The following is a 57,671-nucleotide window of genomic DNA, read 5'->3' as shown; positions in this document are numbered from 1 at the left end:
TGATCGAGATTCACCTGACGCGGGCGATGGGGCGAGGTTGACGGAAGTGAAAATCCACACCGGCGATCGACCGGATCCAGCCACCGCCTGATCACGCCCATACCCGGAAATAACCCGGAAAACTGCAGCGGCGTCACCGTGTTCAGGTCACGGTGACGCCGCTGCGGGGGGAAGCACCTGAGCGATCTGTTACGACGGGGGAATCGCGTCAGGCACTGCGGGGGGTGGCAGAGATGGTCCTCGGGGCGGGAGTGTCGGCCTCCACCTGCCGGTGGTCCCGTTGGTCCAGGTTCACAAAGATCATTCCGTACCGTACGGCACATCGGACTGGCTGCGGCGCCCCCCGAGGCCGCCGCAGACACCGGTAGGCCCGGACGTCCTCGTCGTCGTCCCGCGTGACGACCACCGGCTCGCCGAAAACGGTCACCATCAACGAGTCACCGCTGTGGGGGATGGCGGTGACCAGGTCGATGAAGTGCCAGCCGGAACGGTAGGCGGTGGCCATTTCACGGCGGAAGGAGCGGTCGTCGGGTGGAGTGGTCACGTCAGCTCCCGGCTCCGTCTGCAGTGGCCACCACGGACTGGGCAGCCGCCGGCCACACACTGTCGGCCAGGACACGACTCTTGGCAGCCGCCGGCCAGACACTGTCCGCCCGGTCATCGCCGCTCGCGCCCGACAGGCCACTCACGGTTCCGAAAGCCACGACGGCAGAGAAGGCGGCGACAAGCCCCAAGCGAAGCATTCTGTTACGCATAGTCGGCTTCGTCCTCACTTGAAGGTCCCCTCTTCCCCCGTCGAATACGACGATGGCTCATTCAGGCACGTGATGGCCACAGAATCGATGCATCATGTTCCTGCATGTTCAGGACCCTGGGGGGTGGAGATTTGACAACGAATCGGACCAAGGTGACACATCCCCATGTGGTGACCGAGATGTGCGAGGAAGGTGGCCGACTTTACGCGAACGCCCTGCGTGCGGGACGCGTTCTGCGAGCGGACGTGGAAGCGGCCCCCTGCCTGATGGAGTTCGCCCTTCTCCACCCGGACCCTGACGACCCGGACTGGCTGCGCCCCGTCCCCCCGGCGGTGGCCCTTGCCCAACGGCTCAATCCCATCGAGAACGAGATCACCGAGCGCAGGCGCGTGTCGATCGAACTCTCGGACGCCTTCGCCCCTTTCATGGCGCTCAGCGCGCAGACCACCACGTCCAGCGACTCCATCACCGTGCTGGAGGGCAGCGAGCGCATCAACGCGGCGCTCAACCTGGCCACGGCCCAGTGTCAGACCGAGATGCTCACCATCCAGCCGAGCGGCCACCGGCCCGAACGCAGCCTGATCCAGGGGCTCGAGCGCGACCGGCCGCTTATCGAACGTGGTGTGCGCATACGGACGCTGTATCCCCACACGGCACGGCACAACCCCGAAAGGCTCGCGTACGCGGGCCAGTTCTCCGATGGCAAAGTGGAACACCGGACCATCGACGGGCTGATGGAGCGGCTCATCATCTGCGACGAGACGGTCGCGTTCATCCCCACCCGCGACGACCAGAAGGTCGCACTGGAACTCCGTCACCCCGGCCTCGTCAGCTACCTGATCAAGGTGTTCGAGTTCATGTGGGACCGGGCCGTCCCGCTGAGCGCCGGCGCCCCCTACGAAACCGCCCCGGACGGCATCACGGAGCTCCAGCACTCCATCGCCAAGCTCCTGGTCGAGGGTCATGTCGACGAGGCCATCGCCCGCCGACTGGGCATGAACGTCCGCACCTGCCGGGCCCACATCGCCAAGCTCGCGCACGCTCTGGGCAGCGGAAGCCGCGCCCAGCTCGGGTACCTCATCGCACAGTCCGGCATCCTGGAACGCGCAGGTGCGGCCCAGTGAGCGCACCCCATCCGGAGCACAGCGCGGAGGACCTGTGCTCCGCGGGCGCGAGGTTGTACGAACGGGCACTGCGCGAAGGAAAGTTAGCGGCCGCGGAAGCCGACTTAGCCCCCTGTCTCGTAGACCTGGGCCTGCTGCATCCCGCCCTCGACGACCCCGTCCGGCTGGAGCCCGTCACCCCGGTCGTCGCCCTGCACCGGCTCCTGCGCACCTCAGGGGAGCGCATTGCGAACGAACGGCGGCGCGAGGAACGACTGGCCGAGACCTTCGGCTCCCTCATGCGGCTCGCCCGTCAGGGGCCCGCGGCCCCCGAGGCCCCCATGATCCGGCTGCTCGCCGGCACGGAGCAGATCAACCGGGCAATCACCGATGCCATGGCCGATGCCTCCGAAGAGCTGGTCACCGTCCAGCCCCGCGCCGGACTCACCGGAGCACGCGGTGAGGCCGCCGACGCCGCCTCGCTCGGCCGCGACCAGGCCGCGCTGGACCGAGGCTGCCGCATACGCACGCTCTACCCGCACACACTGCGTCACTTCCCCACCATCGCCGCCCGTTGCGAGCGGCTGAAGGGCGACATCGAGGTGCGCTCGCTGGACGAAGTGCCCGACCGCCTCATCGCCATCGACCGCGCCGTGGCCTTCGTCCCGGCCGACAAGGACGGCAAACTCGCCCTGGAGATCCGGCACCCGGCCCTGGTGGACCACCTGGTCACCACGTTCGACCGCCTGTGGCGCCTCGCCACACCCATGCACCCGACGACCGCCCCCCAGCCCTCCCACAACGGCATCACCCCCCGCCAGCACGCCATAGCCGCGCTCCTCGTCGAAGGCCACACCGACGCCGTCATCGCCGACCGGCTCGGGATGAACATCCGTACCGCGCGGGTGCACATCGCCAAGCTCGCCGCGACGCTGGGCAGTCAGAGCAGGGCGCAGCTCGGGTATCTCATCGGGCAGTCCGGGATCCTTGATCGGGAACGCTGAGGGACGGGGACGCGGCCGAGGGGGGAGGGCCGTCCAGGCCCGCCTGGGCGATGCGCACGCCCAGCTGCGTACGACTGGCCGCCCCCAGCGTCTCCGAGAGCCGCGCGATGTGCGCCCGGCAGGTCCGGACGCTTATGCCCAGCCGTTCCGCGATGACGGCGTCCTGATGCCCCTCCGCGAGCAGCGCGGCGATCGACTGCTCCCGGTGGGAGATGCCCTCGATGCCGGTGTCGGGGAGCGGGGCCTTGAGGGGGATGGCGAGGCGCCACAGCCGTTCGAAGACCGTGACGAGGTATTCGACGATCGCCGGATGCCGCAGCTCGAGGGCCATCGTGCGCTCGGAGTTGGCGGGGATGAACGCCACCGTCCGGTCGAACAGGATCAGCCGGTCGATCACCTCGTCCAGCGTGCGCGCCTCCACCGCGTCGCCCATCAGCTCCAGGTAGTTCAGCAACCCCTGCCCGTGCCGGGCGACATGGGTGTACAGGTCCCGCATCCGCACGCCCCGGCCGCGCAGCGCCAGCGCCCGGTGCAGCCCCTCGGAGAGCTCCGCCTCGCGGCGGATGCCACCGGGCTGCACCGTGAGGACCTCGGCCGTGCACGCCTGGGTCGCCTCGTCCATCGCGGCCTGGATCCGGGCGAGTCCGTCCAGGACCCGGATCGCCGGGCCCTCCGAAGCCGGGGCGGCCGGCAGCACCCGGTCGCCCAGCCCGGCGTACCACTCGACGGCCGCGACGGCCGAGCCCACCCGCCGCCGGCTCGCGCTGACCTCGTCGTACATCCCGCGCAGCAGCCGGGTCATGACCTCCTGCGGGGAGGTCGGCACCAGCCAGTCCATGTCGTCGGGGTCCGGGTGCAGCAGGGCGAGTTCCAGCAGGCAGGGCACCGGCTCCGCGTCCCGGCGCGGCACCCGGCCGCGCCGTACGGCCCGGGAATACACGCGATCCCCGGTCTCGCACAGTCGGTCGGCACCATGGGGATGCTCATCCGCCCCGTGCCCGGCCATCGCCCATTCCACCCCCGGTTCCGCCGTCCTCCGCAGCGCAACTATGCGCGGACCGGACGTGCTCCGCAACACGGCTCCCCGCGCGACGACCGCCGGAAACCACCGGTACCCACCGGTATCCCCGGGCTCGGTTCGGCCGGTCGCCGGGCTGGTCCCGGGTCCGGTGGCAGCGGAGGACCGGGGGTGTGAACCCGGTTCCCGGCCCGGCTACTTCAGGCCGATGGCCCGGCACGCCGCCTTGTACTCGGCCGTGCAGATGTCCGACTGCTTGTAGATGTCGTCCGCGACCACCGTGTCCTTGATGTTCTCCTTGGTGAGCGCGACCACCGGCACGAGCTGCGCCGGAATGCCCTTGTCCGTGGGGCTGTCGACCTTGTCGCGGGTGAGGGCGGCGAACTGGATGTCCCGGCCCTGGACCTTGGCGACGGCCATCTCCGCGGCGTTCTCCGCCTCCTGCGGGTAGGACTTGTACACGCTCATGTACTGGTCACCGGCGATGATCCGCTGGACCGCGGGCAGCTCCGCGTCCTGCCCGGTGATCGGGGGCAGGTCGCTCACGCCGGCGGCCTCCAGCGCCTTGACGATGCCGCCCGCCATGCCGTCGTTGGCGGAGTACACCGCCGCGATGTTGTCCTTGCCGATCTTCGCGATGGCCTTCGCCATGTTGGCTTCGGCGTTCTCCGGCTTCCAGTCCTCGGTGTCGAAGGACTCGGCGATCGTCACCTTGCCGTTCAGCTCGGACATCGCCCCCGCCTTGAACTGCTTGGCGTTGGGGTCCGTCGGCGAGCCGTTCATCATGACGATCTTGTCGGACAGGCTCGCCTTCTCGCCGATGGCCTCCAGCAGGGAGCGGCCCTGGACCTCGCCGACCAGCTCGTTGTCGAAGGAGATGTACGCGTCGATCGGGCCCTCGGCCAGCCGGTCGTAGGCGATGACCGGGATGCCGGCCTCCTTCGCCTTCTTCACGCCCCCGGCGATGGCGTGCGAGTCGACGGCGTCCAGCAGGATCACGTCGACCCGGTCGTCGATCATCTGCTGCAGCTGGCTCGCCTGCTTGTCCGCGCTGGCCTCGGCGTTGGCGTACTCGACGCGTCCCTTGTCGTTGGTGAGCGACTCGACCTTCCGCTTGATGATCGGGTAGTCGAAGTTCTCGTAGCGCGTGTTCGCCTTTTCCGGCAGCAGCAGACCGACCGTGATGTCGTTGCCCTTGGCCGGGCTGGCGTCGTCACTGCTCCCCGTCGCGTTGAGCACGCCGCAGCCGGCGAGCGTGACGGACATCGCGGCGGCTGCCACGGATATGGAGATGGGACGACGCATGCGGGAGCTCACTTCGCGTGTGATTCGGACGTGGGCACAGCTTTGCGGCCCATGTGACTGAAAAGCCAACGCGGAGGCGCCCCCCAGCGTCAAGCGGAACCACTTAACGAGATGACAACACCACGCTCCGCAAGCGTTGTGAAGACTCTGCGGAATCACCTTCAAGTGGCGTGCACCACGCGGTCATCCACGGGAGGCACAGCGAAACCAGGGCAAGACCTGCAAAGTGCGCGAAAAGGGCCGGGAGTCACCTCCCGGCCCTTCCCCTGCGTACGCGCGTCAGTCGGACGGCTGCTGCCGCTTGGGCCGCCACACCACCAGCGCGCTGGTCTGCTGCACCTCCTGGTACGGCACCAGGTCGCGCCGGTACGACGCGTGCACCGCGGCCTCGCGCTGGCGCATCGCCGCCGCGGCGCCGTCGAGCGCGTCCTGCATCTCGGCCACCCTCGCCTGGAGCGCGGCCACCTGGTTCTCCAGTTCGATGATGCGCTTGATACCGGCCAGGTTGATGCCCTCGTCCTGCGACAACTGCTGGACGGTGCGCAGCAGTTCGATGTCACGGGCCGAGTAGCGGCGGCCCCGGCCGGCGGTGCGGTCCGGGGAGACCAGACCCAGCCGGTCGTACTGGCGCAGGGTCTGCGGGTGCAGGCCGGACAGCTGGGCCGCCACCGAGATGACGTAGACCGGGGTCTCCTCGGTCAGTTCATACGGATTGCGCCGACGACCGTCCATCTGACTCATGCTCCCTTCGCGGCCTGGAACAGATCCGCCCGCGGATCCTCACCCGCGGTCGCCTCTCGGTACGCCTCGAGTGCGTCACGAGCCTTCCCCGACAGGTCCTTCGGGACACTCACCTCCACGGTGACCAGAAGGTCGCCGCGGGTGCCGTCCTTGCGGACCGCGCCCTTGCCCCGGGCGCGCATGGTACGCCCGTTGGGCGTGCCCGGCGGCAGCTTCAGCGTGACGGGTGGGCCGCCCAGGGTGGGCACCCGCACCTCGCCGCCGAGGGCCGCCTCGGCGAAGGTCACCGGGACGGTGACCGTGAGGTTGTCGTCCTTGCGGCCGAACACCGCGTGGGCGCCGACGTGCACGACCACGTAGAGGTCGCCCGCCGGCCCGCCGCGCTCGCCCGGCGCTCCCTTGCCGCGCAGCCGGATCCGCTGGCCGTCGTTGACGCCCGCGGGGATGCGCACCTGCATGGTCCGCGAGGACTTGGCCCGTCCGCTGCCCTTGCAGACCTCGCAGGCGTTCTCCGCGATCAGGCCGCGGCCCTTGCAGTCCGGGCAGGGGTCGGTGAGGGAGAAGCCGCCGCCGCTGCCCCGGGCGACCTGCCCGGTGCCGACGCAGGTCGGGCACACGCGCGGTGTGCCGTTCTTGTCGCCGGTGCCCGAACAGGCCTTGCAGGGCGACTGCGACGACATGCGCAGCGGGACGGTGGCGCCCTCGATCGCCTCCGTGAAGCTCAGCGTGACCTCGGACTCGATGTCCTGGCCGCGCCGCGGCTGCGTGCGCGTCCCCGCGCCCGCGCCGCCGCGGTTGAACAGGCCCCCGAAAACGTCACCGAGCCCGCCGCCGAAGCCGCCGGCTCCCTGGCCGCCCTGGGCGCCGCCTCCGAAGAGGTCGCCCAGGTCGAAGTTGAAGGAGCCGCCCGCGCCGCCCGGCCCCGGGCGGAAGCCGCCGTTGCCGAAGAGGGCGCGCGCCTCGTCGTACTCCTTGCGCTTCTTGGGGTCGCCGAGGATGTCGTTGGCCTCGGAGATCTCCTTGAAGCGCTCCTCCGCCTTGACGTTTCCCTTGTTGGCGTCCGGGTGGTTCTCGCGGGCGAGCTTCCGGTACGCCTTCTTGATCTCGGCCTCGGTGGCGTCCTTGGGGACGCCGAGGACCTTGTAGTAGTCCTTCTCGATGAAGTCCTTGGTGCTCATCCTCGACGCCCCTCCTTCCCTTCGTCTATGACGTCAGCCCTCGTCCGGGCCACCGCTCTCCTTGTCGTCGGCGTCGGCGGACTCGTCCGCCTTGACCGTCTGCGCCCCCGGCTGGGGTTCGGCCACGGCCACCCGCGCGGGGCGGATGGTGCGCTCGCCGATCCGGTACCCGGGCTGCAGGATCGCGACGCACGTCGTCTCGGTGACGTCCGGTGCGTAGCTGTGCATCAGGGCTTCGTGGATCGTCGGGTCGAAGGGCTCGCCCTCCTTGCCGAACTGCTGCAGGCCCATCTTCGCCGCGGTGCTCTCCAGCGACTCGGCGACGGACTTGAAGCCGCCGACCAGTTCGCCGTGCTCCCGCGCGCGGCCGATGTCGTCCAGCACGGGCAGGAGCTCGGTCAGGAGGTTCGCGATGGCGATCTCCTTGACCGCGATCCGGTCGCGCTCGACCCGGCGGCGGTAGTTCTGGAACTCGGCCTGGAGGCGCTGGAGGTCCGCGGTGCGCTCGTTGAGCGCCGTGCGGGCCTGGTCCAGCTGGGCCACCAGAGCCACGTCCTGGCCCGTGTCCCCGGCCGGGGCCGCCCCCTCCTCCGCGGAGGGGGAGGCGGCCTTCGGCTCGGCGTCTTCGGAGGTGGCGCCGGAAGGGACGTCGGGCTGCTGCTCGTCGAAGCCCGGGGTCTCCTCCGTCACGCGGCACCGTCCTTCCGGTCCTCGTCGACGATCTCGGCGTCGACGACGTCGTCGTCAGCGGCCTTGGCACCACCGGCGGCGCCCGCGTCACCGGCGGGGCCACCGGCGGCCTGGGCCGCATTGGCGTCCGCGTACATGGCCTGGCCGAGCTTCTGGGAGACGGCCGCGACCTTCTCGGTGGCGGTGCGGATCTCGGCGGAGTCCTCGCCCTTGAGCTTCTCCTTCAGCTCGGCGACGGCTTCCTCGACTTCGGTCTTGATGTCGCCCGGGACCTTGTCCTCGTTGTCCTTGAGGAACTTCTCGGTCTGGTAGACGAGCTGCTCGCCCTGGTTGCGGGACTCGGCGGCCTCGCGGCGCTTGTGGTCCTCCTCCGCGTACTGCTCGGCCTCCTGGCGCATGCGGTCGACCTCGTCCTTCGGCAGCGAGGAGCCGCCGGTGACGGTCATCTTCTGCTCCTTGCCCGTGCCCAGGTCCTTGGCGGTCACGTGCATGATGCCGTTGGCGTCGATGTCGAAGGACACCTCGATCTGCGGGACGCCGCGGGGCGCCGGCGGCAGACCGGTCAGCTCGAACATCCCGAGCTTCTTGTTGTACGCCGCGATCTCGCGCTCGCCCTGGTAGACCTGGATCTGCACGGACGGCTGGTTGTCCTCGGCGGTGGTGAAGATCTCGGACCGCTTGGTCGGGATCGTCGTGTTCCGCTCGATGAGCTTGGTCATGATGCCGCCCTTGGTCTCGATGCCGAGGGACAGCGGGGTGACGTCGAGGAGCAGGACGTCCTTGACCTCGCCCTTGAGGACACCGGCCTGAAGGGCGGCGCCGATGGCGACGACCTCGTCCGGGTTGACGCCCTTGTTGGCGTCCTTGCCGCCGGTCAGCTCCTTGACGAGCTCGGCGACGGCGGGCATACGGGTGGAACCGCCGACCAGGACGACGTGGTCGATCTCGCTGATGGAGATGCCGGCGTCCTTGATGACGTTGTGGAACGGCGTCTTGCAGCGCTCCAGGAGGTCCGCGGTCAGCTGCTGGAACTGGGCGCGGGTGAGCTTCTCGTCGAGGTGCAGGGGGCCCTCGGCGGAGGCGGTGATGTAGGGCAGGTTGATCGAGGTCTCGGTGGACGAGGACAGCTCGATCTTCGCCTTCTCGGCGGCCTCGCGCAGACGCTGCAGGGCCATCTTGTCCTTGCCCAGGTCCACGCCGTGGCCGGACTGGAACTGCTGGACGAGGTAGTCGACGACGCGCTGGTCCCAGTCGTCACCACCGAGGTGGTTGTCACCGTTGGTGGCCTTCACCTCGACGACGCCGTCGCCGATCTCCAGCAGCGAGACGTCGAACGTACCGCCACCGAGGTCGAAGACCAGGATGGTCTGGTCGTCCTTGTCGAGGCCGTACGCCAGGGCGGCGGCGGTGGGCTCGTTGACGATGCGCAGCACGTTCAGACCGGCGATCTCGCCGGCCTCCTTCGTGGCCTGACGCTCGGAGTCGTTGAAGTACGCCGGGACGGTGATGACCGCGTCGGTCACCTTCTCGCCCAGGTAGGCCTCGGCGTCACGCTTCAGCTTCTGCAGCACGAAGGCGCTGATCTGCTGCGGGTTGAAGGGCTTCCCGTCGAGCTCGATCTTCCAGTCGGTGCCCATGTGGCGCTTCACGGAGCGGATGGTCCGGTCCACGTTCGTGACCGCCTGGCGCTTGGCCACCTCTCCGACGAGCACCTCACCGTTCTTGGCGAAGGCGACGACGGACGGCGTGGTCCTGGCGCCCTCGGCGTTGGTGATGACGGTGGGCTCGCCGCCCTCCAGAACGCTGACGACGGAGTTAGTCGTGCCCAGGTCGATGCCGACCGCACGTGCCATGGTTGATTCCTCCAGCTGACTTGAGTGGAACGGACTCAAGTGTGCACGACGGCTCCCCAGCGGTCAACAGAGCTGAGTCGGGCAGACTCAACTCTTATCCGCTCCTTACACGCAACGGCGCTCTGACCTGCGTCGATACGCTGCGGCGGGGGCCGTGCACCGGTACACGCGAGAGAGTGAACACCACTACGAGCGCCCCTCCGGCCACCCACCACAGGGCGCCCGCTCCGATCCAGTCGGCGTGCGCGAGTACCCCGACGAGCATCCCTGACAACGCCCCGGCCCCCAGGAGCAGACTCGCCCCCGGCGCGGTCAGACCGAGCCGCCGCAGCCGGTGTGCCAGATGGTCGGGCCCGCTGCGCGTGACACTCCGCCCGCCCAGCCGCCGCGACGCCAGCACGAGGACGACATCGGCGGCCACCACGGCGGTCAGCGCGAACAGGACACCCGCGCTCTCCCCCAGCCCGAATCCGGCCCGGGCGTACACGGCCCCCACGGCGATCACGAAGCCCGCGGCCATGGACCCGCAGCCGCCCAGCGCCGCCCGCGCGGGGTGCCAGTTGTGGAGGAGGAAGCCGGTCAGCGCGGCGGCCAGCACGCTCGCCAGCCCCGCGATCCCGTCCATCACCTCGACGGCCGCACAGGCCGCGGCCCCGAAGGCGGCGACCACCCCGACCGTACCCGCCAGCCCGTCGGCGTGATCGAGCCCCCGGAATCCGGACACCACCGCCACGACCCACACGACGGCCAGCAGCCCGGTCCCGATCCCCGTCTCCCCGTACGGCACGACACACGCCGCCGCCACGGCCGTACCGGCGGCCAGCACCCGCCGCCGCAGCCGCAGTACGTCACCGGCGAGCCCGAGCAGGGCGACGGCGCCCGCGGCGACGAGCACCCCCCGCGCCTCGCCGGCGGACGGCGCGACCCCCAGCCACTCCCCACCCCCGACGACCAGCCCGGTGACGAGCACGACGGCCAGTCCCCCGGACAGCGGCACGTCCCGCTGCCGGCGCCGCTCGACCAGGCGCAGCCGCAGGGCGGGGGCCCGCAGGGCGGCGGCGAGCACGGCGGTGAGGACGAGGGCGGTGGCGGCGGCGGTGATCCCGTAGAGCACGGATATAAGTTAGGCGGGACTATGACATTTCGGTATGAATAACACGACGGGACGCACAACGAGATTCACGGGGACCGGCGACGGCACGCAGGGCGGCTCGCGACGACACGCGCGACGGATCGCGACGACACGCACGGCGGATCGCGGCCGGATCCGGTCTGTTCCTGAGGCAACCCTCAGCGATTCAGATCACTGCCCACCCGGCTACAGTGCGGCGGAGGATGAGGGTAGTCTCAGACGGACTGCATAAGTTACCGCTTAGTAATTTCGGGGCACCTGGAAAACGACAGGCCACCCCGACGAAACCCCTCGCAGGCCCGAGGAGCCCCCATGCAACTCGCCGCGATCATCGTGTCGCTGGTACTGACCGTGGTCGGCGTCGCGCTGCTCGCACGCGCGATCGGCCAGTTCGTCCGGTACTTCAAGCTGGGCCAGCCGGTCCCGGCCGGCACCCGGACCGACAACCCCTACCAGCGCAGCGTGACCCTGGTGAAGGAGTTCCTCGGCCACACGCGCATGAACCGGTGGGGCATCGTCGGTGTCGCCCACTGGTTCGTCGCCGTCGGCTTCCTGACACTCCCGCCGACCATCATCACCGCGTACGGCCAGCTCTTCCAGGCCGACTGGACGCTCCCGGTCATCGGCGGCTTCCTGCCGTACGAGCTCTACATCGAGTTCATCGCGGCGATGACCACCCTCGGCATCGCCACGCTGATGGTCATCCGCCTGCTGAACCTGCCCTCGCGGCCCGGCCGCAAGTCGCGGTTCACCGGTTCGAAGATGGGCCAGGCCTACTTCGTCGAGTACGTCATCCTCACCATCGGCCTCGCCATCTACGTGCTGCGCGGCCTGGAGGGTGCGCTGCACCACGTGGACCACTACGAGGCGGCGTACTTCGCGTCGTACCCGCTGATCCTGGCCTTCAAGGGCCTCAGCGTGGCCGCCCTGCAGAACCTGGTCTACTTCTTCGCGATGATCAAGCTGGGCACGACCATGATCTGGATGATCACGGTCTCGCTCAACACCAACATGGGTGTGGCCTGGCACCGCTTCCTCGCCTTCCCGAACATCTGGTTCAAGCGCGAGGCGAACGGCGGCACGGCCCTCGGCGCCCTGCAGCCGATGACCTCGGGCGGCAAGCCGATCGACTTCACCGACCCCGGTGACGACGACGTCTTCGGCGTCTCCCAGGTCGAGCAGTACTCCTGGAAGGGCCTGCTGGACTTCTCCACCTGCACCGAGTGCGGCCGCTGCCAGTCGCAGTGCCCCGCCTGGAACACGGGCAAGCCCCTCTCCCCCAAGCTGCTGATCATGTCGCTGCGGGACCACGCGCACGCCAAGGCGCCGTACCTGCTGGCCGGCGGCGGCAAGACGATGGAGGGCGAGGAGAAGGCGTCCGAGGGGGCCCTGAAGGACGTCCCCGCCGCGGCCCTCGCGGAGGCCGAGCGCCCGCTGGTCGGCACCGCCGAGGAGAACGGCGTCATCGACCCGGACGTCCTGTGGTCCTGCACCACCTGCGGCGCCTGTGTCGAGCAGTGCCCGGTGGACATCGAGCACGTCGACCACATCGTCGACATGCGCCGCTACCAGGTGATGATCGAGTCGTCCTTCCCGTCCGAGGCGGGCACGATGCTCAAGAACCTGGAGAAGAAGGGCAACCCCTGGGGCCTGGCGAAGAAGCAGCGCCTGGAATGGCTCAAGGAGGTCGACTTCGAGGTCCCGGTCGTCGGCAAGGACATCGAGGACCTGTCCGAGGTCGAGTACCTCTACTGGGTCGGCTGCGCGGGTGCCCTCGAGGACCGCGCCAAGAAGACCACCAAGGCCTTCGCGGAACTCCTCCACATCGCGGGCGTCAAGTTCGCGATCATGGGCGGCGACGAGAAGTGCACCGGTGACTCCGCCCGGCGTCTCGGCAACGAGCCCCTGTTCCAGGAGCTCGGCATGGAGAACGTCATGGCGCTGAACATGGCGTTCGGCGAGGAGATGGACGAGGACGGCAAGGTCACGGCGGAGTCGGCGAAGCCGAAGTCCGCCAAGAAGATCGTCGCCACCTGCCCGCACTGCCTCAACACGCTCGGCAACGAGTACCCGCAGCTCGGCGGTGACTACGAGGTCATCCACCACACGCAGTTGCTGCAGCACCTCGTCGACGAGGGCAAGCTGATCCCGGTCACGCCGGTCGAGGGCATCATCACGTACCACGACCCGTGCTACCTGGGCCGCCACAACAAGATCTACACGCCGCCGCGCGAGATCATCGCCGCCGTCCCCGGCGTCCGCAACGAGGAGATGCACCGCCACAAGGAGCGCGGCTTCTGCTGCGGCGCGGGCGGCGCCCGGATGTGGATGGAAGAGCGCATCGGCAAGCGCATCAACAACGAGCGCGTCGACGAGGCCCTGTCGGTGAACCCCGACATCGTCTCGACGGCCTGCCCCTTCTGCCTGGTCATGCTCACGGACTCCGTCAACGGCAAGAAGAACGACGGCAAGGCCAAGGAGTCCATCCAGGTGGTGGACGTGGCCCAGCTGCTGCTGGACTCGGTGAAGACGCCGGTCCCGGCGGAGGACGAGGGCGACGGCTCGAACGACGACGGCGGCGAGCCGCCGGCCGGCACGTCGGACTCTACGAGCGCGCCGGAGCCGGAGCCGGTGAAGTAGCCGGTCCCAGCCGGTCGTTCCGACCTCTGCGAAGCCCCCTGCCCGATCTCCGGGCAGGGGGCTTCGGCGTTCCCTGCGGGTCATCGGGCACGCCGGCAGGGCGACGGGCCCGGAAGACGGCCGTGCCTCGCCGCCTCAGCGCGACATCCAGCGGTCCACCTCTCGCGCCCGGGTGTCCAGGGCGGTGAGGACAGCGGCCGGCGCGGTCCGCGGATCGCCGGGAACCTGCACGTCGGACCGGACGCCGCCGGCCATGTGTCCGAGCCCGGAAGGCGGGATCTCCACCTCGATTCCGGCGCGCCGCGCAAGCGCGACCGCCGTCGCCACGAACCCCTCGGAGAGCGCGAGGATCACGGAGTGTCCCGTCCGGCCGTGCCAGGCGACCAAGCGGCGCGCGAACTCCGCGTACACGGCCGGATCGACCTCGAGTGTGTCCGGGTCACCCGCGTGCTCGTGACCGATCCCCGACGGCAGCCCGAGCTCCGCCTCGAAGACCTCGACCTGCCGTACGAAGAGGCGGCCGGCGCCGTTCGAGGGGTTCCACAGCGTCTCGTCACCCATGTCGAAGTACATGCTCATCGTCGCTCCCCCTGCTCGGCTGCCCCGGCGCAGAGTAGAAGATCGGGCGGGTGGTGGGCACCTGGGTAAGACGGTGGGGCCTCAGAGGTCACACACGACCGCGTCGGCATCGGGCACGGAGCACCCGAAGACGACACCTGAATTCCCGGCCACGACACGTGGATTCGCGACCACGACACCTGAATTACACGCTGCTCATCCGCCAGGAGGAGTCACCGCTGCGCAGCGTCCGCGACTGGCCGGTCCTGCTCGTGTCCGTCGTCGGAGGCGCGACCGCCGGTCTGGCACCTCACCTGTTCTGAGCAAGGGTTTCCGGCACAGAACAGCCGTTGCGAGCACGGAACAGCCGTGCCCGGCGGGGCGTCGTACGACCCCATGAACCGAGCACCTCGCGGTCGGCGTGCCGCACGAGGACGTCGACGGCAGGGCGGACCAGGGCGGCGTCCACGTCTTCCGCGGGGGCTCGGCGGCCTCGGCGGCGCGCACTCCTCGTGAATCGCCCAGACGGCGCACTGCTCGGCGCGGCACGAGCACGGTCCCGACGAAGAGCGGCGCGATCGCCCTGCCGGAGCTGGGCGGCACCCTTCCCGACTGACGCCCGCCGAGCAGGCCCGGGCGCATCCGCCGGGGCCCGCCACGGCGGACCCGGGGCGGGGCCCGTACGGCCGAACCCCGACACCCCACGGACTCCCAAAGCCCCCTCCCCTTAAGGGATGTCACAGCTCGGCCGCAAAGCCGGGTGCGGAAGCCCGGGCCCGGCGCACCACCGCCGGGGACCAGGTACGTTCGAAGACGTGGCTGGATTCAGGATCGGACGCGGCCGGAACAACGGCGCTCCTCAGACGCGACCGCACAACCCTCCGTACGGGCAGCAGACGCCGCAGGGACCGTCGTACGGCTCCCCGCCGGCGCCGCAGCCGTACCCGCAGCAGCAGTACGGCAACGGCGGCGGTCCCACCTGGCCGCAGCCGAACGCCGGGCACGGCGGCGGCTACGGCGGGCAGGGCGAGCCGGAGTACTTCGGCGACGGCGCGTACCCGCCCGGCCCCCAGGGTCCGGCCGACCCTTACGCGGCGAACAACCCGGGCCACACCCAGGCCTTCTCGGTGGGCGACGACCCCTACACCCAGGGTGACACGTACCGCGCCGGCTCGGCGGCCCCGGCGCCCGGCCCGGTCGGCCCGCGCCTGCACTGGAAGGCCCTGCTGCGGGGGGTCGTCCTCGCCCCCAACCAGACGTTCCTCCAGATGCGGGACTACTCGATGTGGGGCCCTGCCCTCATCGTCACGTTCCTCTACGGCCTGCTCGCCGTCTTCGGCTTCGACGGCGCCCGCCAGGATGCGATCAACGCCACACTGTCGAACGCGGTGCCGATCGTCCTGACGACGGCCGTGGCGATGGTGCTCAGCGCGTTCGTCCTGGGCGTGGTCACCCACACCCTGGCCCGCCAGCTCGGCGGCGACGGCGCCTGGCAGCCCACGGTCGGCCTGTCCATGCTGATCATGTCCCTCACGGACGCGCCCCGCCTGGTCGTCGCGATGTTCGCGGGCGGCGACGCGACGTTCGTCCAGCTGCTGGGCTGGGCCACGTGGGTCGCGGGCGGCGTCCTGCTGACCCTCATGGTCAGCCGCTCCCACGACCTGCCCTGGCCGAAGGCACTGGGCGCGTCGGCGATCCAGCTGATCGCACTGCTGTCGATCGTGAAGCTGGGCACGGTCTGAGGCCACACGAACACGCGAGAGGGGCTCCCCACGGGGAGCCCCTCTTTCTGCGTCCGTTCGCCCCGGTCAGGCGTCGAGCACCTGGTCGTCCCGCCGCACGACGGGCGGCTCGACACTCCACGGGAAGTTGATCCAGTCATCGGTGCGCTTCCACACGTACTCGCACTTCACGAGCGACTGCGACTTCTCGTAGACGACGGCGCTGCGCACCTCGGCGACGGTGTCGAGGCAGAAGTCGCGGACCAGCTTGAGCGTCTTGCCGGTGTCGGCGACGTCGTCGGTGATCAGCACCTTCTTCCGCGAGAAGTCGATCACGTTCGGCACGGGCGCCAGCATGACCGGCATCTCGAGGGTGGTCCCCACGCCGGTGTAGAACTCCACGTTCACCAGGTGGATGTTCTTGCAGTCGAGGGCGTAGGCGAGCCCGCCGGCCACGAAGACGCCGCCGCGGGCGATGCTGAGGACTATGTCGGGCTCGTAGCCGTCGTCGGCGATGGTCTGCGCGAGCTCCCGCACGGCGACGCCGAACGTCTCGTAGGTCAGGTTCTCGCGCACGCCGGTCATGTCTGCTTCGCTCACGTTCGGGTCGCTCACACCTGGGTCCGGTGGAAGTTGAGGAAGGACCGGGAGGCGGTCGGCCCGCGCTGCCCCTGGTACCGGGACCCGTACCGCTCACTGCCGTAGGGGAAGTCGGCGGGCGAGCTGAGCTTGAACATGCACAGCTGCCCGATCTTCATGCCCGGCCAGAGCTTGATGGGCAGGGTGGCGAGGTTGGAGAGCTCCAGGGTCACGTGCCCGCTGAAGCCCGGGTCGATGAAGCCGGCCGTCGAATGCGTGACCAGCCCCAGCCGCCCCAGCGAACTCTTGCCTTCGAGCCGGGAGGCGAGGTCGTCGGGCAGCGTGATGACCTCGTAGGTGCTGGCGAGGACGAACTCACCGGGGTGCAGGATGAACGGCTCGTCCCCCTCCGGCTCCACCAGCCGGGTCAGATCGGCCTGCTCGATGGCGGGGTCGATGTGGGGGTACCGGTGATTCTCGAACACCCGGAAGTAGCGGTCCAGCCGCACATCGATGCTCGACGGCTGCACCATCGCGTCGTCATACGGATCGATCCGCACCCGTCCGGCGTCGATCTCGGCCCGGATGTCCTTGTCTGAGAGAAGCACGCCCCGAGGATACGCAAGGCGCGCGGAGCGACCACAACCGGACGTCTCCGCGCGCCTTGTGCCTGTTGCTGTCGTGCTGTGTCCGTCACCTGCCGCGACGGCTGCCGCCGCCGCAACTGCTGCCGCCGCTAACGCTTCTGATAGCTGACGGGCACCACGCTCCGGAGCCGCGCACATCGCGGGCACCGAAGCAGCCGCCCGGGGCCGAGTCGCTCGGCCTGCTGCATCGGGAACGAAGCGGTGCTGAACACGTGCCCATCGGCACAACGGACGACGGTGCGCTCCATCAAGTCCAAGAGTCCCTTCCCCAAGAGCCGCGTCTGGCTGCTGCTTGCCTGACGACAAAAGCCACAGTACGGGATCAAAGGGACGGCCTTGCAGGCGGCACTCCGGTCCCGCCCGGGCCCTCTTACGCTCCTCCACCGTACGCCCCAACTCCGTTCCCCCGCAGCCGCATCCCATCCCTGAAAACGCCCTCAGACCTCACGGCGCGAACGCCGGAGGCCTGAGATGAGGTACAGTGAGCGAGCATTCGGACACCGGCTCGGTCGGCGTCTTACGCGGGTGTAGTTTAATGGTAGAACATCAGCTTCCCAAGCTGAGAGCGCGAGTTCGATTCTCGTCACCCGCTCCATGTGAAACCCCCAGGTCAGAGACCCGGGGGTTCTTTGTTGTCTAGACCGGTGGCCCGGTCGCGCACCATAACCGCACCATTAGCTCTCAGCCTCCTCTCTGTGGTGCGCGGGGTCGTCCTTGTGGCACTTCGCACGCTCGGCGCGCACCAGGTCGTCGAGACCGGCAGCCACCTCCCGCTGCCGCTCCTCGTCGGAGTGCTGGTAGATCAGCGCCGCCTTCTCGGAGGACTGCCCGGCACGCACCATCGTGTCCTTGAGGGTGGCGCCTGAGCGGGTCGACAGGGTGTGTCCGGTGTGGCGGAGATCGTAGAAGCGGAAGCCCTCCGGGAGACCCACGACCGCGCGAGCCCGACGCCACTTCCGACCGAAGGAGGTACGCCGGAAGGGTGCACCCTTCTCCCCCACGAATAACAGGCCTTCGGGTCCCTTCTCCGCGTACCAAGACAGGTGCCGCTTCACCTCCTTGTGCAGGAAGGCCGGGAGGACGACCGTGCGCATGCCCGCATCGGATTTGGTCTCGCCGGGAGCGCGTCTGCCGTTCGTTCGCTCGGGCTCGGCGACGCGGACGCGGATGACGAGGTTGTCCAGGTCGACGTCTCGACGGCGAAGGCCGGCCAGCTCCTCCGGGCGCATCGGACCGTATGCGCCCAGGTAGACCATGAGGCGCCAGCGGATACCGATCGCGTCGGCGAGGGCGTCGACCTGGGCGACGGTGGCGATGCGTCTTTCGGCGGCGGACTCCTTGCCAGCGCCCTTGATCCGGCACGGGTTGCGGCTGATCAGGTCGTCGTCGACGGCCGTCTCCAGGATGGCCTTGAGGAGGCGATACGCCTTGGCTACGGCCGTCTTGGCCCCGGTGGTGCGGAGTCGCTCCGCTCGCCACTCGCGGACACGGGGAGCGGTGATCTCGTCCAGGTCGAGCGGGCCGAAGGTCGGGAGGATGTACAGGCGCAGGAGATGCTTGTACAGGTCGTCGGTGCGAACGGACAGCTCCCGCTCTTCGACCCACTTCTCGGCGTACACGCGGAGGTTGACGGCTCCGGCGTCAGGGGCGCGCCAGTCCCCGCGGCTGAGGTCGGCCTCTACCTGGGAGAGCCAGATCTCGGCGTCCTTCTTGGTGTCGAAGGTCTCCTCCGCGCGAATGCGCTCACCGTTGGGCCCGAGGTATGACGCGGTCCAGCGTCCGGACCGGTACTGCCGCACCGCACCAAAGCGGCGACGCCTGCCCTTCTTGTTCGCCATCAGGCAGCCCTCCGAAGCGCGGCGCGACGAGGCCTGATCGGCTCGACGGTCCTGGACCGGATGAACTCCTCGATGGCGCTCTCAGGGATGCGTACATGTCGGCCGACCTTCACGTACCGGATGCGCCGTTCCTCGATGAGCCGCCGGGGGAAGCGGGGAGTCGTACCTAGCAGCTCGGCGACCTGCTCGACGGACAGGTAGCGGTCGTTCATGGCTGGGTCGGGCGGCTCCGCCGCTTTAAGCAGCCACTTCGGCACGAGCCCCGAAAGATCATGGCCTCAACGTCGTACTCCGCCAGAAGCTTACGGGCCAAGCCCTGCGAATCACCGCGCACAGCCAGGCATCTGCCGCTATGATCAACAGATGTGATGGGCGTCACAGACGAGCCGATCGGGAGGGTCGTATCCACACACCTGGCCTAACTACCGCCGTTGCAGACCTTGTGACAGTACGGATACCGATGCATGGGTGGCATTTTCTAGCAGGCGCACCCTCCCCGTCGCCTTCCCCAAGCCCATCGTCTAATGTGATTCACTTCGGAAAGACCGAAATCCCCGTTTCAGTCTTCGTTGGTGTAGTGACTGGTGCTGTACTCACCATCATCGTCCAATTCATCACCGGCATCATTCGAAATTATCGAAGCTACCGTTTTCTGATTCGAATGGTTCGAGACGAGATCGCCGATATCGCTCAACAAGTGGACGAGCGCGAGAAACACATCGACCTCGTAATTCCTATGTACCCTTCACTGCCGACGTCCTCCTGGGATGCCATGGTTGAGTCACCGAACCGCAGATACATGAGCGAGAAACGCAGGAAGGCTATCAGCTCTTTGTACAGTGCGGTCGGCAAAGCGAATCGACGATTGGAGCTCCTTCCGACGGCAGTAGAGATCAGCCAACTGGCCAGCGACTCGAAAACCCGGGATGCATACCACGATGAAGCAGTCAATCTGCTCAAGCTCCCGCTCCCAAACATTGCAGCAGCTCTGCCGGCGGCACAGGATGCAGTCGAGCAAAAGAAGTGGTCGTCTTTGAGTCAGACGGTTTTTAAGAGGATCAGGGCAAAGGAAGAGGCGACGGGGGCTCAGGGTGGAAGTTGAAGAAGAGCTCTGGCTCGGAATCGACCGTGAGAAGCTGCGCGCAAAGTGCGCCGATCTCGCCTCCACTCGCAGCGGTCTCTTGGCCGTGCACGGCGACGACTCGATGGGAATCATCGAGGCCGCACGGATCGCAATTGCGATTTTCAAGAACATGGGGTGGCAGACTCATCATGTACCCGACGCCGGAGCCAATGGTCTGAGCACCTTTCGATTTCTCCTGGAACATGTCTCACAATGGGCAATGGATCAAAGTGCAGCGCCGACTCGAGGATTGAGCGTTCGAGCCAGTAGCGTAAGTCTGTCACTTGAAAGATTTACAGAGCTAACTACTGAATTGTTGCGCCCCCTCGCCAAATCACCTGGCCTTGCCGTGATTGTTACAGCGTTCGGTCGGAGCGACGCCCCATCCCGTCTCGATCTTGAGGGCCTAGCCAAACTGGCCCACGCGGTGGGCGGCTGCTGGGTCGTCATGGGCCACTCAGGAAAATCATGGCAGGCATTCTCTAGCGACGCAGCACTAGAGCTACGAAGATTCACCAAACACGAGGTGGCTGCATCTCTGCGCGCCATTGTGCGAGAACGGGGTGGAAATCCCGCTGGCGTGGACCAGTATATGCAGAAGTTTGGGCTCGATGATGAAAAAGTAATTCCTATGTTGGCCTATGCGCACTTGAAGCTCCTGACGCACGTCCCCCTACAGAATCACGGTGAGCTGCTATGACGGATAACAGCGCCGCGACTACAGCCACTGACACTGACTGGGACCAGCTCTGCGACTTGGTATTGAGCGCTGCCGGCGCCTTGTACGGAAAGATCGCGATGCTGCTTAGTGTCTGCCTTGCGACTAGCAAGCAAGAGCTGAAGGAGCTCGCCGCCACAATCTGGGACGACGACCCGTCCGATCTCGCTGATGCGGTGGAGCAAGTTCTCGAGGCGCCGTACGTCGAGGAGACCGCCTCCGGATGGCGCATGATCGAGTCTCTGGCACCCCACCTCGCCCGGCGTTTCCTCTCGGACGACGAGGAATCCTTCCGAATGGCTCACGAAACTCTCGTGGAGAGAGAGAACAGGGCACTCCGTGAGCTGGAAAGTTTGGAATCTTCCGCAACCGACGACGAGTTCGATGACCGCGCTCAAATTGAGAGCTGGTTCAGTCAGAGCCGCCTAGCGTTTTACCTGGCGGGCGTGCACAGCGACCAGTCCGCTGTTAAGTTCGGGGAGGCATTCGAGTCAGCCCCCAGCCGCGATATTGGCGCCGCGCGCATGTGGCTTTCCACATTGGTGTTCCGGCAAGAGCCTTTGCTCGGGGACCAAGTTCGCGTCATCCTGTTCTTCCGGGGATTCCGTGCCTACGTGTCGGGGCAGCGAAATGAAGCAAAAAGGCATTTCGCTGACATCATCCGGGACGACGTCGGTGATATTTATGAGGCGATCGCGCTGCATCTGCACGCAACCTCAGTCGACCCCGTTAGCCGAATCAGCGAACTGCAGAAAAGCGTCACCCTTAGTGAGCAACTCGCAATGCTTGAGAACGAGATCATGGCGCGCAACTCTTTGGTCAGCGCCTATTTCGCAAGGGCTAATAAATTGATGAAGTCCAAGGGTGAAAAGCTTCGGTCGCTAGCTCGCAAGGATCTAGAGCAAGCTTTGAGTTTGGCAGAGCTGAATCGGCAGCGTGCTTCGCATATGCGGGACAGGTCATATCAGATTTACACGCTGACTCAACACGCCACTGCCGTTTGGCTTGTTGTCCAGAACAAGTTTGGTGATGCAACTGCTGCACAGCGCGAAGTGCAGGAGGTCTTGGATGAGTTGAGCCAAGCCCGGACTATCGCCGACAGTGCAGGAATGGTCGAGCCGTCACTCATTGCTCGTAATCAACGAGCTAGTGTACTTCGGGACGTTCACCGAGTATCAGAAGCCCTGGATGAACTAGAGTCGGCCATTCAGCTGATCGGTCCGGTCACGGAAAAAGGTATCGTGCGTCGACTCGCGAAGACGAGTGGTTCCTTGCTGCGTGACGCCTCAAATCAGGATAAGCGACGCATTACCGACCTCCTCAATCAATTCGATAAGTGGCTTGATTGATAAGGGGTGGGCGATCTCCCATTTAGTCCTTCCTTAGCCCTAAATGGGTACGACTTCTCAAGCTGATATCGCACGCTTTCATCAGTCCAGTCAGGGCCTCATGGCCCATCCGCCGCAGGTCTGCCCAGCAGCCGCCCACAGATAACCCGAGCTGCCCAAGCCGAGGGCTCACGCATCATCGTCACGAGTCCGCCGTCGTGGCTTGCTCCGGTCGACGGCACCGGCAACGTGGCTGATGCCGGTGGGGGTGCAGCGAGGCACACGCGTGCGTAGTCGGCTGGCGGCCCCTGCCATCGTGGCTGACTGTCGTCGGCTGAGGTTTGACGGTCGCTTCAAGAACGCTGGCCGTCAGCCGCGTGCGGCGAAGCTGGGCCGTCTCTGGGCCGTCCGAGGTCGCTCGACAGCGGCCAATGACGACCAACGACGACCGCCAGCCGCTCAAGTACAGCGCCCCTGAGCAGCAAAAACCCAGCTCAGCAAGATCCCCGGCAAGACCCAGGGCAAGAAGAAGTATCGCGACACCGATAAGCCCCCGACCTGCGGTTCCTTGGCAGGCCGGGGGCTCTTTGGTGGGGCTGGGCCGTCAGGTGCGACGACGCCAGCGGCGGACTCGGATGTCGAGGACGATCAGCAGCGCCACGGGGACAGCGATCTCGGCGGGAGCGTCGGCCCAGCACCAGGCGTCGTTCGAACCGCTCACACTTGGAAGGCGGCCCGGAGCTCGTCATCCCGGAGCAGGTCCAAGACGGCAGGGTCATCGTCCACGAAGACCAGGGGCGCTTCCTCGGACACGGCCTTATGCAACGCCGCGTAGCAGACGTCGGCGAACGGCTGCGTGCGCATGCGATAGATCTTTCGGCGCATGTTTCTGACATCGCCAGCTGCTCGGGCCTGTTCCCAGCCTTGCAGGTCGTCGGCCAGGTTGAGCCAGCCTTCGGCCCGGACCCGTGGCCGCTTTCCCTCGTTCAGGCCGCAGACCTCGATGGTCCACTCGCCCTTCGCCGAGCCCTCGACCGGGCGGTAGACGCCGCTGGCGAGCCCGAGGTCCAGGTGATCGAAGGGATCCTCGCGGGTCGGGTCGATGAGCAGCGACCCGACCAAGCCGTCGCTGCGGTGTTTGTTCCCCTTGAAGCGCGTGTTGCAGGTGGAGCAGGCCAGCAGGAGGTTCGGCCAGTAGAACGTCCGTAGGCCGCAGCGGGACTTGGGTACGAAGTGGTCCACCGTGTCGGCCATGTGATTGCCGCAGTACATACAGCAGTCGATGCCCGGCGCCATTTCCTCCAGGGCTTCCCGCACCGGCTGGTACACGTCGCGGCGCACGGTGTTGCGCTTCCACATGCGCTCGGCGTGCTCGTTCCGATCGGGGACCGAGGTGTCGGCCATTTCCTGGGACAGGGCGAGCAGAGAGGCTTCCAGGTCGGTCGGGAGCCTCGGCCGTACGATCCTGATCACGAGCCGCCGCTCTCCCGCCTCCTGGCTCGCAGGCTGGAATCCTCGACGTAGGTCGCCTGCGAGCTGGCCAGGGTCCGGCGCAGAGCGCGGAACCGACGCACCGTCTCCGGATCGGCGTCCCCCGCCGCGACCTCGTACTCCAGGTCTGCGAGCTCTTCCCTGAGCGCCTCGGCACGACGGGAGAAGGGGGTTTCCAGGCCGAAGAAGTCGGACAGCACCGCATCGTCTCCGGTGCCGTAGACGATCGTGCCGTACTCCTTCTCACCCACGACCTCGGGAGGGGCCTGCTCGTCCGGAGACGGCAGTCGGATGAGGCCACCGGGATCGGCGGCCTGACAGATGTAGGGACTGTGGGTTGTGACGATGAACTGGATCGCGGGGAAGTGTGTCTTGAACCACTCGCCGATACGTTGCTGCCACGAGACGTGAAGGTGCGCGTCTACCTCGTCAATGAGGACTACGCCCTCGTAGGGCAGGTACGGCCGACCGCTGCCATCTCGGTGCAGCGCCAACGCACCGTAGGCGGCGTGCATCTGCCGTACAACGTCCAGGACCAGGGCCGTGACGGTGCGCAGGCCGTCGCTCATCCGCCACTGCGCGACGAGCGGCCCGTCTCCGTCGGCCCGACGCAGCCACAGCCCTCGCGAGGTCACTTCCTCTACGCGGAAGTCGCCCGGCAGCAGATCGTCGTTCAGGAGCGCGAGGACAGATTCCAACACTTCCCTGGCTCCGGCCTCACCCTCCAGCCGGCGTGTGTGAAGAGAGACCAGCCAGACCACCGACTCGGTAAGCGCCGACTGCTCCTCGAAGAGAGTCCGCAGGGCCTCGATCCGGTCCGGATTCGGGCGGTTGCGCTCGAATAGGGCGGTGCCGCTGAGGCGGCGGAAAGGGCCGTACGCGGCGTGGAACCAGCCCGTTGGTGGCGAGGAGGACCACAACAGACTGGCCACCTTGGCGCCCGGGTCAGCGAGGAACCTTACGCGGGTCGGGGGTGTGTCCTCCGCGCTGAGCGGTTCACGGCCCGGTTCCCATTCCATCTTAACCGTGCGCGGATCTGCAGCTTCGGGAGCACCGAGATCGGCCTTCTTCGCCGCGACCAGCGTTAGTTCCAGGCTCCCCTGGGACCGGCCGTAGGAGAGATAGTCCTCGACCTCGCCGTCGAGCCGACTGGCCCGTTCCGGTCCGGCCAGGGCTAGGGCTAGGGATCTCAGCAGGGTCGTCTTCCCTGCTCCGTTGCGCCCCGCCATGACGGTCCACCCGGCGAAACTCCCGTCCGGGCGTGTGAAGTCGAGGTCGCAGGCCCTGGTGCCGTGGAACCCACGTACACCGTCGAGCCGGAGCCTCGTCACATACACCGCGGTGTCCTTCCTGGTCTTTTCCTGGCCTTCCCCTCCAGGCCGGGCTCGCCGGGCCCATCGCAACCTACCGCCCACTTTACGGACGTGCACTGACAGTGACTCGACGAGCCCTTGGCTTGATCCGGATGGTCATCATCCACGTACTGGCGGAGTCCCTGGGTGGGCCTACGTCGACTGGTGTAATGGGTTCGGCTGGCGGGCGGTTTCAGCGCGCGGCGCAGATGCAGAGAACGGGAAGGCCGCGAGGTACGGGGAGGGATCGTGAGCACTTCTGGCGCGCAGGCGAACGATGACAGAAATGTCAACCTCAGGGCAGAGCAGACGTTGCGCAAAGCCGGCTGGCGAGTCTGTGCCCTGCAGGAACGCGACCTGAAAGCAGACGCGACAGCCGTCCGTATCCCGCACCCCGAACTCAACGGAGCATTTCTCTATCTGCTCTACACGGACCGGGACCTCTGCGGCCTCGTGGTGGCGGGAAGCGAGACCGCTGATCCCCACGACCTGCTCGCTGACGCGGACCACCTGGCCGCCTCGCTCGCAGAGCAGCACCAACGGCACACCTGGCAGGCCCGCGCCCTGCCATTCCGATACGGGACTAACGGACACGTCTGGCGCTTTCTCAACGCGCTCGACGCCGAACATCTCAACGGCACACCCGCTGCGGATGCACCCCAGGGTGGGGCGCGCAGCCGCTATGTGTTCGCCCCGGCGCGACCCACCACCGTCACACGCTGGAAGCGGCAGGCCGTGCAACGCCCAGAGGCGCCCTCCCTGCGGGCTCGGCTGCGTCGGCTGCCAGAAGTCCATCTCGACCCGCAGCGCACGCTATACGACGCCCAGCGACGGGCCATCGAGGGGCTGGAGAGCTCGCTGGCCGCCAACCGCCAGCGTGCGTTGATCCAGATGGCGACCGGTGCCGGCAAGACGTACACAGTCGTCCAGGCCAGTCACCGGCTGCTGCGGAATGCAGGCGCTCATCGGGTGTTGTTCCTCGTGGATCGCTTCAACCTGGGTGATCAGGCATACCAGGAGTACCGCGACTTCCAACCTGCGGACTCGAAGAAGCCGCTGCACGAGGAATACCCCCTCAAGCATCTGTCCGGCGCGCGGTCGGGACTGGCCGACTCCGACAAGATCGTGATCACGACGATCCAGCGGCTGTGGTGCATGCTGACCAACCGGACTCCGCCCGAGCCCGGCAGTGAAGAGGCGAAGAACTATGAGGGCGGAGGGAAGGCCGGGCTCGGCAAGGCACTGCCCGAGGTCCGTTACTCCCCCATACTTCCGCCGGACTCCTTCGACTTCATCGTCATCGACGAGTGCCATCGCTCGATCTACGGCGCCTGGCGGCCTGTTCTGGAGTACTTCGACGCGCACGTTGTCGGCCTGACCGCGACACCGATCGGCCCCACTTTTGCCTTCTTCGAGAACAACCTGGTCAGTCAGTACACGTACGAGGAGGCGGTCGCTGACGAGGTCAACGTCGACTACGACGTCTACCGGATCTCGACCCGGATCACCCGGGACGGCTCGAAGATCCCCGCCGTTACCGAGACACAGTCACCAGACGGCACCATTGAGAAGATCAACACGGTCGTCGCCCAGGTGGACCGGGTGACGCGGAAGCAGCACTGGCACCAGCAGGAGGATGACGACGAGTACACGGCGGCCGAGCTAAACGCACGGGTCGAGTCCACCAGCCAGATTCGTACAGTCATCGAGACGTTTCGGGACCGGCTATTCACGGAGATCTTCCCGCCCGAGGCAGATCCCGATACCGGCGCGATACTCCACCAACGATCCGTTGTCCCCAAGACCCTGATCTTCGCGGCGACGAACCGGCACGCGGACACCATCGTGGCCGAGGTGAAGCGGGCGTGGGACGCGGGCGACAGATTCTGCCTGAAGATCAACAGCGAAACCGCGAATCCCTCTAAGGCGATCAAGGACTTCCGTAACGAGTCGGAGATCCGGATCGCCGTCACCGTCGACATGATCGCCACGGGCACCGACATTCCCGCCCTAGAGTGCCTGGTCTTCATGCGAGACGTGAGGACCTGGTCCTACTTCGAACAGATGAAGGGGCGCGGTGCCCGAATCATCAAGCCCGAGGACCTGCGCAGGGTCACCGAGGACGCGGTGTGCAAAGACAGGTTCGTGATCGTGGACACGGTGGGTGTGACCGAGCACGCGATGGTCGACGCCCGTCCGCTCGTACAGGATGACCTGCGGGAGCTGCCAAGCCTGGAGCGACTCCTCCGTGCATGTGAGGAGGGGGCTGTTCTGAGCGTTGCCGACGTCTCCACGCTGGCCGGTCGGCTCAGTCGGCTCGGACAGCGGCTCGATGAGCAGCAGCTGGTCCGGATCGAGGGATGTACGGGTGGCCGCAAGCTGACCGAGCTCGTGACGGATCTGGTACATGCCGCTGATCCGGACCGACTGGCTAGGGTGCGCGGCGCTGACAACGTTGGGGACAGTGCCAGCGAGACCGGCGATGGCCCCGCAGGAACGGATCAGGCCGGTCCCGCCGCCGACGGGGCAACCGAGGCCAGCGCCGATGCCGTATTGGAGCAGGCCCTGCGACCGTTCATCGAGCGAGAGGCACTCCGCGAGGCGCTTCTGGACGCAGCGCGAAGTCGTTTGATCACGATCGACCACATCAGTCGGGATGGCGACGTGATCGCCGAGGGCGTGACCGATGTCATGCGGGCCGAGCGGACTGTGCAGGACTGGCGGCGCTTCATGGCGGACCGCCAGGACAAGTTCGCGGCCCTGCGTATCGCATTCGAAGAGCGCCGTCCGCTGAGCGTGGTTCAGGCTCAGATCGACGAAATTCTCGGCCTGGTCAGCCCGCCGCAGCAACGGTGGACCGGGCAGGAGCTGTGGAAAGCGTACGTGGACCTCGGTATCGCGCTGACGAGACGGCGGCGGAACGCCGGCCTACCGGAACTGCTCTCCGTACTTCGGTGCGAGCTGAAGCTCGATGACGGCCGGTTCCGGCCGTACCGAGATACCGTGGGGCTTCGCCTCCGGGAGTGGCTCGCGCGTCAGGAGACGGCAGGTGTGACGTTTACGGAGGAGCAGCGTGGCTGGCTAGGGCGTGTAGCGAACGTGGTAGCCACCTCCGCGGCCGTCTCCGCGGACGCGCTGGACCAGCACGCAGTGTGCCGGGCCGAGGGTGGCTGGAGCAGGTTCAGAACGGTGTTCGCGGGAGAAGTGCGGACGCCGGGTGAGCTGATCGACGAACTGGATCGGGAACTGGGTGCGTGAGTGTGGAAAGCCGTGAGGGGGGCCTGGGGGCACAGAATGAAGCGGAAGAGGTGAAGCTCCCGGAAGGATGGGCCTGGGCGACCGTCAGCGACCTACTCGTCGGTTCAGACGCAGGGAAATCATTCAAGTGCGAACCCCGGCCTGCCGCTCCGGAAGAGTGGGGCATCATCAAGGTCAGCGCCATGACCTGGGGCGAATTCCGGGCCGCCGAGAACAAGGCTCTACTCGACAGCACTCTGGTCAACCCGAACTACGAGGTCCAGCCGGGTGACATCCTGGTGAGCCGCGCAAACACCGTGGAACATGTTGGTGCTCCGGTTCTCGTCGGCGACGTACGGCCCCGCCTGCTACTCAGCGACAAAAGCCTCCGGTTCACGCCCGGCTCGACGGTCAACCGGAACTGGCTCGTGTACTGGCTCAGATCTCCAGCCGTACGCAAAGCGATCGCCGCGAAGGCGTCCGGGACCTCGGATTCCATGAGGAATATCTCCCAATCGGACCTCAAGGCGCTCACTCTCCCAGTTCCCCCCACCGCCGAACAGCACCGCATTGCCGACGCCCTCGATTCAGGACTCGCCCGCCTCGACGAGATCGATCACACCGTCGCTCGCGCCCGGACTCACACTGCTGCCCTCCGTAAGCAGCTCCTTCTCGATGCCATCCCCGAGCGCGACAACTGGCCCGAGGGCTGGCAGGCAGAGACCGTCGGCAAGGCCGGAACCGTCAGCCTCGGCAAGGCCCGTCACCCCGACTGGCATACAGGTCCAAAGATGCGCCCGTACCTGCGCGTCGCCAATGTCTTCGAGGACCGTATCGACACCACGAGCCTCATGGAGATGGACTTCTCCGAGGAATTCAACAAGTACCGCCTCCTGCCGGGGGACATCCTCCTTAACGAAGGGCAGAGTCCCCACCTCGTCGGACGTTCGGCCATGTACAAGGGCACTCCCGAAGGCGTGGCCTTCACCAACAGCCTGCTGCGGTTCCGCGCCCGGGGAGACGTGCTTCCCGGCTGGGCCTTGCTCGTCTTCCGCCGCCACCTGCACGCGGGCCGCTTCATGCGCGAGGTACGCATCACGACCAACATCGCGCACCTGAGTGCTTCCCGCCTGAAAGCCGTGGAGTTCCCCGTCCCACCACTCGACGAACAGCGGCGGCTGATCACCGAAGTCAAACGGAGGCTGGCTCGCGCCGACGCTTTGGACCGGCTTCTGGACAGTGCAGAGACCAACGGCACTGCCCTCCGTCGAACGCTCCTTGCCGAAGCCTTCGTCGGCCGACTCGTGCCCCAAGACCCTCACGACGAGCCCGCCGAAGACCTCCTCAAACGCATCCGAGCAGAGCGCGAGGCCGCCGAGGCCGAGCGGAAGCAGGCCCGACGGGCTGCAAACCAGTCGCGACGGCAGAAGAAGCAGGGCGCCGCCGAGCGGCCCGCCACGGCGGCACTGCCCGCTCCCGCATCCCACACCCCCCTACCCGAGGGCAAACAGACCACCCTCCCCTTGGAGTTCACCGAGTGAATCCGGAAGCACGACGTCTCGTCGACCGTCTCTGGAACTACTGCAACGTTCTGCGTGACGACGGTGTGTCGAGCCTCGAATACCTGGAGCAGCTCAGCTTCCTGGTTTTCCTGAAGATGGCCGCCGAAAAGGAGATCGCCGACAAGGACCTCCCCCTCGCGCAGCGCCGCCCGGTGCTCCCCGACACAGACGAGTGGCGGACGCGCGGCTGGCACCAACTGCTCGAACTCTCGGGTGAGAAACTGGAGACGGCCTATACCGAGCTCTTGGCCGATCTCGGCAAGGAGGACGAGGGTCACAAGAGCACTCTTGGTCTGATCTTCTACCGAGCCCGGAATCGCATCCAGAACGCGGCCAACCTCCGCCGTCTCATCGTCGACCTGATCGAGAACGAGAAGTGGCTCCAGTCCAGCAAGGACGTCAAGGGTGACGCCTACGAAGCGCTGATCGCCCGTAGTGCGGAGGACACGAAGGCCGGCGCTGGCCAATACTTCACCCCGCGGGTGCTCATCGAGTCCATCGTGCGGTGCATGCGGCCCACACCAGAGGACACCATCACGGATCCTGCCTGTGGTACCGGCGGCTTCCTGCTCGCCGCGCACAGCCACATCGTGGAAACGTACGGCGAGGACATGTCTGTCGAGGAGTCCGCCCGGTTCGACGAAGGCGTGATCTGGGGCACCGAGCTGGTGCCGGCGACTGCGCGCCTCGCGGCGATGAACCTGCTCCTCCACGGCATCGGCAGACCTGACGGCAAACCGCTGATCCGTGTCGAGGATGCGCTGGCGAAGGCCCCTGCCGACAAAGCCTCCCTCGTCCTGGCCAATCCGCCGTTCGGTAAGAAGTCCTCCATCGTGATCACCCATGTCGACGGCACAGTCAGCCGCGAGGACATGTCGTACCGCCGGCCGGACTTCTGGGAGACCACGACCAACAAGCAGTTCAACTTCGTCCAGCACATCGCGAGTCTGCTCGCCGACAACGGCAGGGCCGCGGTGATCCTGCCTGACAACGTCCTCTTCGAGGGAGGGCGGGGCGCGACCATCCGCCGCGAGCTCCTCAAACGGTTCAACCTGCACACGATGCTGCGGCTGCCCGCGGGCATCTTCTACGCAGGCGGTGTTAAGGCCAATGTCCTCTTCTTCAACGCCGCATCGCCACGTCGCAGCGAGGACGAGCCACCGCACACGAAGCATCTGTGGGTGTACGACCTGCGAACCGGCAAGCGCTTCACCCTGAAGCAGAACCCGCTGCTCCCCAGGCACCTAGAGGACTTCGAGAAGCAGGTGTTCGGAGTCAGTGAGTGCGAGGCAATCTCCGAAGCGATCAACCGTCGAAAGCCCGGTGGACGACTCCAGGTCTTCGACGGCGCGAAGCTCGCCGCCTCGAAGGACGTAAACCTCGACATCGGCCTGATCGAGCCGGATGACAAGAACGCGGCGGAGGGCAAGTCCCTGGCAGACCTGACCGTCGCTCTCTCCACCGACCTGCGAGAGGCACTACTCGAACTCGAAGCACTGGCAGATGACATGGGCGTGGAGCTACCGCTACTCATTGAAGAGACATAAGCCAGACCGCAATGGGGCGTGGCTACCGCCAGCCGGGGGCAGCCACGACCTGAGGAAACTTGCTCTCCTGCTCGACGAAGGGACCGTGCCAGATCCGTGCCAGGTCGGGCGGGGAACCACGGGGAACACCGGGGATCAAGACGACCGACGTCAAAGCCATGGCGCCGATTGGCCCCAGGTCAGACCAGCAACCTCACCTCAAAGCCCCGAGCTCCCCAAGCTGAGAGCGCGAGTTCGATTCTCGTCACCCGCTCCATGCGAACCCCCCAGGTCAGAGACCCGGGGGGTTCTTTGTTGTCTAGACCGGTGTGCCGGTCGCGCACCATAACCGCACCATTAGCTCTCTGCAGCCACCTCGCTGTGGTGCGCAGTGTCGCCCGTGTGGCACTTCGCACGCCGGCCCGCACCAGGTCGTCCAGCCCGGCGGCCACCCCCGCTGCCGCTCCTCGGCAGAACACCCCAGGCGGGCCGGAGCCGTTCGGCCGAGGGCACTACGTCCGCCGGTTCCTGGCCCGGAGCCGGCCGCAGCCGGAGCCGCAGACCTGTCGAGGTGGGCCGGATCATGCCCCGGCGAGGAGGCACCGGCCGGACCTCACGGCGAGTCGGCCTTGACGGCCAAGTGCCGCCACCGGGACGGCTCAACCGTCAGGCCGCACGCATGGGGCAGACTGCCGGAGTCAGTCCGCGCGGTCACTTCGGGTCGCGGTTGAACACCGCCTTCGACCAGCGGTAGCCGAGCGCCGCCAGGCCCAGGCACCAGACGATGGTGATCCACCAGTTGTTGCCGATCTCGGTGCCGAGCAGCAGTCCGCGCAAGGTCTCGATGGCGGGCGTGAACGGCTGGTACTGGGCGATGGGCTGGAACCAGCCCGGCATCGCGTCGACCGGGACGAAGGCGCTGGAGATGAGCGGCAGGAAGACCAGCGGCAGCGCGTTGTTGCTGGCTGCCTCTGCGCTGGGGCTGACCATGCCCATCCCGACCGCGATCCAGGTGAACGCCAGGGCGAACAGCGCGAGCAGCCCGAAAGCCGCGGCCCACTCCAGGGCCGTGGCATCCGTGGATCGGAAGCCGATGGCCACGCCGACGGCGCCGACGAGAGTCACGCTGATGACCGATTGCATCACGCTGCTGATGACGTGTCCGATGAGCACGGAGCCGCGGTGGATCGCCATCGTGCGGAAGCGGGCGATGATGCCCTCGGTCATGTCCATGGAGACGGACACCGCGGTGCCGACGAGGGTTCCGCCGATGGTCATCAACAGGATGCCCGGGACGAGATACGCGATGTACTCCGAGCGGTCGGCGCCGCCGCGCAATCGGCCGGGTCCGCGGCGGCCGCATACTTGATGACCTGCGTGGCGATGCTTGTCCTGCGGCAGCTGGTGGCGGCGCCCGGTGTGGTGCTGGAGCAGGTCGTCTACCTGTCCGCCTCCGCACTCGCCGGTGTCGCGCGGTTCACGGTGCTGCGCCTCGTCGTCTTCACGCGGAACCGCGCGCAGGCCGCGCCCATCGTTCGCACCGCCTGCCCCGTGCACGCGATGGTGGCCCCCACCGCGGCCCCGGCAGGCCCCGCGGTGCTCGGCTACACCGCCTGACCGGTCCACCGGACGGCGTGCCGCGCGGGCCGTGGCCGACGCGACCGAGGACCACTCGCCGGCTCTGGGAGATCACCCGAGCGCTCACCGGGCAGCCCGTCACGGGTCTGTGAGTCGGAGGAACGCGAGCTGTACGCGCGCCACTTCGCGGGTGGTGTGCACCGCCCGGCTGCTCAACGGACTCTCGTGTCCGCCGTGGCGCTTTCCGCAGATGTGGCCTTCACCGGCTCGGTGACCTTCACCGGCTCGGTGACCTTCACCGGTTCCGTGCCGACCGCGCTGTGCCGCTCCGCCCAGGACTCCAGGGCCGTACGGCAGGCGTGGTCGAGGTGGTGCAGGCCCGACAGGTCCAGCTCGACCGGGCGGTCCTGCGGCAGGTTCTCCAGGCTGTCGAGGATCTTCGGCAGCCGCAGGAACGTGGCGTTGCCCGACACGTAGACCTGGATCGGTCCGGCGCCCTTGTCTATGACCTCCAGCTTGACATGCGACGCCTCCCAGGCCGTCTTGACGATCGCCAGGGCCAGACCGATGAGCACGCCCTCGAACATGTTCACCGCGACGATCGACACGGCCGTGATCACGAGGATCAGTGCCTCGCCCTTGTGGTCCCGCCACAGCGCCGCGATCTGCCGGAACGGGATCAGCTTCCAGCCGGCGTGCATGAGGATGCCGGCCAGGGCGGGGATCGGGATCAGGGCCAGGGCCCACGGCATCGCGGCGGCGAACAGCAACAGCCACACACCGTGCAGCACGCGGGACGCCTTGGTCTTCGCACCGGCGGCGACGTTGGCGGAGCTGCGCACGATCACGGCGGTCATCGGCAGCGCGCCGAGCAGACCGGACACGGTGTTGCCCGCGCCCTGGGCGATCATCTCCTTGTTGTACTCGGTGCGCGGACCGTCGTGGAGCCGGTCCACGGCCGCCGCGCTGAACAGGCTCTCCGCTGACGCGATCAGCGCGAACGCGAGGATGGTGCCCCAGATCGCCGGGGCGGCCAGCTCGCCGAGGGCCTCGGCCCCGGGCGGCTGGACGACGCCGAGCAGACCTTCGACCTGGACCGTGGCGACCGGGAGGTCTAGGGCGATGGTGGCGACCGTGGCCAGCAGGACCGCCGCGAGGGCGCCGGGCACGGTACGCACCGCCTTCGGCGTCTTCTTCCACAGCACGATGACGGTGATGGTGCCCGCGCCGATCGCGAGGGAGGTCAGAGCCTGGGAGCTGCCGAACGCATCGGCGAACGCCCCGGGCAGGCCCACGATCTTTCCGACACCGGTCTCCGGCGCCTTCAGGCCCGCCGCCGCGTAGACCTGACCGGCGATGATCACCAGACCGATACCGCAGAGCATGCCCTCGACGACGGAGACGGAGATAGCCCGGAACCAGCGGCCGATCTTCAAGAAGCCCATGGCGAGCTGGAGCAGGCCGGCGAACAGCACGATCACTCCGAGCGTGCCCACGCCGAACTCGCTGACGGCCTCGAAAACGATCACGGTCAGGCCGGCGGCGGGTCCGGAGACCTGCAGACTGCTGCCGGGCATGAACCCGGTGACGAGGCCACCGACGATGCCGGTGATGAGGCCGAGTTCGGCCGGGACGCCGGATGCGACCGCCACGCCGACGCACAGCGGCACCGCGACCAGGAAGACGACGACGGACGCGAGGAAGTCCTGCCGCAGGTAGGGGAACTTGGACAGCATGGTCATCAACTCCCTTACAGCAACTCGAAGGTGCCGGACTCCGCGCGGTGTTCCAGCACGTTTCCGCTCGGGATCTCGCGGTGCCGGCCGGCGGGGCGGGAGTCGGAACAGGTGATGACCGGCCCCTGGAGGGACCGGTCCTTGTCGAGGCGAGCGAACTCCTCGGGGCGCTGTCCGAATAAGCGGACGGTGTCGATGAGGGGCTGCATGGTGTGGGGACCTCCTGGCGCGCCGTGGGGTGCGCGTCGGACTTACCGGGCAGGGGCTTGGGACGCTCGGCGGTTCAGCAGCGGAAGGCCTGCGAGAGGACCGGCGAGTGGGAACCGGGCATTGGCCTTGGTATTCGAGGGCGGCAAGAGGGGACCACGGTCCGGGACGTCACACTTCGGAACATGCGCCCCCCTCAAGGCAGCCCATTACCCTTTGCGCTTACCAATGCCCGGTCAAAAGCCAGTCAAGAACACGTTAACTTGGCAAAGTCGCCAGCGGGGCCAAGTGAGCGTCTACAGGTCAAGAGAGCCTGAAAACCGAAGTGGGGTTGGCGCGAAGCTGTCATTGCCCGAAGAAGGAGTCACGCCCTGCGTTCATCGGCCATGCGGGCGCAGCGGCGACACGCCGCTTGATGAATCGGCGTGGCGCCGCAGGGTGCGGTTGATACGTGATCCGAAGACGACCCTGGGTGGCGTCGGGCGCGTCGTCCTCTGACCGGCTCCGCACCGGAGTTCTGCACCTGTCGGCCGGGGCGGGAAGAGCGCGACGGTGCACTCGGCACGATGATCTCCTCCCGTCCTGCTTGGTCTGCGCGGGCGGGCCGCGTTGGTGCCCGTCCGCCCGGTGAAGCGCGAGTACCCCGAAGCAGCTGTGCGGGACGCAGCTACGACCACCCGCCCAACGGTTCCTTCCCGGCGGTCACGCCTGGTGGCAGTTCGCGATCATGATCGTGACCAGGATGACCAGCACGGGCCACGTGGCGATCGACCACGCCGTGAGCGCGGTGTCGCCCAGACCGAGGGCACACCCGGCCTGGCGGGCCAGCCCGCCGGTGAAGACCACGATCAGCGCGCGATCACGGCCATCACCATCAGCACGACCGTGACGCCCAGCCGCACCGGCAGGACCTTCCACACCGGCCGCCCCCGGGCATGTCGTACACCGCGTCGGCCGAGCGGACGAACGCCGCCACGTAGCCGGAGGCCGACCAGGCAGCCGGCACCAGTCCGACCACCGCCAGACGGAGCCGACCCCGGCGTTGCCCTGCAACTGTTCCACCGCCCCGGTGATGATCACGGCCAAGGCGCTGGTTGCGCATCCTCACTGGGCGACAACCGCCGAGGTGTGCTCCAGACTCGAAGAGAGACCTCCGGTCGACCGCACTTGAGGGGCCGGGCCCGTGTATGACGTTCCGTTCTGGCTGTGGGCGGTGTTCGCCGTCACCGTGCTGGTGTCGCTGGCGGTCGATCTGCTGGCGCACCGGCAGGCCCATGTGATCGGTTTCCGTGAGGCCGCCGCGTGGAGCGGGGTGTGGGTGGGGCTGGCGATCGTCTTCGGTGTGGTGGTGTTCCTCGTGGTCGGCACGACCGCCGGGGTCGAGTACACCACCGCCTGGCTGCTGGAGAAGAGCCTGTCCGTCGACAACCTCTTCGTCTTCGCGCTGATCTTCGGCTACTTCCAGGTGCCGCGCGCCTACCAGCACCGCGTGCTGTTCCTCGGGGTCCTGGGCGCCCTGGTCTTCCGTGGCGTCTTCCTCGCCGCGGGCGTGGCGGTGGTCAGCCGCTTCACGGCCGTGCTGTTCGTCTTCGCCGCCATCCTCTTCTGGAGCACGTACAAGATCCTCAAGGGTGAGGAGGAGAGCTTCGACCCCGGCAAGAGCCTGGCCGTGAGGCTGCTCCGGAAGGTCGTGCCGGTGCGGGACGAGTACGCCGGGCCCCACTTCTTCGTGAAGGAGGCCGGGCGGCGGGTCGCCACCCCGCTCCTGGCCGTCGTCGCCGCGATCGAGGCCGCCGACCTCGTCTTCGCCGTGGACAGCGTGCCCGCCGTGCTGGCCGTGAGCAGCGACGCCTTCATCGTCTACACCAGCAACGCCTTCGCCATCCTCGGCCTGCGCGCCCTGTACTTCATGCTGGCGGGGCTGCTCGACCGGTTCCACTACCTCAGCACGGGTTTGGCGGTCATCCTCGCTTTCATCGGCGTCAAGCTCATCCTCCAGGCCGCGCACGAGACGATCAGCACCGCCGTTCCCGAAATACCCTCGCCCATCAGTCTCGCCGTCATCGCCACCATCCTGGCCATCTCCGTCGCGCTCAGCCTGCTGCGACCACCGCCCGACCAGGCCGGCGGCACGCCTGTCGCTCGGACCGCCGGGCCCGAGAGCTCGTCCCACGGTGACCCCACCCCGCAGACCGACCCGCCGGACCCCCCTGAGGCACCCGACGTCAGATGACCACGCCCACGGGACGGCGAGGGCGGCACCGCAGCGGCTGATCAGCACCGGATTACCACGCCCAAACGATTCCAAATCTACGTAAAGCGGTCGTAAAGTATCAACTATGAGCGCTGAGCGGATACCCCAGGCGACCACGCCGTCCACCTACGTCTGCCCCTCATGCAAGCAGCCGGTGGACGCCGTGGTGGAGCGGCACAAGAGCATGGGGGTCTACGTCCCCCACTGGACCGCCGGCCCCTGCCACAACCCGCGATGCGACCACTTCGTACCGGAGCAGATACCGATCAGCTCGGTCCGCAGCAGCGTCTGGAAGGACATCGCGGGCTGGACCGGCCACTGACCGGCGCCCGCTGTTGCGGGTGATCAGGTCACCGGCCTGAGTCCACTACCGGTGCAGCGGGTTCCCCAGGCGGAAGCGGCTGAGCCATGGCACGAGTACAGAGACCCGGCCGGTCAGCGGGAACAGTCGATGACGACGCCGAAGAGCGGCTCGTCTCGCCGGTCGGCTCGCACACGGAGTGGGATCCGCTGGAGGAGATCATCGTCGTGCGCCCGGAGAATGCAACGATTCCCTCGGCCATGCGGTGGTGACGTGCAGCGTGCCGCCGTGGTCCGGGCGGCTGCAGGCGCTCGCGCCCGCTGGTGGGTGTGTGCCTGGCCGGTCGGGCCAACCATGGCTCACTCAGCCGCTCCATGGCCGGGGCCGCGGCGGAACAGATCCCGGCCCAATGCGAGGGCGCCCCGCACCCACGTCTCCTGTCGGCTTCCGCCTTCTCCTTGATCGCCGCCTTCGGCCGACATCGGCGTGGAGGAAACGCGTCAGGTGATGTCGTGGACGTTGTGCTCGGTCAGTCCGGGCGCATGCCGGGCAACGGCACGGTAGTCGGCATCGTCGTGGAGCACAGCCAGGCCGTGGTGGGCCGCGGTGGCGGCGATGACGAGGTCGACCGCCGAGGCACTGCGGTGCTCCCCGGCCCGGGCCATACGGTGTTGCACCGCGCCGATCCAGCGCCCGGCGTTCTTCGGCACCGACACGTCTGGGTAGAGGTCGGTGAACATCTCCGCGATCTCGTCGTACTCACGTCCGTTGCGCGCACTGTGGAGAAACTCGGCGCGTTGCACGTAGCAAGATGCGATGGCCCCGACATCGATCGCGTCGTACCAGGCCGATTGCAGTTTCGGATCCCGGAGCAGTCGGACCAGACCGGACGTGTCGAGCAGGTAGATCACCGGCTGCGCTTCTCCGCCCGCTGCAGGCGCTCGGCGTCCTCGACCGCACCCCACTCACGCGCCCGCTCGAAGTGACGACTGATGCGCGCCGCACGCTCCTGCTGCTCGGCGTAGAAGTGCAGAGCGAGATTGACCGCCTCCTTCTTGGTCCTGACCTTGGCCAGAGCCATGGCGCGTTCGAGGGCGTCGTCATCGATGTCGATCTGCGTCACAGACATGTGGCACCTCCTCCGCGATGTTGGTGATGTACATAGAAGGATACGTCACCAACATTGCCAGGTCCCGATGTCGATCTCGATCCTGTGCAGCCGCGACGGACACTCCAGACCGGCCCGGGCGACGGTGCCGACCCCGCCAGTGCGAAGACGTCGCGTGCACGCGTGACGCAGTCCTGGTGGCGGCCGCGCCCATTGCGTGCCCGTAAGAGCGGACAATTACGGTCCACAGCGGGGTGATCAGGCCAGCGCAATGGCTTCAGCACGAGGAATCAGTGCAGGTCAGTAGCCATCCGGCCACCCAAGTGCCGTCGCTTCCAGAGCTGAGACCGCGAGTTCGACTCTCGTCACCCGCTCCCTGTGAACCCCCAAGCGGCCGCAACGCCGCGTCCGGGCTGGCCGATCGCCCGCGTTTCCGATGTAATTACATGAAAGTTCAAATTATTGCATGCGCAGTCGCCGCCCGTCTACTTCACCCCCCAAGGGGAGGAACCATGCGCGTTCACCGCCGAGCTGTGCGGTCGGCCGTTCTGGCCGCCACGCTCACCGCCGCCGGCCTGGTCGGCTTCACCCCGACATCCGCCGTAGCCGCGGCTTCGACCGCCTCCGCCATCCTGGCCCGCCGATGTCCCGTTCGCCGCCGCGCTCGACCGTAACGTCGTCTACTACGGAAGCCTTCGGGTCGACAACGGAACCTCCGTCACCTGCATCCCCGCCGACATCGACAACGTGACGTTGGATCAGACGAGCTGGCGGGTGAGCTTCACCACCCAGTACCAGGTCACAGCGGGAACCACCTACGACATCTCGGCCTGGGAGACAGGCCAGTGCAGCACCTACGTCCAAGCCTGGGGAAGGTGGACGAGGTCGCTTGGCGGTGTGACGGTGACCCCCACCGCCGCCGATGTCTCCAGTGGCGTCTACAGGGTCAGAATCGGATGAGTTGACGGCATGCGGGTTGCTCCCGCCCGGCCGGCGTCGCGCCCGTCATCGACGTCGACCCGCTGCCCGAGGCCCGCGAACGGGACCTCGTCTTCGGCGCCGGCCTCGCACTCGACCCCACCGACCCGTGATGCGCCGAAGCCGTGGGCCGGGCCACCGGCGGCCGCGGCCTCGGCGCCGCCTGCGATTTCGCGGGTCGTGACCCGGCTCATCCGCCTGGCCGCCGCCGGCAGGCTCGACCTGGCGCCCTCCATCACCGATCACATTCCCCGGCCAGAAGCGGCCGACGCCGTCATCCGACCGGAGAGGAAAACCGGCAACCCGATCCGCCTCGTCCTCACCCCGTGAATCGTCGAGAAGCTCAATAAGATCTTCGGGGCGAGCAGATCTGCCGCGTGCTTTCCAACTGCGCGGAATGGGCCGCACGGTCGAATCTCCAGCGTCTGCATTCTGCGACCGGCACTATTCGGGCCTGTCGAACCCGAGGCCAACTACTGCCCTCGACACCAGCTTCGACCGGCCGCTGGCCCCAACCCGTAGAGCTCCACTGACCTCGGACGGTTCAGTGCGTGCAGGCGGGCGGGCTGCCGCGCGGAAAGCTCACCACTCTGTCGATCACTCAGCGAACGGTTACGCACGAGTTCGGTCACCAATTCCCGGCCGGTCGCCCCTTTCCGGCGATTGCACGTGCCGTTGTGATCGTCCCTTTATCGAGTGCCCATACCCAAGTCGGTGTCCGTCTTGCTAGATTGAGCCCGCCTCCGAGACCCAAGTCGGGCACTTCTCGCTGCTCACGGAGGCGAATTCCCCCAAGCCTTCACCAAGGCTCCTTCGGATGCCTGAAGCCGTAGCGGCTGAGTTCGCTGCTTCCGGCCACGCTTCATGTCACGCCTTTCGGCATCCCCCCACTAACTGGAAAGCGCACGTACAGTGATGAGACCCCTTCAGCGTTTCGGCCCCGTGCTGGCCGTCTCCGCCGTGACGGCCGTACTGGGCATGCCCGGGCTTGCTATCGCCGACGAGGCGAGCGACGGCAAGGACACCACGTACTACATCTCGCTCGGCGACTCTCTGGCCACCGGCTACCAGCCGGACGTCGACAAGGACACCGACGTCGCCTACACCGACCAGCTCTACGCGCAGCTCAAGCAGCGCACCCCCGGACTGAAGCACATACGCCTCGGCTGCACCGCTGAGACCACCGAGTCTCTGATCAACGGCGGAAAGTGCGACTACCCGGACGCCAAGTCGCAACTGGACGCCGCCCTGAAGGCCATGGCACAGCACCAGGGCAAGGTGGCCTACGTGACCTTGAGCGTGGGCGCGAACGACATCCTCCTCAACTGCGTCAGTCCGGCCGGCGCCCTCGACGGGGCGTGCCTGAACAGCCGGAGCCAGGCCATGGGGAAGAACCTCGCCCAGATCGCGGGCGCGCTCCGCCAGGCGGGCACGAAGAACACCCAGTTCGTGGGCTCGACGTACTACAACCCGTTCCTGGCGGCCTGGATGCTGGGCGCCCCGGGGCAGCAGGCCGCCAAGGAATCGGCACCCCTGATCAAGGCCGCCAACTCGGGGATCACCCAGGTGTACAAGTCCGCCGGCTTCAAGGTCGCGGACGTGGCCGGGGCCTTCTCCTCGGACGACTTCACCACCAAGGTGAACGTGCCCGGCGCGGGCGAGGTGCCGGCGAACGTGGCCAAGATCTGCCAGCTGACCTGGGCCTGCACGAACAAGGACCCCCACCCCAATGCCGACGGCCACAAGGTGATCGCAGGCGCCTTCGCGGCGGAGCTCGCCAAGAGCGACGCGCCCGGTGCGGGAGAATCCCCGACCCCCAGCGAGCCGACCACGCCCGCTGCGAGCGAGTCCCCGACCCCCAGCGAGCCGGCCACACCTGATGCCGGCGCATCCCCGGCTCCCAGCGAGTCCGCCGCCCCCGGGGCCGGCAGCGACGCGGGTGCGAACAGCCCGACTGTCAACGGTGATCTCGCCGAGACCGGCGCGTCGAGCAACACTCCCGTCCTCGCGGGTGCGGCTCTCGCGGTCGTGGCGGTAGGCGCCGCCGCCGTCTACTTCGCGCGCAAGCGCCGTACGGGCGCGCAGAGCTGACGGAAGGTCAATAGCCCCTTTTTAGCAGCAGGCCGCTCGCCGTGTCGCGGGCGGCCTGCTCGGCTCGGCTGCGGACGGCCGGGGTCCGGGCCCCGGCCACTTGGGGGACCGTGGGGGAATCTTCGCGTAGGTGGTGCGGGTGACGACGCCGTGGGCCTCGAACTGGCGCCGCAGCCTGCTGGTCATGGGGTGGGACTAGTTCTGCTCGCCGCTGCCCGGGGACACGGGCCGGACCTCGTCATCACCGACGTCCGTATGCCACCCGGCCAGACGGACGAGGGGCTGAGGGCTGTCCGCCGACTCCAGTCCGAGCAGTCCGGGCTCGCGGTCCTCGTCCTCAGCCCAGTACGTCGAGCAGACCTTCGCCGAGGAACCGCTGAATGACCGCCGTGATTGCGTCGGACGGACTACCTGCTCAAGGAACGCAACGGCGATGTCGAGGAGTTCGCCGATGCCGTCACCCGCGTCGCCGCCGGGATCCACGTCGTCGACCCCGAAGTTCTCTCGCCCAGTCGGCGGCCCTGAACGATCGGCGCCGCAGTCGTCTCACCGAGGCGGCAGTGGCGTTTGGGCCGAGCGGCGGGGCAGCGGCATGGGCCGGGAAGTCCGCCGCGTGCAAACGTCCGCTGGTGCTTCGCCGTCGACTGCCGGTAGATCAACTGGGTCCGCTCCGAGGGCTGGCCTGCGCGGACCACAAGGTCTTTGGGGGTGTGATCGAGGCAGAAGAAAAGTGAATCTTCGCGGCAACCTTTCCGGCCTCCCCGACCACTCCGTGTTGTCCGGGCAGGTGGTCCGGTCAGAGGTAACGGTCGAAAGAGAGCACGAGCATGCCCCTTGAGGGAGATCACAGCCCCATCCCTCGGCCACCCACGTCTTCGGTGGCGTCCCGCGCCGGCGGACGCCGCGCCCGCGCCCGCGGTAGTCGCCCGATGCATCGTGGCCGTCGGTTGTTCGCGCGTCGGGGTTTCTGGGCGGCGGTCGTCATGGCTGTTGTGGCCGGCTCCACTGTTGTGATCAGCACTGCCTCAGCCGACACCGTGAATGCGCAGACGTGGTACGTGCTGGTCAACCGCAACAGCGGCAAGGCGCTGGACGGCCGCGCCTTCGAGAAGAACGACGGCACGGCGGTGGTGCAGTGGCGCCGCCACGGCGGAGCCAATCAGCAGTGGCGGTTCATCGACGCGGGTGACGGCTACTACCGGCTGCAGAACCGGAACTCCGGCAAGGTGCTGGACAACCGCAACTGGTCGAAGACCGCCGGCTCCGACATCGTGCAGTGGGGCGACCTGAACGGCACCAACCAGCAGTTCGAACTGGCGAAGTCGCCGGACGACCACGTGCGTTTGGTCAACCGCTTCAGCGGCATGGCCGTCGGGGTCAGCAAGGCTTCCAAGGCTGACGGGGGCGACATCGTCCAGTACCGCGACCGGGGCAGCGCCCATCAGCAATGGCAACTGGTGCCGGCCGGGAAGGTCGACAGCGCCGCAAACGAGGCTCCGAGCGGCACGCGCCCGTCGGCGCCGGCTCCTGCGGACGGTGGCGGCAGTGCGACGACGCGTTTCATGGGTAGCAGCAAGGTACTCATCGGCGGCTCGATGTCCGACGCCTCGGCGGCCGCCGCGCCGTTCGACGTGCGCTACGCCTATGTGCACAGCAAGCCCGCACCCTCGTCGGAGTATTACTCGGCGTCGCGTTGCCGGGATGACTACAAGGACTGGTGGGGTTGCTGGGGCGGCAGCACCACGGCTCCCGGCAGTTACGTGACCTGGTCGGACAACCAGGCGGCCAAGGCGACCTACAAGGGCAGTCCGCGCCCGCAGAAGTTCTTCTGGACCTGGTACTCATTGCGCGACCTCGGAGACATGGCAGGCGAGGGCGACGGCCCGGGCGAGGTCAAGGCCATCAACAGGGTCGATCTGCTGACCCGGTACATGAACGACTACCGTTTCTTCCTCCAGAAGATCGGCGACTCGCCCGACATGATCGACCTGGAGCCCGACTTCTGGGGCTACGTCCGGTCGCTCGGCGATCCGCACAAGGTTCCCGCGCAGGTCTCGGCCGCGAATCCGAAGGACTGCGGATCGCAGGAGAACAGCGCCGCCGGACTCACCCGCTGCCTGATCTCGATGGCGCACAGGTACGCGCCGAACACCACGGTGGGGCTGCACCTCTCCTGCTGGGACTGGCAGAGCAACATGCAGAAGTGCGCCCAGGACTACGCCAAACTCGGGGCGCAGGGAGCCGACTTCCTGGTCGCCGACGTGTCGGACCGCGATGCGGGCTGGTACGCACAGCCGGCCAACGGCGGACACGACAACTTCTGGACCGACAAGAAGGCCGAAGCCGCGCTGGGGTTCTACAAGACGATGGCCGAGTCCGTGGGCAAGCCGGTCGTCCTGTGGCAGATCCCCGTGGGCAACATGGCGCAGAACAACACCCGCAACCATTACAAGGACGACAAGGTGGATTGGTTCTTCGCGCACATGGACCAGGTGGCGGACGCGCATGTCGCCGCCCTGCTGTTCGGTGCGGGGCACCATGAACAGACGTCGATCGAGAGCGACGGCGGAAACCTGATCCGCAAGACGATCGCCTATCGCAACTCGGGCGGTGTGGCGCTCAAGTAGGCGGATGCTCGAAGGCTCGAACCCGGCCCCGTCTCTTCGACGGGGCCGGGTTCGTCCTCATCGCCGGCTGAGGATGTGTCGGCCGGTGCCGGCCCATACTGCCGTCAAGGTGGCGCCCGTCGAGGCGGCCTTGGCGGAGGAGACTCGTCGCCTACCGCACCAGGCAGGGACGCTTGCCGTCGAACTTCCAGTCAGGGATGAGGTATTGCATGGTGACGGCGTCATCGCGCGCTCCCAAAGCCTTCTCGCGGTAGAGCTCGTGGGCCGCGAGAAGCCGGTCCATGTCGAGGCGGACGCCCAGCCCCGGACTGTCCGGGACGGCGATCTCACCACCGACGATGCGCGGCGGGTCGGTGGTGAGCCGTTCCAGTCCCTCCTGCCAGATCCAGTGTGTGTCCAGGGCGTTGTACTCGCCAGGGGCAGCGGCGCCGCAGTGGGTCACCATGGCCAGGGAGATGTCGAAGTGGTTGTTGGAGTGGCAGCCCCAGGTCAGGCCCATCGCGTTGCACAGCTGCGCCACCCGCACAGAGCCCTGCATGGTCCAGAAGTGCGGGTCGGCCAGCGGGATGGAGACCGACTGGAGGGCCAGGGCGTGGGCCATTTGGCGCCAGTCGCAGGCGATCATGTTGGTCGCGGTGGGAAGGCCGGTGGCGCGCCGGAACTCGGCGAGGATCTCCCGTCCGGAGTAGCCGCCTTCGGCTCCGCAGGGGTCCTCGGCGTAGGCGAGCGTGCCGACCAGGGGACGGCACAGCTCGATCGCCTCGCGCAGTGACCACGCGCCGTTCGGGTCGAGGGTGATCCGGGCTTCGGGGAAGCGGTTTTTCAGGGCGCGGACGGCCCTGACCTCCTCGGCGCCCTCCAGGACGCCTCCCTTGAGCTTGAAGTCCCGGAAGCCGTAGAGGTCGTAGGCGGCCTCGGCCTGACGGACGATCGCTTCCGGCGACAGGGCCTCCTCGTGCCGGACCCGGTACCACTCCACCGGGGAGTCGGGTTCGCGCACGTACTCCAGGTCGGTCCGGTCCGGGTCGCCGACGTAGAAGAGATAGCCCAGCACCCTGACGGAATCCCGCTGCTGGCCGTCGCCCAGGAGCGCCGCGACGGGCACGTCGAGGTGCTGCCCGAGGAGGTCGAGCAGCGCCGACTCGACGGCGGTGACCGTGTGGACAGTGGTCCGCAGGTCGAAGGTCTGGGCGCCCCGTCCGCCGGCGTCGCGGTCGGCGAACCGGTCGCCGATCTCGCGCAGGACGCGCTTGTAGTCGCCCACCTTCGCCCCGACGACCAGCGGCTCGGCGTCACGCAGCGTCCGCGTGATCTGCTCTCCGCCGGGCACCTCCCCCAGCCCGGTACGTCCCTCGGAGTCGGTGAGGACGACGACGTTGCGGGTGAAGTAGGGGCCGTGCGCGCCGGAGAGGTTCAGCTCCATGCTGTCCCGGCCGGCGACCGGGTAGACGGAGAACGCCGTGACGGTCGGCTGTCCGATGCTCATCGGGTGCCCTTCTGCGGTGAGGTGGTGCGGGGGAGGGATCGAGGTTCTGGGTACGGGAGGTGTGCGAGGTCAGACGTTGAGGACGTCGAGGGCCCACTCGGCCACCAGGACACCGCCCAGGCCGAGGACGGCGAGCACCGTCGTATAGGTGGTACGGACCTTGATCGCCTCGATGACGGAGAGGTTGAAGTACTCCTTGAACAGCCAGAATCCCGGGTCGTTGACATGGGAGCAGGCGATGGAGCCGCAGGCGACGGCAAGCACCATCATCTCCGGGTGGACCCCGCTGCCCGCCAGGAGCGGCAGCACCACGCCGGAGGCCGTGACGACGGCGACCGTCGCCGAGCCGAGCGCTACGCGGAGGATGACGGCGACGAGCCAGGCGAGGACGATCGGCGAGATGGACCAGCCCTCCGTCGCGTCCTTGATGTAGTCGGAGATCCCGCCTTCGACGAGGACGTTCTTGAAGGCGCCGCCGGCGCCGATCACCAGGAGGATCATCGCCATCGCCTGGGCCGCCGAGGTGCAGGAGGCGCCGACGTCGTTCAGGCTCCGGCCGATCCGCGGTCCGAACGCCCAGACCGCCAGGCACAGGGTCAGCAGCAGCGCGATCGGCGCCGAACCGATGAAGGTGACGAAGTGCAGGAACGGGCTCTCGGCGGAGGTGGCCATGTCGGTCACGGCGGCGGCCACGATCAGCGCCACGGGGAAGAGCGCCACGAACAGCGACCAGCCCAGCCCGGGCATCTCCTCGTCGGTGAACTCGCGCTCGCTGACCAGGCCCTTGGGGATGGACGGGGTCATCGCCTTGATGAACGGAAGGCGAGGCCAGGTCAGGGCGATGAGCGCACCGGCGGGAACGGCGATGAACAGGCCGTAGAACAGGGTCAGTCCGACGGAGGCGTGGAAGGTCGCGGCGACGGCGGTGGGGCCGGGGTGCGGCGGCAGGAAGCTGTGCATGGTGGACAGGGCGATGGACATCGGCAGACCGACCCACAGCAGTTTCGCACCGGTGACCCTGACCAGGGTGAACGCTATGGGCACCACGATGATGAACGCGACCTCGTAGAACATGGTCACGCCGATCAGCATGGACGTGACGACCATGGCCACCTGCACCCAGCGCGGGCCGAAGGCGTCGAGGAGCTTGCCGGCTATGCGCTGTGCGGCGCCGGAGTCCCCCATGACGCGGCCGACCATGGCGCCGAGTCCGATGGTGAGCATGGTGTCGCCGATCTGGCCCCCGATGCCTTCGGAGAGGACGTCCGGGATGGTCGCGACCGGGATTCCCCGGACCAGTGCGACGCCGACCGCCACGAGCAGGAGGGCCGCGAAGCCGTTGACTCTCAGCCTGGTCATGAGGAGAAGCAGAATCAGAACACTGATCCCGACTACGAGGAGAGGCATGGCAGTTCCCCTTTGAACTGTTGAGCGAGCAGTCGGAGGCTCCGTCGTCTCTGTGCACGGTCCGATCGGTGTACGGCGTGATCGGCCGCACGCCCCGGAGGAGCGGTAGGGCGCTGACGCGTGGCACTGCGGGTGATGCGGGCGGCGCGGTAGGGCGGCGGCTGTGGCCGTACCGGCCCACGGGGGGGAGCGAGGAGAGACCACTGGATTGCGGCCCGGGGCTGCTTCGAGCCCGGCTCCGGGCCAGGCCGTGGCTCACCTGGCGGGCACGCCGGCTGCCCGCGGGTTCGTCAGGCGGGCACGACGGGCGCCCGCGGCTCGGCCGGGCGGGCACGAAGGGTGCCCGGGTTCGTCAAGCGGATCGCCGTACGGCGCCGACCAGGCTCAGGCCGTGGTCCAGCACCTTCTCCAGGTCGGCGAGGTCGATCGGGCCGGGGTCGGTGAGCGGGGCGCGCACCGGGCCGACCGGGAGGCCACGCAGCCGGGCGGCGGCCTTGACCAGAGAGACGGCGTAGCCCGGCACCCGGTCGCGCAGTTCGACCAGCGGGACGTAGAACTCGCGCAGGAGCGTGGTCACGCCCGCGTCGTCCCCGTCCCGCAGAGCGGCGAAGAAGGCGTTCGCGATCTCGGGCGCGAAGGCGTGGACCGCGGACGAGTAGGCGGGGACGCCGACGGTGGCGTAGGCGCGCGCCTGGATCTCGGCGGTGGCGGCGCCGTTGAAGAAGAGGAAGCCGTCGGGCGCGGCGAGCGTGAGGCGCTGGAGCCGGTCGAGGTCGCTGTGTCCGTCCTTCAGGCCGACGACGGTGGGGATTTGCGCGATCCGGCGCAGGCTGTCAGCGGTGAAGGCGACCTGGCCGCGCTGGTACGCGATGAGCGGCAGCCGGGTGCCGGCGGCGATCCGGCGCAGCTGCTCCACCAGACCGTCCTGCGGGGCCCCGACGAGGTAGTGCGGCAGTACCAGCGCGGCGTCCGCACCGGCTTCCTCCGCGATTCGGGCGAACCGCAGCGCCTGCGCCCAGCCGTAGCCGATGCCCGCGACCACCGGCACCCGCCCGTCGGCGACCTCGACCGTGGTCCGCACCACCGCCCGGTACTCGTCCTCGTCCAGCGAGAAGAACTCTCCGGTACCGCAGGCCGGGAACACCGCGCCGGGTGCGGTGGCCAGCCGGTCGGCCAGATACGCCCGGTACGCGTTCAGGTCGAGGCCGCCGTCGTCGCCGAAGCTCGTGAGGGGGAAGGACAGCACCCCGCTCGCCATCCCGTCACGGAGCCGCTGGGCGACCTCTGCGGCCTCCGCGCTGATCTCTGCCATGAGTCCATCCCTGTATGCGGACGACGTCTACGTATGCAGATGGAGGTTAGGTTGGTGAACGGAAGGGGTCAATGGGTGTGCAGGCACGGATTGACGCGCACTTACGATGGGCCCATGTCGGAGGGGAAAGGCGTCCGCGGCGTGAAGTCGGCGGCCCGGACCGTCGCGCTGCTGGAACTGCTCGCCGCGCGGGGCGAGCAGCCCTCACGCCTGGACGAGCTCGCGGAGGACCTGGGCGTGCCCCGCAGCAGCATGTACCAGCTGCTGCGGACCCTCGTCGATTGCGGCTGGGTCCGCACCGATGCCACCGGCTCCCTCTACGGCATCGGGATCCGCGCGCTGCTCACCGGCACCAGCTACCTTGACGGCGACCGGCGCATCCGTGCGGTCCGCCCGTACCTCGATGAGGCGTCGGAAGCGCTGGGCGAGACGATCCACATGGCACGGCTCGACGGCCCGGATGTCGTCTACCTCGCCACCCGGGAGTCCCACGAGTACCTGCGCACCATCAGCCGGGTCGGCCGCCGCGTCCCAGCCCACGCCGGAGCCCTCGGCAAGGCGCTGCTCGCCGAGCGGGCCGACGACGAACTGCCCTTCGCGGACGGGCCATTGACCGCCCTCACGGAGAACACGCACACCGACCGCGCCGCACTGCTCGCCGACCTGGCCCGGGTGCGCGAGCGCGGCTACTCCATCGACCGCGAAGAGACGGTGACCGGTATCGCCGGATTCGGCTTCGCCCTGCGGTACGACACACCGGCCACCGACGCCATCAGTTGCTCGGTTCCGGTGGCCCGGCTGACCCGGGAGCACGAGGTCCACATCGTCTCCGTGATGCGGGATGCGCGAGCGAAGATCGAAACCCACCTTCCGCCCGTCTCAGGGGTACCCGAATGGCGCTGAGGCCGCACGGCGTGCCCCTAGGGGCGGACAACGGCCGTGGTGGGCCGCGGTGGCGGCGATGACGAGGTCGGCCGCCGAGGCACTGCGGTGCTCACCGGCCTGGGACATACGGGGAAACTCGGGGCGTTGCACGTAGCAAGACGCGATGGCCCCGATCGATCGCGTCGTCCCGCCGTCACGACCGGTTTGGCTCCGGGTCGGGCATGGTCGCGGTTGCGGCACCGGGGCCGGGGACGGGGACGGCAAGGGCGGCGGACGTCCGCGTGGAGGTCCAGTGCAGCAGGCGCTCGAGCGGGCCGCGGCCCAGGAAGCGGCGCCACAGGCCGCAGATCGTCACGGCACCGAGGACGAAGCCGAGCAGCGGCACCCAGGGGTGCGCGGCCATGGCCTCCTCCGACGGCAGGAACCGCAGCGTCACCACCTGGGCCGCGTACGCGGTCAGGGACAGCGCCCCGACAGCCGTGAGCGGCGCGAGCAGCGTGCGGAAGCGGTCGCCGGCGAGCAGGCAGAGCGCGAGAACCGCCAGGGCCCAGCCGCCCGAGCCGACGATCTCGAACGGGGTTCCGCTGTGAGGGCCGTCGAGCAGCAGCCTCGCCGGAGTGTCGGTGGGGACGGTTCCGAGGTTCGACCTCTGCATCAGTTCCAGCGGGTCCTTGCCGAGTCCGGCGGCCACCGGACGCATGAAGTCCAGCGTCGGCCGAAGGGCCTCGATGCCCCCGAAGACGTGCAGCGCCAGCCAGGAGCCGCCGCTTCCGGCGACGGCGAGCGCGACACCTGCGGCGAGCAGCCGGAGGCGGATCGCTGCCGAGCGGAGGTCGAGACGTCCGACGGCGAGCCCGGCGAGCACGAGCGGCATCCAGGTCATGACCGGATAGGTGCCTTCCAGCAGGAGGCGGACGAGGCCCGATCCGGCGTCGGACAAGGACGTGAGGTCACTGAACATCAGGGCGCCCCCGCTGGTGCCGACGTTCCCTTCCACCTCGCGCCGGATGAAGAACGACATGACCGGCCCGGCCACCGCCCAGGCGGCGGCGAGGACCGCGAGACGGCTGGGCGGCACGCGGAGGAGCGGCAGCGCCAGCAGGAAATAGAGGGCGTAGAACGACAGGATGACGACGACCTCGGTGCTGATCTGCGCCAGTGCCATTCCGAGGACGAAAAGGATCGCGGCGCGCACGGCGATCCGGGCTCGGTCCCTTCGCCGTGCCACACCGTCGTGCGGCCGGCTGCCTCCGGTCAGCAGGGCCAGTGAGACCCCGGCGAGGGTCGCGAACAGGATCGACGCGTGCCCGTCGCTGACAGCCCCCAGGAATTCGGCAGGGGCACCTGCTGTCCGCCCGCGTCCGGACAGGATCAGGGCCGGGCCGATGTGCGAGACGAACATGCCCAGAACAGCCAGTGCCCGCGCCAGATCCACCCCGTCGAGACGACCGTTCTTCGGTGGAATCGACGGCGAGAAACCGCGGGCCGAATGCTCGGTTCCGCGTCCGTTGATGAGGTCATGCGAGCAAGCTAAGTGGTGAGCCGGGCCACGCTCGCCGAACACGTTCGCCAAACCGAGAGCATCAACTCGATGTGATGCCATTGGCATGTCAGCCGTCATGCGGTTCCTCGAACACGGCCAGAGAGCCGTCCCGCTCGAACCGCGGCACGCGGGGCCGTGGAGTTTCCCGGGACGGCGACCGCTCGGCTGAGTCCGGCTCGGCGTGAAGCTCTCTCCCTCAGTGGACGCTGTCCAGCTTGGCCCGCTGTTCCGGGGTCACTCCGCCACGGCGGCGCCGGTGAGGGGCGGCGAGGGGACGATAGATCCGAGCTATTTCGGCGGTCCAAGCGGGCGTCGCGAGTGAGCGACGGACTGATCCTGACCATACTGCCTACGAAACAGGCAAATTGACGAGTTGATGTCGCACCCCTGGACGCCACAGTTGCGCGGCATCTATAAATTCATCCGATGTAACCGATCTGGCGACCCAGGACCCAGGAGCCGCACCATGTCCTCTGCACCCCTGAGCAGACGTTCTCTGATCAAGGCCGCGGCGCTCGCCGGAGGCGTCGTGGCCTTCGGGCTGCCGCAGGCCCTGCTGCCCGCCACCGCCGAGGCCTACTCCGTCCCGTCCAAGATGGACTGGTGGTACCAGGCCCGGTTCGGGATGTTCATCCACTTCGGGTCCTACTCCTACCTCGGCCACGGTGAATGGGCGTTCAGCAACGGCTGGACCAAGGGCGACTACCAGACCCAGGTGTCCGCCAAGTTCAACCCCACCGCGTTCGACGCGGCGGCCATCGCTCAACTGGCCGCGGACGCCGGGATGAAGTACCTGGTGATCACCGCCAAGCACCATGAGGGCTTCGCCATGTGGGACACCAACGTCCCCGGGTTCACCGACACCACCGGCACCAAGCTCTACAACATGCACGACTACGCCGGTGTCCAGGGTGATCTGCTGGCCGCGCTCAAGACCGAGTGCGAGGCGCGGGGCGTCAAGTTCGGGCTCTACTACTCGATCCTGGACTGGAACCACCCTTCCCAGACCATCCGGGGCGGCGGTCTCACCGCCATGGCCTCGACGGCCGCCCGCACGGGTTACATCGCGGACATGAAGGCCCAGCTGCAGGAGCTGCTGGACCGCTACGACCCGGCACTCCTGTGGTTCGACGGCGACTGGTTCGGCGAACCCGCGAGCCCCACCCTCCAGGACTGGTGGCTCAAGTCGGACGGTGTCGACCTCTACAACTGGCTGATCGCCCGCAAGCCCGGGCTCGTCGTCAACGAACGGGTCAAGCGGGACCTCGGGCTCGGCGACTACGCCGTCGCGGAGTTCGGCTTGCCCGCCGCGCCGCTGGACCGCCCGTGGGAACGGTGCGACACCATGAACGGTGCCTGGGGATACAACGCGGGCCAGGAGAACTCCTACCGGCCCGTCAAGGACTTCGTCCAGGAGCTCGTCACGTGCGTCTCGCGGGACGGCAACTTCCTGCTGAACATCGGGCCCAAGGGCGACGGCTCGGTCACCGCCGGATCCGTGACCGTTCTGCGCGGCATGGGCTCGTGGATGGCGACGTACGGCGACAGCGTGCACGGAGCCACGGCGAGCCCCTTCGCCACCGACCCCTCCTGGGGCACGGCCACCAAGAAGAACGGCAAGCTGTTCGCCCACGTCTTCTCCTGGCCCACGGGCGGTGTGCTCCAGATTCCCGCGCTCACCAACACGATCAACCGCGTCTACCTGATGAACAACCCCTCCGCTTCCCTCGGTTACACCGTCAGCGGCGGCCGGATCAGCGTCACCGTCCCGGCCACCGCCCCGGACGCCGGCGACTCGGTGGTGTGCGTCGAGGTCAGCGGCGTCCCCCAGGCCGCCGTCGGAGCCCGGGTGACGGTGTTCCAGGACGTGGGGTACTCCTCAACGAGCGCCGAACTGAAGCTGGGCGGCTACACCTCCTCCCAGCTGTCGGCCGCGGGGGTGGGGCGCGCGGCCATCTCCTCGCTGAGGGTGCCCCAGGGGTACCGGGTGACGGGCTACTCCGGGGACAACTTCAGCGGCACGGCCTGGACGTTCACCTCCGACAACCCCGACCTGCGAGCGACCGGCAACAACGACGCCATCGTCTCGCTGAAGGTCACGCTCGATCCGGCCACGTACTTCCGGCTGACCAACGTCACGAGCGGGCTGGCCCTGGACAGTGGCGGCAACGTCGCCAGTGGCTCGAACCTCAAGCAGTGGACGCCGGTCGCCAGCACCAACCTCCAGTGGCAGGCCGTCGACCTCGGCAACGGCTACTACCGGCTGGTCAACCGCACCAACGGCATGGTCGCCGACGGCTGGGGGGCGACCGGCGACGGCTCTCCCGCCCGGCAGGCGGCCTGGAACGGCGGCGACAATCAGCAGTGGCAGATCACGGACCGCGGCAACGGCCAGTACTCCATCGCCAACCGCACCACCGGACTGGTCCTCGACGGCGGCGGACAGGTCCCCTCCGGATCCGTGACCAAGCAGTGGACCTGGGTGAACAGCACCAACCTGCTGTGGACCTTCCAGCCCGTCTCCTGACCGGCCCACCCCGGCCCCTCCCGGGGGCCGACGGCGAGACCCCGCCGGGATCACCCCGCGACGGCGTCCCTCGGTGCGCTGTCCGCTTCCGGGGTCCCGTGGGCGTCCGGTGACCCGGCGGGGCCCGGGACGGAGACCAGCGGACGGGCCGCCCACCCGCGGGTGACCCGGACGTAGCCGTAGATCACCGAGGTCATCGCCAGGATGAGGAGAGGCCCGGCCACCTCGGGAAGGGTGGCCATCTCCATCGGCAGGTAGCGGTAGGACACCAGGAGGGCGGCGAAGACCGCTGTGCCGTAGGCGACCAGCTGGATGCCCGACCGGTCCCAGCCGCGCTGCTGTGCGCGCAGGGCCGCCTCGATGGTCAGGGCGAACACCACGCCGGCGACCAGGTCCACGCCGTAGTGGTAGCCGAATCCCAGCGTCGCGGCGAGCGTGACGACCAGCCAGAACGTGCCCGCGAACCGCAGCAGCCGCGGGGCCCGGCGGGTGTGGACGAAGATCGCGACGGCCCAGGCCGTGTGCAGGCTGGGCATGCAGTTGCGGGGCGTGATGCCGTCGTACGTCATCGGGGCCGGGGTGCTGACCGGCAGCGCCGTGTGCGGCCACAGGTTGGCCGTCGCCCATTCCACACCGCCGGTGCCGGAGGCGCCCGGGCCGTAGGCGAAGACCGGCCCGACCACCGGGAAGAGCATGTAGATGCCCGGCCCGAGGAGGCCGATCACCAGGAAGGTGCGCACCAGGTGGTGGCTCGGGAAGCGGCCCTCGGTCGTCACGTCGCGCAGCTGGTAGAGGGCGACGACGACGGCGGCCACCGCGAGCTGGCCGTAGACCAGTTGGAGCAGGTGGGTGCTGAACGGCGCCGTGGCCTCGACGAGACGGCCCGCCGCCCAGGACGGGTTGCCCAGCGCGTGATCGGCCGTCGCCACGTACTGGTCGAGCACCGTCGGGCGGGTCTTCGCCGTGATGAAGAGCCAGGTGTCGCCCGTCTTGCGGGCCGCCACCAGCAGCAGGCCCAGTCCGACGCCCTTCAGCAGCAGGACGCGTTCACCGCCGGTGCGGCGCGTGACGGCGACCACCGCGAAGCCCAGCATCACCCACAACGCGCCCGTGCCCACGGAGTGGCCCTCGACCGTCTCGGCGCCGGCCGCCCGGCGCACGAGCAGCAGGACGGCGTCGATACCGAGCGCGGTGCCGGCCGCGATGAACCGTTGCCGCCAGGTGAGCACCACCATCATCAACGCCAGACCGCCGTACAGCGGCCCCGGCTTGGGGGCGAAGACCAGCGCCCCCACCTGGGTGCTGACCGGTCCGGGCTCGCCGTAGCGGCGGGCGGCGATCTCCAGCACGACGAGGAACGCGAGAGCCACCACGGCTGCCGCGCCCCACAGCACCGCGCGCCGATGGCGCCACGCACCCCACGACGTCATGCCGCTTATTCGCGAAAACACCCGCGATTCCCTGGCTGTCAATCTTTTGGCCGATTCATCCGAATGGCTGGGTAGATGGAGCGATGGGGGGACCATCGCGAGTTCGAACATGCTAGCGGAGTCCACCGGGTCGGCCGCCCTGCCGCCGACCACTCCTGCCCTCTGCCGGGCGGCGACGTCCGCCCGGCGCCGCCCCCCCCCTCGCGAACTCACCCGCACCGCGGTCCGAACCCATCCCACGACCGCCCGGGACCGGCTGTGGGGCGGCCAGGCGTTCAGCGTCGTGACCGCCGGCGCGTCCCGTACCGGCGCCGCGGCAAGGCCCGCGCGCAGTCGGGTCCGGAAGGACTCCGGCGCGATCCGGCAGGCGCGGCCGAGGGCGATCAGCTGGAGCAGCTGTGTGAGGTCGCGGGCCTGGGGACCGGGGACGGCCGGGCAAGGGCCGTCGGGGGCCGGGCCGGGCCGGCGCGGCATCGGCGGTTCGGTGGGGCCGGTGAGGTCGGCCGTGCGCAGACGGGGCGGGCCGGCGAGAGGGTGTCCGGCCGGTGCAGCCCCCCGGTCACGGTCACGAAGTACCGCAACTCCCCTGTATCCACGCCGTGATGGTACTGCGCCGCGCTGGATCGATACCGGCGTCGTATCGCCGCCGGCCTGCCCGACCGGCCCCCGCTGGCCGTTGCCGGCGTCGGCGCCGGATCGCGCCCCCGCCAGGGGATGTGACCTTTGTCGCCGGGGAGGCGTCCCGGCGCGTTCACCGGCGCGGCGCTCACCGACGGCGGCGACAGCGGCAGATCTCCTGTCGGCGGAGGTCACAGGGCCGGCACGCGAAGACGCGCCAGGAAGACCCGTGCCCGCGGAGGGCAATATCTGTGCCCTCAAAATGAGAAATAGAATCGGGGCCCGCCGAATATTCCTCGATCATCCGCCGGATCGGGATTTTCGGTCGACGCGGCGCCGAACCCACCGTGCTACTGTCGATCTCAGTTGCAGGTGTGGTTGCCAGAAGGTTCATTTCCTACGGGGTAATCATCACGGCGACACGGAATTCACAGAAGGTGGATTCCTGAAACCGCCTCCGAAGGAGAAACAAAATGGCTACTGGCACCGTGAAGTGGTTCAACTCTGAAAAGGGCTTCGGCTTCATCGAGCAGGACGGCGGCGGCGCCGACGTCTTCGCCCACTACTCGAACATCGCCGCCCAGGGCTTCCGCGAGCTGCTGGAAGGCCAGAAGGTGTCGTTCGACATCGCGCAGGGCCAGAAGGGCCCGACGGCCGAGAACATCGTGCCCGCCTGACATCGGCGCTCGCGCACATCTCGCAGCTGGGGCCCGCACCTGAAGGGGTGCGGGCCCCAGCTCGCTGTTTTCCCCGCCGGCCCGACCCGGCCGCATTCACATCGGCTCGTCTCGAGATTCTCTGCGCCGCTCCTCTGCTGCGGATTTCCTTGCTACGCGCCCCGTCAAGGAGGTCTCGCATGAAGCGTGCCCGCACATCCCGTTCCCGTGACCGTTTCGCGCGGGGGGACGGTGCCGACCGCCGCTCCGCTGCTCCGCGCCGCACCAGGAGTCAGACAAGCCGCCGCGGCCCCCAGGGCGAGTTCGCCCCGCCGGAGACGGTCACGCCCCCGCTGCCCGCCGTCGAGTCGTTCGCCGATCTCGGCCTGCCCGCACGGCTGTCGGCCACACTCGGCCGCGAGGGGCTGACCGCGCCGTTCCCGATCCAGGCGGCGACCCTGCCGAACTCCCTGGCCGGCCGGGACGTCCTCGGCCGTGGCCGGACCGGCTCGGGCAAGACCCTGGCCTTCGGTCTCGCCCTGCTGGCCCGGACGGCGGGGCGGCGTGCCGAGCCGCGGCAGCCGCTCGCCCTGGTCCTGGTACCGACGCGCGAGCTGGCCCAGCAGGTCACCGACGCCCTCACTCCGTACGCCCGCTCCGTGAGCCTGCGGCTGGCCACCGTCGTCGGCGGGATGTCCATCGGCAGGCAGGCCGGTGCGCTGCGCGGTGGCGCCGAGGTCGTCGTCGCCACGCCCGGACGCCTCAAGGACCTCATCGACCGGGGCGACTGCCGTCTGGACCACGTCGACATCACCGTCCTCGACGAGGCCGACCAGATGACCGACATGGGCTTCATGCCGCAGGTCACCGCCCTGCTCGACCAGGTGCGGCCGGGCGGGCAGCGGATGCTGTTCTCGGCCACCCTGGACCGCAACGTCGACCGGCTGGTGCGCACGTACCTGCACGACCCGGTGGTGCACTCCGTCGACCCCTCCGCGGGCGCCGTCACCACGATGGAGCACCACGTACTCCATGTGCACGACGCGGACAAGCACCGGACGACGACCGAGATCGCGGCGCGGGACGGCCGAGTGATCATGTTCCTGGACACCAAGCACGCGGTCGACCGATTGACCCTGCACCTGCTGAGCAGCGGTGTCCGCGCAGCGGCCCTGCACGGCGGCAAGTCCCAGCCGCAGCGGACGAGGACCCTTGCCCAGTTCAAGAGCGGGGACGTGACGGTACTGGTGGCCACGAACGTCGCGGCGCGCGGGATTCACGTCGACAACCTCGACCTGGTCGTCAACGTGGACCCGCCCAGTGACCACAAGGACTACCTGCACCGGGGCGGCCGTACGGCCCGCGCCGGTGAGTCGGGCAGCGTGGTCACCCTGGTGACGCCGGGCCAGCGTCGCGGTATGAGCCGGCTGATGATGTCGGCGGGCATCACCCCCCGGATCGCCCAGGTGCGCTCCGGCGAAGCGGAGCTGACCCGCATCACGGGTGCCCAGGCCCCTTCCGGCGTCCCGGTGGTCGTCCCCGCGCCCCGCGCCGAACGCCCGCGCGGCGCGTCCGCCTCGTCCCGGAGCCGCCGGGGCCGCCGCCCCGCCGGTCAGGGCCGTCCCGCCGGGGAAGCGGCGCGCCCCAGGGCACAGCGGCGAACCGGCTCCGGCTCGGCCGCGTAGAGTCCGGCCCGCCCGCCTCTGACGGGCCAGGCCCATCGGGCGGGCCTTGACGACCACCACCACAGACCAGTGAGGGCCCTGCCGACGCGCGTCGGCAGGGGGCGCGCGGGCGGGGGGGCCCGGGGGGGGGGGGCGCATGGTGC

General features: G+C 68.1%; 44 protein-coding genes, 1 tRNA gene and 6 pseudogenes (1 of these 51 only partly in view). 24 read left to right on the top strand and 27 right to left on the bottom strand.

Annotation, left to right across the window (positions count from 1 at the left end):
- Window positions 1–41, top strand: partial view of a TIGR03618 family F420-dependent PPOX class oxidoreductase gene (locus tag AB0F04_RS22730; RefSeq protein ID WP_362043910.1) — the end only. 376 nt of this gene lie to the left of the window's left edge; 41 of the gene's 417 nt are visible here — the last part of the coding sequence; the start codon falls outside the window, past its left edge; it ends in the stop codon at window positions 39–41.
- 167 nt (window positions 42–208) lie between these two features.
- On the opposite strand, the gene AB0F04_RS22725 is transcribed toward AB0F04_RS22730, so the two are convergent.
- Entirely contained in the window at window positions 209–505 is a 297-nt protein-coding gene (locus AB0F04_RS22725; RefSeq protein ID WP_362044288.1) for a (2Fe-2S)-binding protein, read from the bottom strand.
- 354 nt (window positions 506–859) lie between these two features.
- Here AB0F04_RS22725 and AB0F04_RS22720 point away from each other — a divergent pair, with 354 nt between their 5' ends.
- A complete protein-coding gene (locus AB0F04_RS22720; protein WP_362043908.1) occupies window positions 860–1,879 on the top strand; it encodes a helix-turn-helix transcriptional regulator in 1,020 nt (339 codons plus the stop codon).
- The gene (locus AB0F04_RS22715) at window positions 1,876–2,862 is read left to right on the top strand and encodes a helix-turn-helix transcriptional regulator (protein ID WP_362043906.1); all 987 of its coding nucleotides are present in this window, start codon (window positions 1,876–1,878) and stop codon (window positions 2,860–2,862) included. The genes AB0F04_RS22720 and AB0F04_RS22715 overlap by 4 nt, the downstream gene beginning before the upstream one ends.
- Here AB0F04_RS22715 and AB0F04_RS22710 read toward each other — a convergent pair.
- From AB0F04_RS22710 to AB0F04_RS22680, 7 genes are all read right to left on the bottom strand, one after another.
- Complete coding sequence (locus AB0F04_RS22710) at window positions 2,825–3,868, bottom strand: LuxR C-terminal-related transcriptional regulator (RefSeq protein WP_362043904.1); 1,044 nt, start codon at window positions 3,866–3,868, stop codon at window positions 2,825–2,827. The two genes, AB0F04_RS22715 and AB0F04_RS22710, sit on opposite strands and share 38 nt — an antisense overlap.
- Before the next feature lie 207 nt (window positions 3,869–4,075).
- Complete coding sequence (locus AB0F04_RS22705; protein ID WP_362043902.1) at window positions 4,076–5,185, bottom strand: substrate-binding domain-containing protein; 1,110 nt, start codon at window positions 5,183–5,185, stop codon at window positions 4,076–4,078.
- Window positions 5,186–5,464: 279 nt separating this feature from the next.
- Complete coding sequence (locus tag AB0F04_RS22700; RefSeq protein ID WP_362043900.1) at window positions 5,465–5,917, bottom strand: helix-turn-helix domain-containing protein; 453 nt, start codon at window positions 5,915–5,917, stop codon at window positions 5,465–5,467.
- Between the two features lie 5 nt (window positions 5,918–5,922).
- Window positions 5,923–7,104, bottom strand: coding sequence for a molecular chaperone DnaJ (dnaJ, locus tag AB0F04_RS22695; protein ID WP_362043898.1), 1,182 nt, complete (start codon window positions 7,102–7,104; stop codon window positions 5,923–5,925).
- Between the two features lie 33 nt (window positions 7,105–7,137).
- The gene (grpE, locus tag AB0F04_RS22690) at window positions 7,138–7,794 is read right to left on the bottom strand and encodes a nucleotide exchange factor GrpE (protein WP_053670419.1); all 657 of its coding nucleotides are present in this window, start codon (window positions 7,792–7,794) and stop codon (window positions 7,138–7,140) included.
- Entirely contained in the window at window positions 7,791–9,647 is a 1,857-nt protein-coding gene (gene dnaK / locus AB0F04_RS22685; protein ID WP_362043896.1) for a molecular chaperone DnaK, read from the bottom strand. Before dnaK ends, grpE begins: the two co-directional genes overlap by 4 nt.
- Window positions 9,648–9,741: 94 nt before the next feature.
- On the bottom strand, window positions 9,742–10,761 hold the full coding sequence (locus AB0F04_RS22680) for an undecaprenyl/decaprenyl-phosphate alpha-N-acetylglucosaminyl 1-phosphate transferase (protein WP_362043894.1): 1,020 nt from the start codon (window positions 10,759–10,761) through the stop codon (window positions 9,742–9,744).
- Between the two features lie 330 nt (window positions 10,762–11,091).
- On the opposite strand from AB0F04_RS22680, the gene AB0F04_RS22675 reads away from it, so the two are divergent.
- Window positions 11,092–13,419, top strand: a complete 2,328-nt coding sequence (locus tag AB0F04_RS22675; RefSeq protein ID WP_362043893.1) for a (Fe-S)-binding protein — start codon at window positions 11,092–11,094, stop codon at window positions 13,417–13,419.
- Window positions 13,420–13,554: 135 nt separating this feature from the next.
- Here the strand turns inward: AB0F04_RS22675 and AB0F04_RS22670 are convergent, their stop codons facing one another.
- On the bottom strand, window positions 13,555–13,998 hold the full coding sequence (locus AB0F04_RS22670) for a DUF6086 family protein (protein ID WP_362043891.1): 444 nt from the start codon (window positions 13,996–13,998) through the stop codon (window positions 13,555–13,557).
- Window positions 13,999–14,711: 713 nt separating this feature from the next.
- On the opposite strand from AB0F04_RS22670, the gene AB0F04_RS22665 reads away from it, so the two are divergent.
- Window positions 14,712–15,719 carry a Yip1 family protein gene (locus tag AB0F04_RS22665; protein WP_362043889.1) on the top strand — a complete coding sequence of 336 codons (1,008 nt, stop codon included), beginning with the start codon at window positions 14,712–14,714 and terminating at the stop codon, window positions 15,717–15,719.
- A gap of 66 nt (window positions 15,720–15,785) precedes the next feature.
- Here the strand turns inward: AB0F04_RS22665 and AB0F04_RS22660 are convergent, their stop codons facing one another.
- Both AB0F04_RS22660 and dcd read right to left on the bottom strand, forming a co-directional pair.
- Window positions 15,786–16,283 carry a phosphoribosyltransferase gene (locus AB0F04_RS22660; protein WP_362044286.1) on the bottom strand — a complete coding sequence of 166 codons (498 nt, stop codon included), beginning with the start codon at window positions 16,281–16,283 and terminating at the stop codon, window positions 15,786–15,788.
- A 26-nt stretch (window positions 16,284–16,309) separates the two neighbouring features.
- A complete protein-coding gene (gene dcd, locus AB0F04_RS22655) occupies window positions 16,310–16,885 on the bottom strand; it encodes a dCTP deaminase (protein ID WP_053670409.1) in 576 nt (191 codons plus the stop codon).
- Window positions 16,886–17,445: 560 nt separating this feature from the next.
- On the opposite strand from dcd, the gene AB0F04_RS22650 reads away from it, so the two are divergent.
- Window positions 17,446–17,519, top strand: a tRNA-Gly gene (locus tag AB0F04_RS22650).
- A 79-nt stretch (window positions 17,520–17,598) separates the two neighbouring features.
- On the opposite strand, the gene AB0F04_RS22645 is transcribed toward AB0F04_RS22650, so the two are convergent.
- Complete coding sequence (locus tag AB0F04_RS22645; RefSeq protein WP_362043887.1) at window positions 17,599–18,762, bottom strand: tyrosine-type recombinase/integrase; 1,164 nt, start codon at window positions 18,760–18,762, stop codon at window positions 17,599–17,601.
- A complete protein-coding gene (locus AB0F04_RS22640; protein WP_362044285.1) occupies window positions 18,762–18,974 on the bottom strand; it encodes an excisionase family DNA-binding protein in 213 nt (70 codons plus the stop codon). Before AB0F04_RS22640 ends, AB0F04_RS22645 begins: the two co-directional genes overlap by 1 nt.
- A gap of 314 nt (window positions 18,975–19,288) precedes the next feature.
- Between AB0F04_RS22640 and AB0F04_RS22635 the strand changes: the two genes are divergently transcribed.
- Genes AB0F04_RS22635 through AB0F04_RS22625 form a run of 3 tightly spaced genes read left to right on the top strand, consistent with a single transcriptional unit; the run spans window position 19,289 to window position 21,952 of the window.
- Window positions 19,289–19,864 (top strand): hypothetical protein, encoded by a 576-nt coding sequence (locus AB0F04_RS22635; protein WP_362043885.1) that lies wholly within the window; start codon window positions 19,289–19,291, stop codon window positions 19,862–19,864.
- Window positions 19,854–20,585 carry a hypothetical protein gene (locus AB0F04_RS22630; protein WP_362043883.1) on the top strand — a complete coding sequence of 244 codons (732 nt, stop codon included), beginning with the start codon at window positions 19,854–19,856 and terminating at the stop codon, window positions 20,583–20,585. Before AB0F04_RS22635 ends, AB0F04_RS22630 begins: the two co-directional genes overlap by 11 nt.
- Entirely contained in the window at window positions 20,582–21,952 is a 1,371-nt protein-coding gene (locus tag AB0F04_RS22625) for a hypothetical protein (protein WP_362043881.1), read from the top strand. Before AB0F04_RS22630 ends, AB0F04_RS22625 begins: the two co-directional genes overlap by 4 nt.
- A gap of 696 nt (window positions 21,953–22,648) precedes the next feature.
- On the opposite strand, the gene AB0F04_RS22620 is transcribed toward AB0F04_RS22625, so the two are convergent.
- Together AB0F04_RS22620 and AB0F04_RS22615 are read right to left on the bottom strand one after the other, a co-directional pair.
- Window positions 22,649–23,404 (bottom strand): HNH endonuclease, encoded by a 756-nt coding sequence (locus AB0F04_RS22620; RefSeq protein WP_362043879.1) that lies wholly within the window; start codon window positions 23,402–23,404, stop codon window positions 22,649–22,651.
- A complete protein-coding gene (locus AB0F04_RS22615) occupies window positions 23,401–24,753 on the bottom strand; it encodes an ATP-binding protein (protein WP_362044283.1) in 1,353 nt (450 codons plus the stop codon). Before AB0F04_RS22615 ends, AB0F04_RS22620 begins: the two co-directional genes overlap by 4 nt.
- 270 nt (window positions 24,754–25,023) lie before the next feature.
- Between AB0F04_RS22615 and AB0F04_RS22610 the strand changes: the two genes are divergently transcribed.
- From AB0F04_RS22610 to AB0F04_RS22600, 3 genes are read left to right on the top strand one after another with little or no spacing between them, the layout of a single operon-like run.
- Window positions 25,024–28,032: a DEAD/DEAH box helicase family protein gene (locus AB0F04_RS22610; RefSeq protein ID WP_362043877.1), complete on the top strand. Its 3,009-nt coding sequence runs from the start codon at window positions 25,024–25,026 to the stop codon at window positions 28,030–28,032.
- A complete protein-coding gene (locus AB0F04_RS22605) occupies window positions 28,029–29,552 on the top strand; it encodes a restriction endonuclease subunit S (RefSeq protein ID WP_255345755.1) in 1,524 nt (507 codons plus the stop codon). Before AB0F04_RS22610 ends, AB0F04_RS22605 begins: the two co-directional genes overlap by 4 nt.
- Complete coding sequence (locus AB0F04_RS22600) at window positions 29,549–31,120, top strand: class I SAM-dependent DNA methyltransferase (RefSeq protein ID WP_362043875.1); 1,572 nt, start codon at window positions 29,549–29,551, stop codon at window positions 31,118–31,120. The genes AB0F04_RS22605 and AB0F04_RS22600 overlap by 4 nt, the downstream gene beginning before the upstream one ends.
- A gap of 453 nt (window positions 31,121–31,573) precedes the next feature.
- Here AB0F04_RS22600 and AB0F04_RS22595 read toward each other — a convergent pair.
- Window positions 31,574–31,778 (bottom strand): annotated as a pseudogene (locus AB0F04_RS22595) (conjugal transfer protein TraS); the annotation flags it as partial.
- A 32-nt stretch (window positions 31,779–31,810) separates the two neighbouring features.
- Window positions 31,811–32,437, bottom strand: coding sequence for an ABC transporter permease (locus AB0F04_RS22590; RefSeq protein ID WP_362043873.1), 627 nt, complete (start codon window positions 32,435–32,437; stop codon window positions 31,811–31,813).
- Between AB0F04_RS22590 and AB0F04_RS22585 the strand changes: the two are divergent.
- Window positions 32,435–32,716: pseudogene (locus AB0F04_RS22585) on the top strand (hypothetical protein); the annotation flags it as partial. The gene AB0F04_RS22590 and the pseudogene AB0F04_RS22585 sit on opposite strands and share 3 nt — an antisense overlap.
- 173 nt (window positions 32,717–32,889) lie before the next feature.
- Here the strand turns inward: AB0F04_RS22585 and AB0F04_RS22580 are convergent.
- The 3 genes and pseudogenes from AB0F04_RS22580 to AB0F04_RS22570 all read right to left on the bottom strand — a co-directional run.
- Window positions 32,890–34,413: a SulP family inorganic anion transporter gene (locus tag AB0F04_RS22580; RefSeq protein ID WP_362043871.1), complete on the bottom strand. Its 1,524-nt coding sequence runs from the start codon at window positions 34,411–34,413 to the stop codon at window positions 32,890–32,892.
- A gap of 95 nt (window positions 34,414–34,508) precedes the next feature.
- Window positions 34,509–34,622, bottom strand: a pseudogene (locus AB0F04_RS22575) (carbonic anhydrase); the annotation flags it as partial.
- A gap of 718 nt (window positions 34,623–35,340) precedes the next feature.
- Window positions 35,341–35,697: pseudogene (locus tag AB0F04_RS22570) on the bottom strand (YhjD/YihY/BrkB family envelope integrity protein); the annotation flags it as partial.
- A gap of 106 nt (window positions 35,698–35,803) precedes the next feature.
- Between AB0F04_RS22570 and AB0F04_RS22565 the strand changes: the two are divergent.
- From AB0F04_RS22565 to AB0F04_RS22555, 3 genes and pseudogenes are all read left to right on the top strand, one after another.
- A complete protein-coding gene (locus AB0F04_RS22565) occupies window positions 35,804–36,853 on the top strand; it encodes a TerC family protein (protein ID WP_362043869.1) in 1,050 nt (349 codons plus the stop codon).
- A 106-nt stretch (window positions 36,854–36,959) separates the two neighbouring features.
- On the top strand, window positions 36,960–37,196 hold the full coding sequence (locus tag AB0F04_RS22560) for a hypothetical protein (protein WP_362043867.1): 237 nt from the start codon (window positions 36,960–36,962) through the stop codon (window positions 37,194–37,196).
- An 86-nt stretch (window positions 37,197–37,282) separates the two neighbouring features.
- Window positions 37,283–37,491, top strand: a pseudogene (locus AB0F04_RS22555) (amidinotransferase); the annotation flags it as partial.
- A gap of 184 nt (window positions 37,492–37,675) precedes the next feature.
- Here the strand turns inward: AB0F04_RS22555 and AB0F04_RS22550 are convergent.
- Both AB0F04_RS22550 and AB0F04_RS22545 read right to left on the bottom strand, forming a co-directional pair.
- Window positions 37,676–38,086 carry a PIN domain-containing protein gene (locus AB0F04_RS22550; protein ID WP_362043865.1) on the bottom strand — a complete coding sequence of 137 codons (411 nt, stop codon included), beginning with the start codon at window positions 38,084–38,086 and terminating at the stop codon, window positions 37,676–37,678.
- Window positions 38,083–38,304 carry a type II toxin-antitoxin system VapB family antitoxin gene (locus tag AB0F04_RS22545; RefSeq protein ID WP_362043863.1) on the bottom strand — a complete coding sequence of 74 codons (222 nt, stop codon included), beginning with the start codon at window positions 38,302–38,304 and terminating at the stop codon, window positions 38,083–38,085. The genes AB0F04_RS22550 and AB0F04_RS22545 overlap by 4 nt, the downstream gene beginning before the upstream one ends.
- A gap of 971 nt (window positions 38,305–39,275) precedes the next feature.
- On the opposite strand from AB0F04_RS22545, the pseudogene AB0F04_RS22540 reads away from it, so the two are divergent.
- The 4 genes and pseudogenes from AB0F04_RS22540 to AB0F04_RS22525 form a co-directional block, all read left to right on the top strand.
- Window positions 39,276–39,591 (top strand): annotated as a pseudogene (locus tag AB0F04_RS22540) (zinc-binding dehydrogenase); the annotation flags it as partial.
- Window positions 39,592–40,176: 585 nt separating this feature from the next.
- Entirely contained in the window at window positions 40,177–41,352 is a 1,176-nt protein-coding gene (locus AB0F04_RS22535; protein ID WP_362043861.1) for a GDSL-type esterase/lipase family protein, read from the top strand.
- 393 nt (window positions 41,353–41,745) lie between these two features.
- Window positions 41,746–41,877 (top strand): hypothetical protein, encoded by a 132-nt coding sequence (locus tag AB0F04_RS22530; protein WP_362043859.1) that lies wholly within the window; start codon window positions 41,746–41,748, stop codon window positions 41,875–41,877.
- A 512-nt stretch (window positions 41,878–42,389) separates the two neighbouring features.
- On the top strand, window positions 42,390–43,979 hold the full coding sequence (locus AB0F04_RS22525; protein ID WP_362043857.1) for an RICIN domain-containing protein: 1,590 nt from the start codon (window positions 42,390–42,392) through the stop codon (window positions 43,977–43,979).
- Window positions 43,980–44,130: 151 nt separating this feature from the next.
- Here AB0F04_RS22525 and AB0F04_RS22520 read toward each other — a convergent pair whose 3' ends face one another.
- The 3 genes from AB0F04_RS22520 to AB0F04_RS22510 form a co-directional block, all read right to left on the bottom strand.
- A complete protein-coding gene (locus AB0F04_RS22520) occupies window positions 44,131–45,459 on the bottom strand; it encodes an enolase C-terminal domain-like protein (protein ID WP_362044281.1) in 1,329 nt (442 codons plus the stop codon).
- 75 nt (window positions 45,460–45,534) lie between these two features.
- Entirely contained in the window at window positions 45,535–46,872 is a 1,338-nt protein-coding gene (locus AB0F04_RS22515; protein WP_362043855.1) for a gluconate:H+ symporter, read from the bottom strand.
- Between the two features lie 352 nt (window positions 46,873–47,224).
- Entirely contained in the window at window positions 47,225–48,184 is a 960-nt protein-coding gene (locus AB0F04_RS22510) for a 5-dehydro-4-deoxyglucarate dehydratase (protein ID WP_362043853.1), read from the bottom strand.
- A 114-nt stretch (window positions 48,185–48,298) separates the two neighbouring features.
- Here AB0F04_RS22510 and AB0F04_RS22505 point away from each other — a divergent pair, with 114 nt between their 5' ends.
- Window positions 48,299–49,087: an IclR family transcriptional regulator gene (locus AB0F04_RS22505; protein WP_362043851.1), complete on the top strand. Its 789-nt coding sequence runs from the start codon at window positions 48,299–48,301 to the stop codon at window positions 49,085–49,087.
- Window positions 49,088–49,262: 175 nt separating this feature from the next.
- Here AB0F04_RS22505 and AB0F04_RS22500 read toward each other — a convergent pair whose 3' ends face one another.
- A complete protein-coding gene (locus AB0F04_RS22500; protein ID WP_362044279.1) occupies window positions 49,263–50,633 on the bottom strand; it encodes a heparan-alpha-glucosaminide N-acetyltransferase domain-containing protein in 1,371 nt (456 codons plus the stop codon).
- Between the two features lie 445 nt (window positions 50,634–51,078).
- On the opposite strand from AB0F04_RS22500, the gene AB0F04_RS22495 reads away from it, so the two are divergent.
- Window positions 51,079–53,139, top strand: a complete 2,061-nt coding sequence (locus AB0F04_RS22495; RefSeq protein ID WP_362043849.1) for an alpha-L-fucosidase — start codon at window positions 51,079–51,081, stop codon at window positions 53,137–53,139.
- Between the two features lie 50 nt (window positions 53,140–53,189).
- Here the strand turns inward: AB0F04_RS22495 and AB0F04_RS22490 are convergent, their stop codons facing one another.
- Window positions 53,190–54,569 carry a DUF5933 domain-containing protein gene (locus tag AB0F04_RS22490; protein ID WP_362043847.1) on the bottom strand — a complete coding sequence of 460 codons (1,380 nt, stop codon included), beginning with the start codon at window positions 54,567–54,569 and terminating at the stop codon, window positions 53,190–53,192.
- 1,091 nt (window positions 54,570–55,660) lie between these two features.
- On the opposite strand from AB0F04_RS22490, the gene AB0F04_RS22485 reads away from it, so the two are divergent.
- Window positions 55,661–55,864 carry a cold-shock protein gene (locus AB0F04_RS22485; RefSeq protein ID WP_020119326.1) on the top strand — a complete coding sequence of 68 codons (204 nt, stop codon included), beginning with the start codon at window positions 55,661–55,663 and terminating at the stop codon, window positions 55,862–55,864.
- 179 nt (window positions 55,865–56,043) lie between these two features.
- Entirely contained in the window at window positions 56,044–57,528 is a 1,485-nt protein-coding gene (locus AB0F04_RS22480; protein WP_362043845.1) for a DEAD/DEAH box helicase, read from the top strand.
- The last annotated feature ends 143 nt before the right edge of the window (window positions 57,529–57,671 follow it).

The organism is Streptomyces sp. NPDC029041 (assembly GCF_040637515.1).
GTDB lineage: Bacteria > Actinomycetota > Actinomycetes > Streptomycetales > Streptomycetaceae > Streptomyces.
Note: the sequence above shows the minus strand (reverse complement) of the source record. Positions and strands in the feature narration are given on the sequence as shown.

Excerpts from the sequence above, each read along its gene's own strand:
- AB0F04_RS22725 (WP_362044288.1), bottom strand. The coding sequence starts at position 505 with ATGGCCACCGCCTACCGTTCCGGCTGGCACTTCATCGACCTGGTCACC.
- AB0F04_RS22720 (WP_362043908.1), top strand. The coding sequence starts at position 860 with ATGTTCAGGACCCTGGGGGGTGGAGATTTGACAACGAATCGGACCAAG.
- AB0F04_RS22705 (WP_362043902.1), bottom strand. The coding sequence starts at position 5,185 with ATGCGTCGTCCCATCTCCATATCCGTGGCAGCCGCCGCGATGTCCGTC.
- AB0F04_RS22580 (WP_362043871.1), bottom strand. The coding sequence starts at position 34,413 with ATGCTGTCCAAGTTCCCCTACCTGCGGCAGGACTTCCTCGCGTCCGTC.
- AB0F04_RS22505 (WP_362043851.1), top strand. The coding sequence starts at position 48,299 with ATGTCGGAGGGGAAAGGCGTCCGCGGCGTGAAGTCGGCGGCCCGGACC.
- AB0F04_RS22515 (WP_362043855.1), bottom strand. The coding sequence starts at position 46,872 with ATGCCTCTCCTCGTAGTCGGGATCAGTGTTCTGATTCTGCTTCTCCTC.
- AB0F04_RS22660 (WP_362044286.1), bottom strand. The coding sequence starts at position 16,283 with ATGACCGGCGTGCGCGAGAACCTGACCTACGAGACGTTCGGCGTCGCC.
- dnaJ (WP_362043898.1), bottom strand. The coding sequence starts at position 7,104 with ATGAGCACCAAGGACTTCATCGAGAAGGACTACTACAAGGTCCTCGGC.
- AB0F04_RS22670 (WP_362043891.1), bottom strand. The coding sequence starts at position 13,998 with ATGAGCATGTACTTCGACATGGGTGACGAGACGCTGTGGAACCCCTCG.
- AB0F04_RS22560 (WP_362043867.1), top strand. The coding sequence starts at position 36,960 with ATGAGCGCTGAGCGGATACCCCAGGCGACCACGCCGTCCACCTACGTC.
- AB0F04_RS22545 (WP_362043863.1), bottom strand. The coding sequence starts at position 38,304 with ATGTCTGTGACGCAGATCGACATCGATGACGACGCCCTCGAACGCGCC.
- AB0F04_RS22510 (WP_362043853.1), bottom strand. The coding sequence starts at position 48,184 with ATGGCAGAGATCAGCGCGGAGGCCGCAGAGGTCGCCCAGCGGCTCCGT.
- AB0F04_RS22535 (WP_362043861.1), top strand. The coding sequence starts at position 40,177 with ATGAGACCCCTTCAGCGTTTCGGCCCCGTGCTGGCCGTCTCCGCCGTG.
- AB0F04_RS22700 (WP_362043900.1), bottom strand. The coding sequence starts at position 5,917 with ATGGACGGTCGTCGGCGCAATCCGTATGAACTGACCGAGGAGACCCCG.
- AB0F04_RS22495 (WP_362043849.1), top strand. The coding sequence starts at position 51,079 with ATGTCCTCTGCACCCCTGAGCAGACGTTCTCTGATCAAGGCCGCGGCG.
- dnaK (WP_362043896.1), bottom strand. The coding sequence starts at position 9,647 with ATGGCACGTGCGGTCGGCATCGACCTGGGCACGACTAACTCCGTCGTC.
- AB0F04_RS22710 (WP_362043904.1), bottom strand. The coding sequence starts at position 3,868 with ATGGCCGGGCACGGGGCGGATGAGCATCCCCATGGTGCCGACCGACTG.
- AB0F04_RS22485 (WP_020119326.1), top strand. The coding sequence starts at position 55,661 with ATGGCTACTGGCACCGTGAAGTGGTTCAACTCTGAAAAGGGCTTCGGC.
- AB0F04_RS22480 (WP_362043845.1), top strand. The coding sequence starts at position 56,044 with ATGAAGCGTGCCCGCACATCCCGTTCCCGTGACCGTTTCGCGCGGGGG.
- AB0F04_RS22640 (WP_362044285.1), bottom strand. The coding sequence starts at position 18,974 with ATGAACGACCGCTACCTGTCCGTCGAGCAGGTCGCCGAGCTGCTAGGT.
- AB0F04_RS22645 (WP_362043887.1), bottom strand. The coding sequence starts at position 18,762 with ATGGCGAACAAGAAGGGCAGGCGTCGCCGCTTTGGTGCGGTGCGGCAG.
- AB0F04_RS22665 (WP_362043889.1), top strand. The coding sequence starts at position 14,712 with ATGTCACAGCTCGGCCGCAAAGCCGGGTGCGGAAGCCCGGGCCCGGCG.
- AB0F04_RS22625 (WP_362043881.1), top strand. The coding sequence starts at position 20,582 with ATGACGGATAACAGCGCCGCGACTACAGCCACTGACACTGACTGGGAC.
- AB0F04_RS22490 (WP_362043847.1), bottom strand. The coding sequence starts at position 54,569 with ATGACGTCGTGGGGTGCGTGGCGCCATCGGCGCGCGGTGCTGTGGGGC.
- AB0F04_RS22675 (WP_362043893.1), top strand. The coding sequence starts at position 11,092 with ATGCAACTCGCCGCGATCATCGTGTCGCTGGTACTGACCGTGGTCGGC.